General features: G+C 59.0%; 52 protein-coding genes and 6 pseudogenes (1 of these 58 running past the window's edge). 23 read left to right on the top strand and 35 right to left on the bottom strand.

Features of this window, described 5'->3' with window-relative positions:
- Positions 1-405: 405 nt before the first annotated feature.
- Positions 406-609, top strand: a complete 204-nt coding sequence (locus tag E8M78_RS05505) for a cold-shock protein (RefSeq protein ID WP_062556587.1) — start codon at positions 406-408, stop codon at positions 607-609.
- A 352-nt stretch (positions 610-961) separates the two neighbouring features.
- Here the strand turns inward: E8M78_RS05505 and E8M78_RS05510 are convergent.
- Positions 962-1564 (bottom strand): annotated as a pseudogene (locus E8M78_RS05510) (pyridoxamine 5'-phosphate oxidase family protein); the annotation flags it as partial.
- 51 nt (positions 1565-1615) lie between these two features.
- Here E8M78_RS05510 and E8M78_RS05515 point away from each other — a divergent pair.
- Positions 1616-2278, top strand: a pseudogene (locus E8M78_RS05515) (LysR substrate-binding domain-containing protein); the annotation flags it as partial.
- A 126-nt stretch (positions 2279-2404) separates the two neighbouring features.
- Here the strand turns inward: E8M78_RS05515 and E8M78_RS05520 are convergent.
- From E8M78_RS05520 to E8M78_RS05530, 3 genes are all read right to left on the bottom strand, one after another.
- Positions 2405-3457 carry a hypothetical protein gene (locus E8M78_RS05520; protein WP_205910220.1) on the bottom strand — a complete coding sequence of 351 codons (1053 nt, stop codon included), beginning with the start codon at positions 3455-3457 and terminating at the stop codon, positions 2405-2407.
- Between the two features lie 18 nt (positions 3458-3475).
- Positions 3476-4402, bottom strand: a complete 927-nt coding sequence (locus E8M78_RS05525) for a hypothetical protein (RefSeq protein ID WP_205910221.1) — start codon at positions 4400-4402, stop codon at positions 3476-3478.
- Between the two features lie 66 nt (positions 4403-4468).
- Positions 4469-4684, bottom strand: a complete 216-nt coding sequence (locus E8M78_RS05530) for a hypothetical protein (protein WP_137134123.1) — start codon at positions 4682-4684, stop codon at positions 4469-4471.
- Positions 4685-4902: 218 nt separating this feature from the next.
- On the opposite strand from E8M78_RS05530, the gene E8M78_RS05535 reads away from it, so the two are divergent.
- From E8M78_RS05535 to asnB, 3 genes are read left to right on the top strand one after another with little or no spacing between them, the layout of a single operon-like run.
- On the top strand, positions 4903-5949 hold the full coding sequence (locus E8M78_RS05535) for a TauD/TfdA family dioxygenase (protein WP_137134124.1): 1047 nt from the start codon (positions 4903-4905) through the stop codon (positions 5947-5949).
- A 19-nt stretch (positions 5950-5968) separates the two neighbouring features.
- Positions 5969-6682: a phosphocholine cytidylyltransferase family protein gene (locus E8M78_RS05540; RefSeq protein ID WP_137134125.1), complete on the top strand. Its 714-nt coding sequence runs from the start codon at positions 5969-5971 to the stop codon at positions 6680-6682.
- Between the two features lie 3 nt (positions 6683-6685).
- On the top strand, positions 6686-8662 hold the full coding sequence (gene asnB / locus E8M78_RS05545; RefSeq protein ID WP_137134126.1) for an asparagine synthase (glutamine-hydrolyzing): 1977 nt from the start codon (positions 6686-6688) through the stop codon (positions 8660-8662).
- On the opposite strand, the gene E8M78_RS05550 is transcribed toward asnB, so the two are convergent.
- Complete coding sequence (locus tag E8M78_RS05550; RefSeq protein ID WP_137134127.1) at positions 8619-9275, bottom strand: thymidylate kinase; 657 nt, start codon at positions 9273-9275, stop codon at positions 8619-8621. The genes asnB and E8M78_RS05550 overlap by 44 nt on opposite strands.
- Positions 9276-9449: 174 nt before the next feature.
- Here E8M78_RS05550 and E8M78_RS05555 point away from each other — a divergent pair, with 174 nt between their 5' ends.
- Positions 9450-10601, top strand: coding sequence for a hypothetical protein (locus E8M78_RS05555; protein WP_137134128.1), 1152 nt, complete (start codon positions 9450-9452; stop codon positions 10599-10601).
- Positions 10602-10618: 17 nt separating this feature from the next.
- Here E8M78_RS05555 and E8M78_RS05560 read toward each other — a convergent pair whose 3' ends face one another.
- Positions 10619-11689: a methyltransferase gene (locus tag E8M78_RS05560; protein ID WP_170973323.1), complete on the bottom strand. Its 1071-nt coding sequence runs from the start codon at positions 11687-11689 to the stop codon at positions 10619-10621.
- A 164-nt stretch (positions 11690-11853) separates the two neighbouring features.
- Here E8M78_RS05560 and aepX point away from each other — a divergent pair, with 164 nt between their 5' ends.
- Positions 11854-12717, top strand: coding sequence for a phosphoenolpyruvate mutase (aepX, locus tag E8M78_RS05565; protein ID WP_170973324.1), 864 nt, complete (start codon positions 11854-11856; stop codon positions 12715-12717).
- A 3-nt stretch (positions 12718-12720) separates the two neighbouring features.
- Here the strand turns inward: aepX and aepY are convergent, their stop codons facing one another.
- From aepY to E8M78_RS05605, 8 genes are all read right to left on the bottom strand, one after another.
- Entirely contained in the window at positions 12721-13866 is a 1146-nt protein-coding gene (gene aepY / locus E8M78_RS05570) for a phosphonopyruvate decarboxylase (RefSeq protein WP_170973325.1), read from the bottom strand.
- Between the two features lie 358 nt (positions 13867-14224).
- Positions 14225-16276, bottom strand: a complete 2052-nt coding sequence (locus E8M78_RS05575; RefSeq protein WP_137134132.1) for an SUMF1/EgtB/PvdO family nonheme iron enzyme — start codon at positions 16274-16276, stop codon at positions 14225-14227.
- A gap of 13 nt (positions 16277-16289) precedes the next feature.
- Entirely contained in the window at positions 16290-16670 is a 381-nt protein-coding gene (locus E8M78_RS05580) for a VOC family protein (protein ID WP_137134133.1), read from the bottom strand.
- 12 nt (positions 16671-16682) lie between these two features.
- Complete coding sequence (locus E8M78_RS05585; protein ID WP_137134134.1) at positions 16683-18068, bottom strand: ABC transporter substrate-binding protein; 1386 nt, start codon at positions 18066-18068, stop codon at positions 16683-16685.
- 10 nt (positions 18069-18078) lie between these two features.
- Positions 18079-18918, bottom strand: coding sequence for an ABC transporter permease (locus E8M78_RS05590; RefSeq protein WP_137134135.1), 840 nt, complete (start codon positions 18916-18918; stop codon positions 18079-18081).
- Between the two features lie 4 nt (positions 18919-18922).
- A complete protein-coding gene (locus E8M78_RS05595) occupies positions 18923-19933 on the bottom strand; it encodes an ABC transporter permease (protein WP_137134136.1) in 1011 nt (336 codons plus the stop codon).
- Between the two features lie 109 nt (positions 19934-20042).
- Positions 20043-21605: an ABC transporter substrate-binding protein gene (locus E8M78_RS05600; protein ID WP_137134137.1), complete on the bottom strand. Its 1563-nt coding sequence runs from the start codon at positions 21603-21605 to the stop codon at positions 20043-20045.
- 151 nt (positions 21606-21756) lie between these two features.
- Positions 21757-22629 (bottom strand): rhodanese-like domain-containing protein, encoded by an 873-nt coding sequence (locus E8M78_RS05605; protein ID WP_137134138.1) that lies wholly within the window; start codon positions 22627-22629, stop codon positions 21757-21759.
- A gap of 296 nt (positions 22630-22925) precedes the next feature.
- On the opposite strand from E8M78_RS05605, the gene E8M78_RS05610 reads away from it, so the two are divergent.
- From E8M78_RS05610 to E8M78_RS05620, 3 genes are read left to right on the top strand one after another with little or no spacing between them, the layout of a single operon-like run.
- The gene (locus E8M78_RS05610) at positions 22926-23579 is read left to right on the top strand and encodes an aspartate/glutamate racemase family protein (RefSeq protein ID WP_137134139.1); all 654 of its coding nucleotides are present in this window, start codon (positions 22926-22928) and stop codon (positions 23577-23579) included.
- 5 nt (positions 23580-23584) lie between these two features.
- The gene (locus E8M78_RS05615; protein ID WP_137134140.1) at positions 23585-24949 is read left to right on the top strand and encodes an amidohydrolase family protein; all 1365 of its coding nucleotides are present in this window, start codon (positions 23585-23587) and stop codon (positions 24947-24949) included.
- A gap of 11 nt (positions 24950-24960) precedes the next feature.
- Positions 24961-25887, top strand: coding sequence for a dihydrodipicolinate synthase family protein (locus E8M78_RS05620; RefSeq protein WP_137134141.1), 927 nt, complete (start codon positions 24961-24963; stop codon positions 25885-25887).
- A 37-nt stretch (positions 25888-25924) separates the two neighbouring features.
- Here E8M78_RS05620 and E8M78_RS23745 read toward each other — a convergent pair whose 3' ends face one another.
- On the bottom strand, positions 25925-26065 hold the full coding sequence (locus tag E8M78_RS23745) for a hypothetical protein (RefSeq protein ID WP_246658237.1): 141 nt from the start codon (positions 26063-26065) through the stop codon (positions 25925-25927).
- A gap of 174 nt (positions 26066-26239) precedes the next feature.
- Positions 26240-26449: pseudogene (locus tag E8M78_RS05630) on the bottom strand (flavin reductase family protein); the annotation flags it as partial.
- A gap of 134 nt (positions 26450-26583) precedes the next feature.
- Here E8M78_RS05630 and E8M78_RS05635 point away from each other — a divergent pair.
- The 4 genes and pseudogenes from E8M78_RS05635 to E8M78_RS05650 form a co-directional block, all read left to right on the top strand.
- Positions 26584-26934: an antitoxin Xre/MbcA/ParS toxin-binding domain-containing protein gene (locus E8M78_RS05635; RefSeq protein WP_137134142.1), complete on the top strand. Its 351-nt coding sequence runs from the start codon at positions 26584-26586 to the stop codon at positions 26932-26934.
- A gap of 8 nt (positions 26935-26942) precedes the next feature.
- Positions 26943-27440, top strand: coding sequence for an RES family NAD+ phosphorylase (locus E8M78_RS05640; RefSeq protein WP_137134143.1), 498 nt, complete (start codon positions 26943-26945; stop codon positions 27438-27440).
- Positions 27441-27470: 30 nt separating this feature from the next.
- Positions 27471-27596, top strand: a pseudogene (locus tag E8M78_RS05645) (IS3 family transposase); the annotation flags it as partial.
- Positions 27597-27883: 287 nt separating this feature from the next.
- Positions 27884-28184 (top strand): annotated as a pseudogene (locus E8M78_RS05650) (integrase core domain-containing protein); the annotation flags it as partial.
- Positions 28185-28300: 116 nt separating this feature from the next.
- Here E8M78_RS05650 and E8M78_RS05655 read toward each other — a convergent pair.
- Positions 28301-28798 carry a MarR family transcriptional regulator gene (locus E8M78_RS05655; RefSeq protein WP_137134144.1) on the bottom strand — a complete coding sequence of 166 codons (498 nt, stop codon included), beginning with the start codon at positions 28796-28798 and terminating at the stop codon, positions 28301-28303.
- A gap of 227 nt (positions 28799-29025) precedes the next feature.
- Between E8M78_RS05655 and E8M78_RS05660 the strand changes: the two genes are divergently transcribed.
- Positions 29026-29268, top strand: coding sequence for a hypothetical protein (locus tag E8M78_RS05660; protein WP_170973326.1), 243 nt, complete (start codon positions 29026-29028; stop codon positions 29266-29268).
- A 29-nt stretch (positions 29269-29297) separates the two neighbouring features.
- Here E8M78_RS05660 and E8M78_RS05665 read toward each other — a convergent pair.
- Positions 29298-29651: pseudogene (locus E8M78_RS05665) on the bottom strand (transposase); the annotation flags it as partial.
- Positions 29652-29808: 157 nt separating this feature from the next.
- A complete protein-coding gene (locus tag E8M78_RS05670) occupies positions 29809-30714 on the bottom strand; it encodes a LysR family transcriptional regulator (protein ID WP_137134145.1) in 906 nt (301 codons plus the stop codon).
- Between the two features lie 205 nt (positions 30715-30919).
- Between E8M78_RS05670 and E8M78_RS05675 the strand changes: the two genes are divergently transcribed.
- Positions 30920-31978 carry an alpha/beta fold hydrolase gene (locus E8M78_RS05675; protein ID WP_170973327.1) on the top strand — a complete coding sequence of 353 codons (1059 nt, stop codon included), beginning with the start codon at positions 30920-30922 and terminating at the stop codon, positions 31976-31978.
- Positions 31979-32145: 167 nt separating this feature from the next.
- Here E8M78_RS05675 and E8M78_RS05680 read toward each other — a convergent pair whose 3' ends face one another.
- From E8M78_RS05680 to E8M78_RS05690, 3 genes are all read right to left on the bottom strand, one after another.
- Positions 32146-33039 carry a DUF3313 domain-containing protein gene (locus tag E8M78_RS05680; protein WP_137134147.1) on the bottom strand — a complete coding sequence of 298 codons (894 nt, stop codon included), beginning with the start codon at positions 33037-33039 and terminating at the stop codon, positions 32146-32148.
- A 640-nt stretch (positions 33040-33679) separates the two neighbouring features.
- Positions 33680-34504 carry a DMT family transporter gene (locus tag E8M78_RS05685; protein ID WP_205910222.1) on the bottom strand — a complete coding sequence of 275 codons (825 nt, stop codon included), beginning with the start codon at positions 34502-34504 and terminating at the stop codon, positions 33680-33682.
- A 74-nt stretch (positions 34505-34578) separates the two neighbouring features.
- The gene (locus E8M78_RS05690) at positions 34579-34836 is read right to left on the bottom strand and encodes a hypothetical protein (RefSeq protein WP_137134148.1); all 258 of its coding nucleotides are present in this window, start codon (positions 34834-34836) and stop codon (positions 34579-34581) included.
- Between the two features lie 348 nt (positions 34837-35184).
- On the opposite strand from E8M78_RS05690, the gene E8M78_RS23750 reads away from it, so the two are divergent.
- On the top strand, positions 35185-35376 hold the full coding sequence (locus E8M78_RS23750) for a hypothetical protein (protein WP_246658238.1): 192 nt from the start codon (positions 35185-35187) through the stop codon (positions 35374-35376).
- 188 nt (positions 35377-35564) lie between these two features.
- Here E8M78_RS23750 and E8M78_RS05700 read toward each other — a convergent pair whose 3' ends face one another.
- Positions 35565-36497 (bottom strand): VOC family protein, encoded by a 933-nt coding sequence (locus E8M78_RS05700; protein WP_137134150.1) that lies wholly within the window; start codon positions 36495-36497, stop codon positions 35565-35567.
- A gap of 25 nt (positions 36498-36522) precedes the next feature.
- Positions 36523-36948 carry a DoxX family protein gene (locus E8M78_RS05705; protein ID WP_137134151.1) on the bottom strand — a complete coding sequence of 142 codons (426 nt, stop codon included), beginning with the start codon at positions 36946-36948 and terminating at the stop codon, positions 36523-36525.
- A 135-nt stretch (positions 36949-37083) separates the two neighbouring features.
- Here E8M78_RS05705 and E8M78_RS05710 point away from each other — a divergent pair, with 135 nt between their 5' ends.
- Complete coding sequence (locus E8M78_RS05710) at positions 37084-37989, top strand: LysR family transcriptional regulator (protein ID WP_137134152.1); 906 nt, start codon at positions 37084-37086, stop codon at positions 37987-37989.
- Between the two features lie 100 nt (positions 37990-38089).
- On the opposite strand, the gene E8M78_RS05715 is transcribed toward E8M78_RS05710, so the two are convergent.
- From E8M78_RS05715 to E8M78_RS05735, 5 genes are read right to left on the bottom strand one after another with little or no spacing between them, the layout of a single operon-like run.
- A complete protein-coding gene (locus tag E8M78_RS05715) occupies positions 38090-39820 on the bottom strand; it encodes an acyl-CoA dehydrogenase family protein (RefSeq protein ID WP_137134153.1) in 1731 nt (576 codons plus the stop codon).
- A gap of 16 nt (positions 39821-39836) precedes the next feature.
- Positions 39837-41408 (bottom strand): FAD-binding oxidoreductase, encoded by a 1572-nt coding sequence (locus E8M78_RS05720; RefSeq protein ID WP_137134154.1) that lies wholly within the window; start codon positions 41406-41408, stop codon positions 39837-39839.
- Positions 41409-41436: 28 nt separating this feature from the next.
- A complete protein-coding gene (locus tag E8M78_RS05725) occupies positions 41437-42177 on the bottom strand; it encodes an SDR family oxidoreductase (protein ID WP_137134155.1) in 741 nt (246 codons plus the stop codon).
- Positions 42178-42203: 26 nt separating this feature from the next.
- The gene (locus E8M78_RS05730) at positions 42204-43250 is read right to left on the bottom strand and encodes an NADP-dependent oxidoreductase (RefSeq protein ID WP_205910223.1); all 1047 of its coding nucleotides are present in this window, start codon (positions 43248-43250) and stop codon (positions 42204-42206) included.
- Between the two features lie 18 nt (positions 43251-43268).
- On the bottom strand, positions 43269-44825 hold the full coding sequence (locus tag E8M78_RS05735; RefSeq protein ID WP_137134156.1) for an AMP-binding protein: 1557 nt from the start codon (positions 44823-44825) through the stop codon (positions 43269-43271).
- A 200-nt stretch (positions 44826-45025) separates the two neighbouring features.
- On the opposite strand from E8M78_RS05735, the gene E8M78_RS05740 reads away from it, so the two are divergent.
- Both E8M78_RS05740 and E8M78_RS05745 read left to right on the top strand, forming a co-directional pair.
- Positions 45026-47626, top strand: a complete 2601-nt coding sequence (locus E8M78_RS05740; protein ID WP_170973328.1) for a LuxR C-terminal-related transcriptional regulator — start codon at positions 45026-45028, stop codon at positions 47624-47626.
- A 126-nt stretch (positions 47627-47752) separates the two neighbouring features.
- On the top strand, positions 47753-48964 hold the full coding sequence (locus E8M78_RS05745) for an MFS transporter (RefSeq protein ID WP_137134158.1): 1212 nt from the start codon (positions 47753-47755) through the stop codon (positions 48962-48964).
- Positions 48965-49185: 221 nt separating this feature from the next.
- Here E8M78_RS05745 and E8M78_RS05750 read toward each other — a convergent pair whose 3' ends face one another.
- The 4 genes from E8M78_RS05750 to E8M78_RS05765 form a co-directional block, all read right to left on the bottom strand.
- Positions 49186-50232, bottom strand: a complete 1047-nt coding sequence (locus E8M78_RS05750; RefSeq protein ID WP_137134159.1) for an Ldh family oxidoreductase — start codon at positions 50230-50232, stop codon at positions 49186-49188.
- Between the two features lie 11 nt (positions 50233-50243).
- The gene (locus tag E8M78_RS05755) at positions 50244-51122 is read right to left on the bottom strand and encodes an alpha/beta fold hydrolase (RefSeq protein WP_137134160.1); all 879 of its coding nucleotides are present in this window, start codon (positions 51120-51122) and stop codon (positions 50244-50246) included.
- A gap of 128 nt (positions 51123-51250) precedes the next feature.
- Positions 51251-52159 (bottom strand): VOC family protein, encoded by a 909-nt coding sequence (locus tag E8M78_RS05760; RefSeq protein WP_137134161.1) that lies wholly within the window; start codon positions 52157-52159, stop codon positions 51251-51253.
- A gap of 77 nt (positions 52160-52236) precedes the next feature.
- A complete protein-coding gene (locus E8M78_RS05765; protein ID WP_137134162.1) occupies positions 52237-53079 on the bottom strand; it encodes a fumarylacetoacetate hydrolase family protein in 843 nt (280 codons plus the stop codon).
- Between the two features lie 178 nt (positions 53080-53257).
- Between E8M78_RS05765 and E8M78_RS05770 the strand changes: the two genes are divergently transcribed.
- Together E8M78_RS05770 and E8M78_RS05775 are read left to right on the top strand one after the other, a co-directional pair.
- On the top strand, positions 53258-53956 hold the full coding sequence (locus E8M78_RS05770; protein ID WP_246658239.1) for an FCD domain-containing protein: 699 nt from the start codon (positions 53258-53260) through the stop codon (positions 53954-53956).
- A 162-nt stretch (positions 53957-54118) separates the two neighbouring features.
- Positions 54119-55249, top strand: a complete 1131-nt coding sequence (locus tag E8M78_RS05775; protein ID WP_170973329.1) for a M24 family metallopeptidase — start codon at positions 54119-54121, stop codon at positions 55247-55249.
- A gap of 42 nt (positions 55250-55291) precedes the next feature.
- Here the strand turns inward: E8M78_RS05775 and E8M78_RS05780 are convergent, their stop codons facing one another.
- On the bottom strand, positions 55292-56449 hold the full coding sequence (locus tag E8M78_RS05780; protein WP_137134164.1) for an NAD(P)/FAD-dependent oxidoreductase: 1158 nt from the start codon (positions 56447-56449) through the stop codon (positions 55292-55294).
- A 143-nt stretch (positions 56450-56592) separates the two neighbouring features.
- Between E8M78_RS05780 and E8M78_RS05785 the strand changes: the two genes are divergently transcribed.
- A complete protein-coding gene (locus tag E8M78_RS05785) occupies positions 56593-57039 on the top strand; it encodes a MaoC/PaaZ C-terminal domain-containing protein (protein WP_137134165.1) in 447 nt (148 codons plus the stop codon).
- Between the two features lie 23 nt (positions 57040-57062).
- Here E8M78_RS05785 and E8M78_RS05790 read toward each other — a convergent pair whose 3' ends face one another.
- Positions 57063-57671, bottom strand: partial view of an acetyl-CoA C-acyltransferase gene (locus tag E8M78_RS05790; RefSeq protein WP_137134166.1) — the 3' portion only. Its footprint extends 570 nt past the window's final position; 609 of the gene's 1179 nt are visible here — the last part of the coding sequence; its start codon lies off the right edge, out of view — the gene reads right to left on this strand; it ends in the stop codon at positions 57063-57065.

Genomic DNA, 57671 nt, shown 5'->3' on the forward strand with positions numbered 1-57671 from the left:
CAGCTAGAAGGGCGAAAACTGTCGCATCTCTAACTGGCCCAACTGTCGCATTACTAAATGGCTGCTATAGTTGAATGCACGATAATAAATATTATGGAACCTCGGTGAAGTTGCAAGGTTTGGACGAGGAGGCTTCGACAAGCCTACGGTCCGGCGGATACGCGCGTTACAGCGATTGTGGCACCCTGCTCTATATCCAGACCAAAAGCCCGATGAACGGGCCAAACTCGCCTCTGAAGCATTGAACTAACAATGGTATCGATTGAATTGCTGTCTCAGTCGACGTGTCTCACCTTCGAGTCAGAACTCAATCCGGTTTCGGGCGGGGCGTTGTGCAGAACTTGTCTTGCTGTGCGGCGGCCCAGTCGCTAATGCTTGTCCGCACTTCGATTCAAAGAGGATAAGATGGCAACTGGTACCGTAAAGTTTTTCGCTCAGGACAAGGGCTTCGGCTTCATCACCCCGGACAATGGTGGTCCGGATGTGTTCGTCCACATATCCGCCGTCGGCTTCGGCGCTTCCCTGACCGATGGTCAGAAGGTGAGCTACGACGTGGGCCAGGATCGCAAGACAGGCAAGTCGAAGGCTGAGAACGTAACCGTCCTCTGAAGTCGACGATCCCTGATCTCGTCGAAACGGCGAGATCAGGGTTGATGCTGCCCTTGCGAAAGGTTCTGCAGGAACCGGGTTGCCCGTAGAACCCTGCATTCGGGTGAGTGAGCTGCACGATATGCGGGCAGGGTAACGGGATTACCCCAAATGTCGATGACGCAGGTCACTCGATGCCACTCTGGAATTGCCAGCCTCACAGGTCCAGCTGCAGATTGTCGTCGGTTTGTGCAGGCACCGAACAGCAAATCAGCGCCTCATTGTCAGCGACGGTATAGCTGGGCTCCGATGCATAACTCACCCCGCCGCTCACAATCCTGGTCCGGCAATCGCCGCAATGGCCAGCAGTGCGGATCGGCAGATGCTGGCCTGCAAGGTGCGGGATAACGGCTCCGCCATCGACCGGCATGAGGTGCGACGAACGGATCGTGGAGCTTTCCTCGATGGCCCGTTTCACGCAGAAGCGTCTCCATGTCCTGGCCTTTGCCGCAACCTTCAAGCGGCTTTCGGCCTGGCTCCACTCCCCGGTCATAAGGCTGCTCGGTGACATGCCGCCTTCGAGAAGGCTCCATCGCAGCGGCAACGCATTTCCGCGCAGCACCACCTTTTCCGGCCGAACGCGCCAAAGACGTTCAGCGCCCTCAAAGGCGGCAATTTTTGGGGAATCCAGTATGACTTCCACAGTGCCGGTCATCTGCAGCATGTCACCCGTCTCATGATCCACGAACAGCCGCCCGGCACGCGGGTTGATGACGAAATTGCCGAGCGTGTTGAAGAACAGGTTGCCATTGAAATCCGGCACGGTCAGTCCGCCATCGGCATCGACGCGGACAAAACCTGGCCGGCCACCGCGATGGGAGACATCCACCTGCCACCCTTCCCGGTCTCGATCCACGTAAGAGGCAACGAAAAAGGTGTCGGCAGCTTCGATGATACGCCGTGCATTTGCGTCCAGCCGGTCTGAAACCAGCACTTCCGAGCGCCCAGGCTCTGCGAGATCGCGCACAAAGCCGAACGCCGCGCCATCGGGGAATATGCGGTGCCCAAGGGAGACCTGACCATGACGGCGCCGATTGTCTTCGGTCGCCTTCATGTACTGCCCATCATAACGGATTTCCTGAAGGCATTTCCGGAGATCAACATTCATCTGACGATGAGTGACCGGATGATCAGTCTTACCGACGAACATATCGATGTCGCTCTGCGCATCAGCGAACTTTCAGACAGCAGCCTGATCGCGACCCGTCTCGGCTCGATCCGCACGACGACCTATGCCAACCCCGATTATCTCGAGCGGCATTCGCGTCCTTCGCGTCCTGATGACCTCAAGGACCACGATTGCATAGCCTTCAATGGAGTACTGTCAACTGAGGTATGGACGTTCCGCGACGGCGCGAGAGAGATCGCGGTGCCAATCCGGACACGCCTTTCCGTGAATACGGCAGAGGCAGCGATCGACGCTGCCGCGGCAGGTCTCGGGATAACGCGCGTCATGGCCTATCCGGCAAAGCGGGCGGTCGAACTTGGCTTGTTGGTTCCGGTGCTGGAGCAGTATGAACGTGAGGCGTCGCCGGTTCATCTTCTCCATAGGTCGAAAGGCCTGATGCCGCTGAAACTCAGAACGTTTCTCGACTTTGCAACACCACGGCTGAGGGCTTTGCTGAAATAGAGCGCACGGCTCTGCGGCCATTCCATCGCTGCCGATGGATCGACGACGGGACCAGTTGAACGATAAGGCTCATCGCAGGTTCTCGTGCGTCTCCCCGGCATCGAATTGCAGGTCGAAACCGGCAAACTAGTGCAGGTCTGTGGAGGTCGCAATCTCCTGCTGCAAGATCAGCGGGAAATGTTCGAACGCGATTTCCAGTGCCGTGTCGAACTCGTTCAACCGCGCAATATACACACGGTCGGGCAGGATGACGAAGTCGGCATCAAGTTCAAGACCGGGCAAACGCGTCTGAGGGGGATCAATCTTATGTCTGCGCGCTACCGTCTTCTGCCATGACGTTTCCAGATCGTGCACCAGCCTGCATTCCGCCAGGGCAAACACGGCGCGCCCGAAGGCGGTAGTCTCGCAGGCATGGGCAAGCGCGGACTGGACATCAATATGCGGCGGGGCATAGTGCTTCCGCCAGACAGTGTCTCGTGCGTCTGAAGTCAGGGACCGCGCTACGATCCCGTCTAACCAATCTGCCGGCAAGCCATGAAGAAGGCGACTCCGCCACTTCGGATTTGGATTCGTCATACCATATGCCGCTAGCAAACCGTCACTGATATGGCCCAGCAGATCCTGGGAGGCATAGAGAAGCGAGTACCAGTCACCCAGACGTTTATAGCCCACCATGTCTACCTGCACGGTTCGTGCCATGTGGCGTGCGGTGTGCAATTTCAGGCGGGCCACCTGATCACGATCGGGCAGCAGCCCACGCGCTTTTTGCTCCTCCTTGCCGCCGGATAGGGGAACGCCCGTGCACAGGCGATGCAGGAGAAGCAGTTCGGCAGCGGTGAACGGAGCAAGCCTGCTGACATCCCAGGCCTCCAAGGCCCAGGCCTCCAGACGGGAAAGAAGCGCCTGCATGCGTGACACTGACAGGATCTGCATATCCACGATACAATCGCCGGATACCCAGGAACATTCGGCTTTCGCCCCTTCCTCCGCATCATGATCCTTCGGGAGCATCAGCAGATCCAGATCGGATTTGCTGTTGCCCAGACCCTCCGCCACCGAGCCCACGGCCAGAATGATCTCCTGGCCGTCCGAATTTGCCAGCAGACGCGCGGCATCGCGTATCGCCGTCTTGGACGTGCGCTTGAACGCCAGATAATTCTCGAATGACATCGAATTCACGATACGCAAATCTCCGCGTCAATGGCTGGCCGACCCTTGGGACGTCCCTACAGACAGTCCTGGGGACAGATCCGGCAAGGGAGCATCACTATAGCTGAAGGGCGATGCGGAGGGGCCAGCACGGCACCATTCCCGCTTTGCGCAGCATTCAAGGCTGCATCCGAACGCGTTGTCGCCCAGCTCCTGTGTGGTGATGAGGTTGAAGTCCCGAAATCTTTTTCGAAACAGCGCGCCGACGCGGTTGCCCGGAGTCCGCGCAGCTACCCTGTCGATCAGCATGGCCGTATAGCCAACATGGGCAAGTTCGTCGTCCAGAAGCTGATCCAGCACCTTCAGAGCCTGTGGCAGGTTTTCTTCCGGACAATGCGCCCGGATCGCGCTGCGCTGCATCATGTGGTGGATCGTCGTGCGGATCTCGGCGATGTTCATCTGCAGGTAATCGTCGATGGTCGGCGGGCGGGCGTAGGGTGATCCCTCTATTGGATAGAGCTCCTTGTGCATGGAGAAGCCCGGCGACAGCTGCCTCAGCTCCTGGCGAAAGCCGGGTTCGATAGCATCCGGAAACGCGAGGTCGAGAAGCGCCAGGTAATAGAGAGCATGTCTCGATTCATCCACGGCATGTTGTTTGACGAGGTCACGCTCCTCACCATCTGGCGCAAACGTTGCCAATGACCATAGGCGTCGTGCACCGTCGCCTTCCATCTCGGCATTGGTCAGGATTGATGTCGCCAACCAGCGTGGGTCGAGGGCGGAATTGCGATAGGTGGACGAATAACCTTCGGTATCGAAGGGTGGCGGCTCGCTATCAAGCGCTTCCGAAATCGCCTTCAAATACAGGGGAAAAGCATCACTGCCGCCATATTGATGAACCGCGACCTGCGCAATGAACGAGATCCGGTCCTTCTCCCTCTGCAAGTTCAGCAAATCGTTCTTGTTCAGTGTCATGTCCGTCCTCCTCCGACCGAAGCGGCCTGTTCGTTCATACGAACAGGCCTAATTTCGAATTGCCTGTCAGGCGCATTGCGAGACTGGGTCGAAGGGCGAGTTCAAGGCAACGAAGGCGCGGTCCGCATCGGGAAAGCGCTTTTCGATTTCCTTCAGCGTTTCTTTATCCAGCTCAAGCTTGCCATTGAGAATGCGCCCGGTCAGCAGCAGTCCGGTGCTGGTCTTGCGCAGAACTTCACCGGCACGCGTCACGTCTTCAGCCGAGAGATGATCCTTGTTCATGAAAGCCTCCTTTTTCGAGTTGAGAGCGGGATTCGCTCAGTTGCATTAAAACGGTGCGTCAATTTTTAGTTGTTGTCAATTTGAAAATCGCGTAGAAGGATATTCGGCTGATATAGCACCCCAATAACGTGTATAATCTTGAACAAGCTGGCGTACGCCGACACGATCCATCTATCTAAGTATATGATTTAAAATATTTTATATATTGAGAGAGGCCGATGACATCCCTCCCCTGCCCGCATCACCATGCCTCGTTGTCAGCGTTTCGAAAGCTGGATCGACCTTTACCCTCGAACATTGCCTGGGCGGCGGAGCATGGGGCAGCTCCATCCCACACCGTGCGCTTCAGCCCTGAAGTTCTGGGAGAATTGCGGACGAACAGGTCACTGCTTCAGGAGGAAATTCCGCTCGAGGGCCTTTCTCTGGAGAACAGCGATTTTCCGTGCCTTCGCGAGACAGCGGCAATGCTGCAACGGAAGTATTTGCAAGCCGGATCCGGCTTCGTGATCGTGACCGGTCTGGCTGAAGTACTGGATAGTCAAACCGAGCTGGAAAACACGTTCTGGCGTCTCTGCCTCGAACTTGGCAGGCCTTTTGTCCAGAAATCCGGGTTCGTGCGTTTTGGCCGCGTGGAAAACCTGGGCCGGCCATTGCAGGAGAGGCCACGCTATCATGAGACCGGGACCGGCGGCTCGATCCACACAGATAGCCCCATCATGCCCGCTGTCGCCGACTATGTCGGATTGTTGTGCGTACGGCCTGCCCTTTCAGGCGGAGATAGCAAGTTCATCAGCGTCGGCAGAATTCACAATATCCTGCTCGAGCATGCTCCTGACCTGCTGGATGAACTGTACCAGCCTTTCTACTTCGACCGGCGCCTCAAGCCCGACGAGATTTCAGCCCACAATCCGGCAACCCTGTACGAACCGATTTTCTCCTACGACCCCGCACTGGGAGATCACGGACTGCGCCTGCGGTGGCAGCCCGAATACGTATGGCAGGCGCCGCAATTGCCAAACGTGCCTCCGTTGACCGAAAGGCAGCATCTGGCATTGCATCTTTTGGAGGGCCTGCTGGAAGACCGGACGGGAGCGCTGACGATCAAGGCCGGAATGCAAGCAGGCGATATCCAGCTGCTCAACAATCACGTGATCGCGCACGGGCGGACGGCCTTTGAGGATCATGTCCGGAGCGATGACCCAACTGCAATCGACCCCGACCGTCGCCGACTGATGCGCCGCGTCTGGCTCCACGCACACGCATAGCACGGGATTGGTCCATACGATGAAAGCACTTATCCTGGTGGCAGGTCATGGGTCACGCCTCAAATCCGTGGCGGGAGAGACGCCAAAATCTCTGATCGAGATTGATGGCAAGGCACTGCTTGATCGTCAGATCGATACGATGGCATCGCTCGGGGTGAAGCGGGTCTGTCTTGCCACCGGCTTTCGGCACGAGGTATTCGCAAGCCGCTACGGCGACCGAGTCGATTTTCGCTACAATCCGTTTTACCGGGACTGCAACAACATCGTCAGCTTTCTGTTTGCCCGAGACTGGATGATGGGCGATGACCTTCTCGTCTGTTATGGCGATCTGATTTATGATCCGGAGCTTCTGGCCGCAGCCATTCAATCACCTGCCGATATCGGCCTGGTCATCGACCGTAGCCGTGTCGAAGAGGGGCATGCGCTCGTCTCCATGAAAGACGCAACTGTTACGGCCGTGGGACCTTCAGTTCCAGCAGATAGCGCCGATGCGCGTTTCGTGGGCATCACGAAACTGTCCGCAGCCGCCGTATCAGACCTGATGCCCGCGACCGAAGCAGCCCTACGCGCCGGCAAATTGCGCGACTACTACCTCGCGGGGATTCAAATCCTCATGGAACAGGGCCATCGCGTGGAGCCGATCGACGTGACAGGCTTGCGCTGGTCGGAGATCGACCTTCCCGTCGACCTTGACGCCGCGCGCGGGCTCTGGGGCTCACACCGGGAGAAATGATCCATGTGCGGCATATTTGGAACCGTATCATCTGGCCCCCTTCAGGAACCCCGCCCTGTTTTGGAGGCTTTGACCGACCTGATGCAGCATCGAGGTCCGGACGGCAGGGGCAGTTTCATGGATGAAAAAGCCTTTTTCGGTCATCGCAGGCTGGCGATTATTGACATAGACGGTGGTCATCAACCGATGCAATCGCCCTGCGGGCGATACGTCATCACCTATAACGGTGAAATCTACAATTTCAGAGATGTACGCGAGCAACTCCGGCAAAAGGGCCATACGTTCAGGACAAACAGTGACACGGAAGTCGTCTTGCAGGCCTTCGTGGAATGGGGGCCAGACAGCGCCAAGAAGCTCAACGGCATCTTCGCCTATGGTGTGCTGGATCGCACCGAGCGACGATTGTGGCTGATCCGGGACCGGCTGGGAGTGAAGCCGCTTTACTTCACCCGGCTGGGTCAACAAATCGTTTTCGCCTCCGAGATGAAATCGCTGACTGCACATCCGCGTTTCATCCGTCGGGCAAACCTGTCCGCGGTATCGAGTTATCTGACCTTTCGCACCGTTGTTGGCAGCAGCACGGTCTTCGAAGGGATCGAGAGCCTGCCGCCCGGCAGCTGTCTGACCTATTGCAACGGCGATATCAGGATCGAACCCTATTGGCACCTGCCGCATCCAGTCGCGGGGGAAGACCATGGCGAGGATTACTATCTCGCGCGAGCAGATGAACTGCTGCGGGCCGCCGTAACGCGGCAGATGATCAGCGATGTACCGGTTGGGGCCTATCTGAGCGGCGGCGTCGATTCCAGTCTTTTGGTGACATTGATGCGAGAGGCAACAGGCAAGACACTCAAGACCTATTCGATCGGCTTCGACGCAGACGGCTATGACGAAAGCGCCTTCGCCACGATTGCCAGTACGCACATCGGTACCGATCATAAACATCTGGTTCTGGGCGCGGACGACTATCAGGACGAGCTGGAAGCCCAGATCCGGCATCGGGACCAGCCGTTATCCATTCCGCACGAGGTTGCGCTAAACGTCCTGTCGAAAAACTTGAAGCAGGATGTCACGGTGTGCCTGTCAGGAGAAGGCGCCGACGAGCTGTTCGGCGGCTATGGCCGCGTGCAGGGTTCACCTTTCGATTTTGCGCGCTTGCGCCTTTTTCACCGGCTGCCACGGCCCATCAAGTCGTTTCTGGCTTCCCGCGTCAGGGATCCGGACATCAAGGCGCGGCTGAAGATCACGCAGGAGCTCGACCATTTCTTCCATGTCTACAACTGGTGGAGTTTCGAGGACAAGCAGTCGGTCCTGACGGACGAGGCAAAGGCCCGGATCAACGGGGATGCTGCCGTGCGCGGACACTTTGCAGACATGTTTGCGCGTCTCAAGGACTTGGGCCCTTACGATCGAATCCTTCATGTGTTTGAGACGACGCATCTTCCCAATCTGCTCGACCGCCTGGACATGCAGAGCATGGCGGCCTCGGTCGAGGCGCGCGTGCCATTCACGGATCACGAACTGGTCGAATTCATCACCTCTGTGCCGATGCACTACAAGATCCGCTGGAAATCGCCTCTCAGCATGCTTCGGGCCTGCTTCTACAAGAATGCCGAGTCCAGCGAGAGGTTTGATACGACAAAGTATTTGCTGCGCCGGATGGCCGACGCAAAGCTGCCACCTTCGATCTCTCGACGAAAGAAACTTGGATTTCCCGTTCCACTGGACAATTGGCTGGCGCATTCGATGCATGACTTTGCCGCCGATATTCTGCTCGACAACCGGACGCGAGAACGCGGAATCTTCCAGACCCAGGAAATTGAACGGATGTTACAGACAACGCGCCAGTCGGCCTATGATGGGCACGGCAAGCGCATCTGGATGCTTCTGAACATCGAATTGTGGTTTCGCAACCACATCGACGGACAGGCTCACCTCATTCCGCAGCCTCACCCTGCTGTGCTGGAAGCCGGGAGATGACAAGGGCTGCCGCCTCGGCAACCAGCTCTTGCGTTGGTCGCAGCGCATCGAAGATGTGCCATCCCTGCTCCTCCGCCCAGCGATCAAGGCGCTCCACCAGCTTTGTCTGATGGGAAATGAAACTCTCACGCTCGCAGGCTGGATCCATTCCGCATTCATAGGCCACCAGATCACCGATCTTGCGCTCGTAGAGCGCGGTGGGAGATGCCTTGAGATAGATGATGAGATCCGGCTTCGGCAAAAGGTGACCGGCAGAGACGGCCTGTTGCTCATCCGCGCCATAGGCGATTTCGACGGCCACATGCTTGATCCAGTAACTGTCGTAGATGATTACTTGCGGCGCATCCGGCTTCGCCATGGTGGACGTCACCGTCAGCGCCATAGACCAGAGATAGAATAGAAGTCGCGCAGGGGCAGACATATCGAGTGCATACTGGCGCAGCTCCTCGACATTCGCATGAACGAAGGCTGCTGCCGGTGCCTCGGCACGATCAAGGATGCCGAACCGGTCAAGCCGTGTGGTGGAAATTCCGGCGTCAAGCAAAGCCTGATCGAGTGCGTTGCTGAGCGAGGTTTTTCCGGCTCCGTCCGTCCCCACGATGACCATGAGCATATCGCTACGCCTCCCTCTTCCATGATGCAGCCGCCTTTTTGCGATTTTCGGCAGCAAGGTCTGGTGAATACACTATAAAAATGCAACATATACGTGATACAGCCAAAAGCTGCAAATGTCTATTGCTGATCCATTGATATTGACGAGGGTAAATCATTGGAACTTCACTCATTTATGAAACGCGCCATCCTGCAGGCCGTCGATGGTTGCGCACACCATTTTCGTGTCACCCTGCATGGTCATCCGGTGGAGTTCTGTTCGGACGAAGCGGACACAGGTGAAATCCTGCAGTTTCTTTTCCATCTCCAGGCGCAAGTCGTTGAGCGCACAAAAGAGGAACAATCATCATCTTCAAGCCCGTGGCGGATCGCGGTCATACGCTCCGATGCGATCTGGAACCACGAGGCCGATCGACGCCCGATCGATCCAGAGGGAGAAATGGTCGGACTCAGGACCTACTGGCGTCCGGATTTCCCTTCGGAATTTGTTGTCCTGTCGAAGGCGTTGACCGTCGTTCGCCACAAGGCGCCATTCCGTGGCCTCACCGTTCTTCTGAATGAAGAGCGCCTCTTCGTCTATGTGCGGCCGGAAGCGGACGACACATTCATCCCGCATGTGGAGACCTTGGCCGGATACCTCTGGCGGCGTGCCTTGTGGCACGAAGGCTTCCTCGATCTCCATTCGGCCATGTTGCGTTATCGCGGTCGTGGAGCCGTGATCATCGGCCCCAAGATGGCCGGCAAAACATCGTTGGCTATGCATTTTCTGGCCCGTGGCGCGGAGCTTCTGGGCAGCGATTTCGGCGAGATCACCATGACGCCGCAGGGTACGCTCCAGGCGAAGGCGGTGCCTCACATATGCAGGATCACCCCGGAAACCATTGCTGACAATGCTTTTCTCTACAAGGCACTCGACACGACGCGCCGGGATGGTTTTGCCTATCGCAACGGTCCGGTTTTTTCCCATGGCAAGTATGAATTCTTCGCTCCGGGGCTGGATCTCCTGTTCAACCGTCCGGTCAACATCACCTCCATGAACGTGGATCTTCTGATCTTTCCCAAATTTTCCCCGGACACGATCCGTCAGCGCATCACGTCGATCGACTCTGAAACAGCACGCGCACGGCTTGTTCAAAGTATTGCGCATGACAGGCCCCTGGCCGACTGGTTGCCGTTTCCTGACGTCCTGAACCGGCAAGATCGGGAAGCTCCCCGGCTTGAGGCGCTTGGCAAGGCACAGTTGCGTGCCGTTCAGGTGGAATTCGGCCGGGAGCCCTCGCTGGCATGGGAGGACATCACAGCCTTGTTCGATACCGGCGCTGGCTGAAAAGGACGAGTTCTTGGTCAGACGATATGCCAGACACCCTGGTCGTCGGCAGTTCGCATATCAAGCAGTTCGACACGTCCTGACCCATGGCGCGCCATGAGAAAGAGAAAGCTCAGATGCGTCGCTTTTCTTTGCCGCATATCCTCCCGATAGGCGGCAAGAACAAGGTTCGGATCCTGCCCGATTTCACGCGCAACGGCTGACGCCATCGCCTCCAGATAGCCATCCTTTGCGGCCACCTCCTTCATGGAAACCACAGTCACGACGATATCGAGATGATGGGCCTTGGCGTTGGTGACCAGAAGATCTCGGAGATAATGATTGTCCGCATCGGCAAGACAGCTCGCGATGAGGTGCCCCCGCCCTGAAGGTGACAAGGCCGCGGGCAGCCCTTCAAGAATACGGCAGCAAGCGCGCATGCCGTCATATCCACCGTGCCCGATGGACAGATCCGGCAGGCTATCCGGCACAGGCAGTAGCGGCGGGTTGGCAACCACGAGATCGAATTGTCGACCTTCCACGGGTTCGAACATGTCTCCCTGCAGAACGTCGATCTTTCCCTCAAGCCGGTTCAGCATCACGTTGACCTGGGCGAGTTCAACAGCATCCCTGTTGCGCTCGACCGCCGTGATGCGGCGTGCAAATCCCGCGCAATGCAGTGCCTGCAACCCGCTTCCCGAACATAGATCGAGCACAGTCGCCTCGGCCCTTGGCTGAATGCGCAACATCAGCGCAACCGAGTCGTCGCCGAGATAGTGGCTTAATCCTGTGCCGGGAGGCGTGCAGAACAGCCACCGGCCTGCGACTGGAAGGAGCCGTAGTCCAACCTTGAGCTGCAGCTTTCTACCATCGAAAATCGCAACGCCAGCGCGCGGCAGCTCAGTCGAAATCCAGCCCAGCTCTTGCGGTAGCTGCCTGACGTCTATCTCTGCACCGAATGCAAACAGTTCCACCAAAATTCGCAGGCGATCGGGCACGCGATCGCGATATGGCCGCCAATCGAGCGGACGGGGATGAAGCGGATTAAAGCTGGTCAGGAACTCTCCCAGACCGCGATCAGCGAGCGCTTCGACTAAATTTCCAAGCACGGGCACAGGCCGCCCCCGTTCGGTTGCGTCAAAATAATGATGCATCTTATGCGATAAATCATTTCAACTAGCAATCAGAAATTGCTAGTATGCCGCACGGTTCTCGCGCCGGTCACGGTCCGAGATCTGCGTTCTCAGCGCGGCCTATTTGTCGGGAGGAAAAAATGGCGCATAGCCTTCGCAATCTCATGGATACAAACCGCCTTGTGCGGGTGCTTGAAGCGCATACTCCCCTCTGCGGCCTGATCGCCCAGGCGGCGGAGTTCAAATCCCCCACGGTGACCCGCAAATTCGACGCCGTATGGTCAAGCAGCCTTTCCGACTCCGCAATCCGTGGCAAACCGGATATCGAGGTCGTTGACCACTCCTCACGCCTCCTTTCACTTCACGAGTTGATGGACGTCTGTTCCTTGCCGGTCATCTATGATTGCGATACCGGCGGGAACCACCTTCAACTGCGCTCCACGGTTCGCAGCCTGGAGCGAGCCGGAGTCTCCGCAACGATCGTGGAAGACAAGGGAGGTCTGAAGCAGAACTCGTTGAAGGGCAATATGCCGGGTCAGCTGCAACTGCCGATCGAGGACTTCTGCGCCAAGCTTCAGTCCGCAAAAACCTGGCAGCGCAATTCGGAATTCATGGTGATTGCGAGGATCGAAAGCCTGGTTCTCGGAAACGGGATGCAGGATGCCCTCACGCGCGCCCGTGCATATCTGCGGGCCGGTGCGGACGGCGTGATGATCCATAGCCATCATCAGGACCCCGATGAGGTTCTCGAATTCAGCAAGGAGTTCAGGCGTTCGGGCGAAAGAGCCCCTCTGGTTGCCGTTCCCACCACCTATAACGCCGTGAATGAGGAAACCTTGTTCCAGGCAGGCGTCAACGTCATCATCTATGCGAACCATCTCCTGCGTTCCTCCCATAAGGCCATGAAGCAGGCCGCCAGTTCGATTCTGCAGTATGGTCGGGCAGCCGAATGCGAGGAACTTTGCACCCCGGTTGGAGACATACTTCGCTGTTTCGACACGTAGGGCTCAGCCCGACTGGATATGGGTCCGAAAGCGCACCATGTTTTCCATCGGCGTGGCTGAAGGCCTCGGCAGTTGCGGCAGACTTCCGGCCGCCACGTGCGCATGGATGGCCACCGGCCCGTCACCGGCTTGCAATGCTTCTTCGAACGCATCCGTAAAATCATTGATGGCGAATGTCTCGAAGACGCGAGGAAAACCGGTAAAGGCAGCGACCTGCGAGAAGGAAACGTTTTTCGCAACCGTTTCCTGCCCGCCGGTGGAATCATGCACACCGTTATCGAGAACGATATGGATGAGGTTATCGTCGGCATAGCTTCCGATCATGGCGAAAGCCCCCATTTGCATAAGCGCCGCACCGTCACCGTCGAGTACAACAATCTTGCGCTTTGTCGTGAGCGAGATGCCGAGGCCAACGGTGGAAGCCAGCCCCATTGAGCCCACCACATAAAGATTGCGTGGGCTGTCATTGATCAGCAAAAGTTCGCGGCTCATCTTGCCGGTCGAGGACACAATTCCCGCCATTTCGGGTGCATGTTTCTGGACCGCATCGATGACGGACATGCGGGTCGGAAAAGAAGACCCGGCGATCGCAATCGGCGCCTCTCGCCGAGCATTTCGGCAGTTGCGAATGCGGCTTTTGCTGTGCGGCTGGGGAGAGAATGTCTTCTCCCTGATCACGATTGCAAAGCTTCTCGCGTTGCGAAAGCAATGGTCTGCCTTGTCCAGCAACATGTCGGCATTGCCGCCATCGCGAGACAGAATCTCGAAAGGAATATCGAGCAATTTCAGCGTATCCAGCAGGATCCCTCCCATGGAATCGTGCTGCGGTTCGTCGCCGGTACCGGGCTCACCACGCCAGCTGATCAGCAATAGCAAGGGTATGCGTTGAACGGCTATCAACGAGGTCAGCCCGTCGAATGCGTTTCCCAATCCCGAATTCTGCATGAAGACGATCGGTTTGCATCCGCCGATATAGGCACCGGCAGCAAGTCCCACGGCCAGACCTTCGTTCACAGCGCTAAAGTAGCGCCAGTTTTCCTCAAGCGTGAACTGGTTGATAAGCGGACCCAGTAGGGAGCATGGAACTCCCGTTGCAAAATCATATCCGCGTACTGAAAGTCTGTCCGTGATTTCAGAAGGGCTTATCATTTTCATCTCCAGAAAGGCGAAGCTAAAAGTTGCAGATATTGCTATCTTTTCTCACCGAACGGCAGGAGCCCGCTCATGTAAGCCAATGAAGATAATCAATAAAATCCATTGTCTCAAAATTCAGTCTCTCGCATTGCGAGCATCAACATGCGACCATGGATATTCTCTTCGAACGAAAAATGCAAACCATGATGGTATCCATGAATCGATCCCGCGGTTTATCCGCGTCGATAGGCAAGCCATGTACCAGTGTATGAGAGGTCCTTACCGGAGCACGCACATGGCCATCTCCAGAGGGATGAACGTCGGGAGCGCTTCTCAACGACCGCACCCGGTCAGTCACGGTGTCCGCCCAGCGTCAGATTGCGGGTGCGACGACGATGCGGAAACCGTTGCCGCGCCAGAAACCATCCGGCTCCAGACTGCCACGATAGGTGCAGCACGCCTTCATCTGGCCGCTGCTGAAGCAGCCACCCCTTAAGACACGGCGAATGGCGGGTCCGGCATTGCTGTCCTCGCGGCCATCGTTTTCATAGGGATAGCGGAAGCTTGGCGTTGCCATGTCTTCTCCCCACAACGTCGTGCACCATTCCCAGACCTGGCCCGCCATATCGTAGCAGCCATAGGGGGAGCGCCCTTTGGGAAAGAGCCCGACGGTGCAGGTGGTGTTGAAGCCAGCCTCCTCTGAATTGGAGGCATCGTCCTGCCATTCATGACCCCAGGGATAGATGATGTCCTGTCCCCGGTCCGACTGGTCGCCGCGTGCGGCTCGTTCCCATTCCGGTTCCGTAGGAAGTCGCACGATCTCGGTGTCAGTGAGGCGCCCCTCATGACGCCAGATCTCTGTCAACCATACGCAAAAGGCGTTGGCATCCCGCCAGGTGAGATCGGTAGCGGGCGCACTTTGCCGCTCAGGCGAAAATCCGTCCGGGCTTTGCCAGGACCGGTTCGTGGCGCGGACGAATTGGCCATAGCGCCCGTTGGTCACCGGGTAGAGACCGATCCGGAACGCGCCAACCGTCAGTACGTGCGGCGGGGCCGAATTCGCATGCGTATTGGAACCGAAGATAAAGGAGCCAGCAGACACGCTGGCCAGTGCTTCCAGATCGCGTGGGTCGCCCAAGGTTGAAAGCGCCCGCCCCGCCTGTTCTCGCTCGCCGGGGGTCAAAGCCCCGGTCTCAACGATCTTCCGTATTTTCTCAGTCAATGCCATGTGAAATGCGCCATCGGTTGAAAGCTCCGACGCCAGGAGAGCCCCTCGCAGCGAAGCTTCGCCATCGCCTTCCAGAAGATCTGAGACCAGTTCAGTAAGGACAGGCGTGCCGGAAAGCCGTCTGGCCAGGCTCCTGAGAACCGGAGCCCACAGCGGCGGATTGGTTCGGAAAGCCGCAACGGCTGATTTTGGCGTCTGATCCGCCAGATGGCGAGCGGCCAGCAATTGCCGTACCCGCGTGACAGGCAAGAGCTCTGGATCATCCAGTGTTCCGCAGAGGGCATCGGACGCAAGTCCGCACAACAGCTTTGTGGTCTGCTTGTCCTTCGCCACATGCGCCAGCCACGCATCGGCGATTTCTTCGGCGCTCGCACCATGGGCGGAAGCGCTCAGCGCCATGGCAAATTGCGCCGGATTGGCCGCCGCAGAACCGAGACCGATGCCCCTTGCCTCGACATCGAGCCCCGCAATGGTTCGCGCAGCGCCGATGCGCTGGCCCTTGAGAAGTGGCAATAGCGTGAAGCGTACGAAAGGTGCGGGCGGCACCAGCCCTGCGCTCGCCTCCTTTTCCGCCAGAGCCAGAATACGCACGCGCGGATGAGCCGCCTGCATGCCAAGCGCCTCTTCGAGCAGCCTTGCGGCGCTGGAGCCTGCATTCTCCAGCGCATCCAGGATGATCAGCAATGTGGCAGAGGATGAAGACCAGGTATCGGACGCCAGAAGCGCCTCCAATCCGGGAGCCGCGGCATCCACCAGCGCCATCAGGCACGCCTCCTTTCGCACCTCAAGATACAGAGGCAGCACGTCGTCAGCCTCCCAAACCTCCGCTTGGCGCGCGCCCAACTCGTTGCGCGCCAGCATGCGCGGCGTCTTGTCACCGCGTGCCAGCGCGAAGCTCAAATGCCGGGCGAATGTCGTCTTGCCGCTGCCGGTTTCTCCCGCCAAAACAAGCGCCACATGATCCCGGGCCATTTCGAGAGCGGAGAAATAGACAGGCGGCTCCGGTTCAGCCTGCTCTCGCAATTTGCGCAGTCCCTTGGCAGCCTTGTCCTCGACCGTGAAGTTGACGAGAAGCGGGATGTAACCCTCTGCGAGGCTCGCCACGTCTCCATCGGGACGCGCCATCAAGGGGCGCGCGCCAAAGGCAAGGGCCTGCTCGAAAAGGGTTTCGCGCAAACGGTCCAGCGACATGCTCATTTCATTCGCCTCTTCAGAAGAGCTTGGCGATATCGGGATTGTGAAACCGCTGTATCTCTATCGCGTAACCGGCTGGATCTTCAAAGAAGAAATGCTCACAGAACCGTCCGCGCAGCAGTTCGGAAAGACCGGGCACACCGGCAGCCTTCAGCTTTGCGTGCCAGCCCTCCACATCCTGCGCCACGATCGTCAGCAGGACGGCGCTTTTCGCCTGGTGCTTCAGGTGACCGCGATTGCCGTCAACGATCCCGAAATAACATTTCCCAGCGATACGATAGATGCGAGCCAGACCCTGATCGAGGACAAGCTCAAGCCCCAGCACGTTCTCATAGAACGGCGCGACGGCATGGATATCCTCATAGTAGAAGAAGGTGATCGAGTAGTCCTTTTCCATGATGGAAGCTCCTTAGCGGATCGTGAGGGTGCCCTTGTGATCGATGCCGAGGCCCGCAACACCGGGACTGGCGGCGAAGACATCGATCGGATGGAGAATGTAGAGCCAGGGCGGATTGCGGTGCAGCCGGGCCAGGCAACGCGCATAGGCCTCTTCGCGCGCCGCATCATCTACTGCCTGATTGGCGGCAGCAATAAGCTGCTCCGTCTCGGCATCGTCATAACCCTGCCACCAGACCGCCTGCGGCACGCTGGAGATCTTGTCGTTGAGGATGCGATAGGTGCTGTGCGGCGATGAATCGAAGATGGCCATATCGCCAATCTCCTTACGGCCGATCTGGCGGGCATATTCAGGCCGATCCAGCTCCGTCTCCACCTCGACCTTCAAACCGACAGCCTCCAGCGAGGCGGCGACAAAACGGCTGATGTCAGGCGCCCGCTCTGGCATGAAGGTCGGCGTGCGCAGATGCACAACGCCATCGATATCCACCGTATCCAGCAGTCGACGCGCCTTTTCCGGATCATAGGCAATTGGTGACAGACCTGCCTTCGCAGCCCCCAGATGAAACGGGCTGACGATGGTTGCGGAAGGCACGGCGAGTCCGTGAAAGATGTCTGCAGCGATGGCTGCCGTATCAACCGCATGATTGGCGGCAAGGCGGGCGCTCTCGTGACGGAATATGCCTTCCCGGCAGTTGAGATAATACATGACGGAAAGCGTGTTGACGGCCTTTCCCCACTGGAAGCGGGGATCCATCTCCAACCGGTGTTCCACCCGTTCCAGATTGAGCGCTGCATCGACAGTCCCGGCATTTAGCTGATCGAGCCGCGCTTCGGCGCTCTTGCAGGCCGTGGCCAGAATTTGATGCGGGCCTTGAGCCAGTGGCATGCGTTCCAGAACCGCTGTCTTGCCGGCCTCGAACTCCGCCACGCGGTAACGCCCCGTCCCGAGGATCGGGCGTCCTGCGGCATCGCGCCGGCAGATGTAGAATTCGGAGAAGATGTCGAGGATATCAGCGATCGGATACGGATTGCGGACCTCGACAATGCGCGACGAAGCGGCACCGATCGCGGCATCCTTGAGATACCGCGCGTAGGACCATTTCATCCCGAAGGTGTCGACCGCCTGCAGGATCCCGTCGATGAACTCCAGAATATCGGCAGCGACGCAGGGCTTGCCATCATGAAAGGTCGCGTCCTCCCGGATTACGAACTGCCATTGGCATCCGTCCGGCGAATGCGTCCAGCTTTCAAACAGGGCTGGCCTCACAAAACCATTGTCCCAGCGCAGAAGCGGCTCGTACACCAGATTTTTCAGGGTCAGAACGCTGGTATCGTCCGTCACGCGATCCGGCGGCAGAAAGTCGATCTTTTCCAGCGTGATGCGCAGTTTCGTCATGGGTAATGGTCTATTCCAGTTCGCTGCGGCGGCGCGGATTGAACCAGTCCGCAAGCGAATCGCCAATCAGGTTGAAGGATAGAACGGCGAGCAGGATCGCCATTCCGGGCGCCAGCACCACCCAGGCGGCACCGCGGACATATTGAAGATTGGCCGAAACATCGGCCCCCCACTCTGCCATGGGCGGCTGTGCGCCAAGCCCGAGAAAACCAAGACTTGCCGTCTGGAGAATGGCGCTGCCCAGAGCAAGTGTCGACTGCACCAGAAGCGGGCCAAGTCCGTTGACGAAGATGTAGCGCAGCAGAATGCGATGGCTTGGCAGCCCCAGCGATATGGCGGCTTCGACATAGGGCTTGACCGAAATGCTCAGCGCCTGACTGCGCGCCACGCGGGCAAACTGCGGCGCAAGCGTGATCGCAACTGCCAGCATGGCGTTCTGCAAGCTCGGCCCAAAAGCCGCCGAAAGCGCAATGGCAAGCACCAGCGCCGGAAAGGCAAGAATGGCATCGACAATGCGCATGATGAGATTGTCCAGCCAGCCACCGGCAAAGCCGGCAAGCATTCCAAAAAATACACCGACGGCAAAGGCGATTGCCACGACGCCGACCCCGATCGCCAGCGTGGCCCGCCCCCCATACATGATGCGTGTCAGAACATCGCGTCCAAAAGCATCCGTGCCAAGCCAATGATCGAGACTCGGTGCGGCGAGCTTGTGGAGAATATCGAGCTTGGTGGGAGAATAGCCCGTGAGGGACGGACCAATGGTAATGAGGCCGATCAGAGCCACGAGGATGACAAGTCCAACGACAGCAAGCGTATTGCGGCGCAGGAAAAGCACGACGTCCTTCATCGTCTCACCCCATCTTCCGGCGAATGCGCGGATCGAGAATGCCGTAAAGCACATCGACGATGATGGAGGTCAGCACGAACAGCAGCGCGAAGACCAGCGTGGTCCCCTGAATGACCGGATAGTCGCGGTTCTTGATGGCCTCGAACATGTACCGTCCAATTCCGGGCCAGGCGAAGATCGTCTCCGTCAGGATCGCCCCGCCCAGCATTTCCGCAAATTTGAGGCCGATGATGGTAACCGCTGGCAGAAGTGAATTTCTAAGGCCATGGTTCAGCACCACCTGCCGATTGCGTAGCCCCTTCGCCTTGGCCGTACGAATGAAATCCTCGCCCATCACATCCATCATCGTGTTGCGTACGAAGCGACCGAGCGTTGCCGCGAGAAAGGCAGCAAGGACGGCGGTGGGGAGGATGAGATGCTGGACGGCGCTCAGCGCTCCCTGCACATTGCCCGTGAGCAACCCATCAAGAATGACAAAGCCTGTCACGTGTTCGATTGGCAGATAGGGGCTCACTCGCCCGGATACCGGCAACCAGCCGAGACTGGTGGCAAAGATCAACTGCAAGATAAGCGCCAGAAGGAAAGCGGGCATAGACACGCCGATGAGGGAGACGAGGCGGGTCACATGGTCGAACATCGAGTTCGGGCGGACCGCTGACAGGACGCCGATCGGGATTCCGACGATGACAGCCACGATAACAGCCAGAACCGAAAGCTCGATCGTAGCAGGCAGGCGCTGCAGGATCTCCGTGGCGACCGGCTGCCCGGTCTTGAGCGAATAGCCGAAATCACCAACGAAAAGCCCCAGGACATAATGGTAGAACTGCAGGATCACCGGCTGGTCGAGGTTCAACTGGGCACGCAGAGCCTCGATCTGATCCTGCGTCGCACCGGGCCCCAGAAGAGTGGTTGCGGGATCGCCGGGAATGATCCGCACCAGCGAAAAGACGATGACGAGGACGATACACATGACCGGTATCAAAGCGATCAGGCGGCGTATGATGAAACTCGCCATGTCTGGCTCTCACTCTTTTCCTGCGGGCCGCCATAATGCCTGACGAGTATCAAGGTGCCGCATAGGGTTTGCGTCGGCAACCTGATGGTCGCCGACGCCCGATAGCATCCTACTTCTTGGAGACCGACCAGTATTCGTTGAGCGGCGGAGCGCTGTTGACCACCAGCCCCTCGACATTGGCACGGGCAAAGACGATCAGCTTCGGGCTGAACAGGTAGGCACCGGGAACGCGCTTGGCGATTTCTTCCTGGATGGTGAAATAGAGCTGCTTGCGCACCTCCATGTCCGGCGTCTGCTGCGCTTTCAAAATCAGGTCGTCGAGCGCCTTGTCCTGCGGCATCCGGAAGGTCATGGCCGTGTTGGCGAGCGAAGAGAGGTAACCGATGGTGATATGCGCATCGGGATCGTTATACCACGGCTGGCGGCCATCCAGCGCCACGTCGAACTGACCAGAGGTCTGAAGCGTCCGGAGTGCCGGGAACTCGGTCTGCTCGATCGTGGCATTGATGCCGATATCCGCCAGATTGGCCTGAACGAAGGTTGCTACCGCACCCCAGAGCGGCCCCTGGAAGCTGTAGAGTTTCAGGTTCAGCGAAGAGGGCTTGATGCCTGCTTCTGCAAGCAGCTTCTTGGCAAGCTCGGGATCGTATTTCGGAGCGAGTTCCTTCATCTTCGGATTGAAGGCCCAGCTGTTGGATGTCAGCGGTCCGTACACCCGCTCGGCCGTTCCGCCGAAGACACCCTGAAGCAGACCATCGTAATCAATGGCGTGGGCGATGGCCTGGCGGGCTTTCAGGTTAGAGAAGGGACCGTCGGTCTTGCTGTTGTTGAACTCCAGCTGGCGGATGATCTGGCTGGATGCCTCCAGCACCTTCAAATCCTTGTTGGCCTTCAGCGCCTCGATGTCCTGAGCTGCAATGGCCGATAGCTGGCCCTGCTGCTGCACGATATCGACGCCGCCTCCTTCCAATTCGAGGCGCCGCGTAGAGGCATCCGGAATGACGCGGTAGATGATCTGCGACAGCTTTGGCGCGCCGCGGAAATAGTTCGGGTTTGCCTCAAGCACAACATTGGTATCGGCCTGTGCGCTCTTGAAGGCAAAGGGGCCGGTTCCGACCGGGTTGGAGGCAAACTTGTCACCGTATTTTGCAACGGCGGCGGGACTGACAATGGCCGCTTGCGGCTGCGCCAGAATGGAAAGGAAGGCCGGATAGGCGGCAGACAGCGTAATCTTGAGTTCCGTTGGCGAGACGACAGTGATCTCCTTGATGAGATCGAACGTGGCCTTAACGTAGGGATTGGTGGCCTTTGTGCGCTCCAGCGAAAACTTGACTGCCGCTGCATCAAAGGCGGTTCCATCCTGGAATTTAACGCCCTCGCGCAGCCTGAAGTCGAAGACCTTGCCGTCATCGGACACGGTCCAGCTCTTGGCAAGGCGCCCCTCGAGAACCTTGAAGTCCGGCGCCGTCCAGGCAACCAGCGTGTCGAAGACGTTGAGAATGATCTCACTGCCGATCGGCTCGGCCTTGTTCGTGCCCGGCTCCAGCGCAACCGGATCCGAAGGCACCGCCACCACAAGCGTTTTCAGTTTTGCATCGGCCTGTGCGAATGCTGCCGAACCGAGCAGTGGCAAGACTGCCGCCGCCACTACAATCCCATTCCAGATCTTCATTGGCTCACCCCTTCGTTTCGCCGATGGACAGACGCTTTGACGGCAGAAAGACCGTCGAGATCCAGTAGTATATTACGAAATATATCATAATCGACGACCGTGTAAAGCATGGATGGCGCAGATTTGACCATACTCGTAAGATGCCTAGATTTTACGCTGGATTGCCGTGCGGATACGCACCCACCACGACCGGACGAGCCGGATCACTTACCCAAGCCGACCAGGAGCCCGGATACATCGCGGCCGAAATTCCGATAGAGGCAAGCGCCAGCACCGTATGCGCAGCCGACATTCCCGCCCCGCAGTAAACCCCGACAGGCTTCTGTCCATCGACCCCTAGCGCCGCATACATCTGCACCAGGGTGGCAGCATCCGTGAAGTTCCCATAGTCGGTGACATTGTCGGGGGCTGGCGCACTGATGGCGCCGGGAATGTGTCCGCGCGGCGGCTGACCTTCGGCCACCGGCCCACCAATGTAATTCGGGCGTATGCGCGCATCGAGCAGCACTCCCTCCCGCACCAGCTGCACGGCATCGTCCGGCCCAAATTCCGGCATGTGGCCAGCACTCAGAACAATGTTGCTGGGAACCGGCTCGATGACCTCCGTCGTTGTCGGCAAGCCGGCTGAAATCCAGGCAGGCAATCCGCCATCCAGCACCCGCACATCGGGCAACCCGGCCCATTTGAGCACCCACCAGGCGCGTGCAGCCGTCATACTGCGGTCGGCATCATAGATAACCACCGGACGCTCGGCCAGCAACCCCCAGGCTCTGGCGCGCGCCTGCAGCGCATCGATCTTCGGCAGGGGGCGCTGCCCCTCCTGTGCGGATGCAGGCGACTGGAAATCTTCATAGGCTTCGGTATCGATTGCGCCGGGAATTCTCTGGCCCGTAAACGATGGCCGTCCGGTATAGGGATTGATCGACTGTACCGCGAGAACGCTCACCTCCTCGCCACGACGCTGACGCTCGTAGAGTTGGTGCGGTGTAAGCAGAACGCTGCTGCGAATCTCATTCGGTGTCATTCGCCCACTTGCCCCCCTCAACCCTGTCGTCGCCTAACTTGTTCTGCCGCACTGCATCATAATCCTATATGCGAGCACGCTGAAAGACTTGGCATATAAAAAATATATTACCTAGTATATTAGAAATTTTTTGCTTGACCCGAGCCGTGCTGAAATCCTCCGGCCAGCGCGTCCGGTGAGAACCCTGCGGATTTCCGTTAGCGGGTCATCCATCCGCTTTGACACCAAATCATCTGTAATATATTACGTAATATACCTAGTATGGAGAATCCGACGTGCACCACGGGAGTGAAAGCTTGCCCACTATTCTGGTCATCAATCCCAACAGTTCGGTTTCGGTTACGCAATCCATGCAGACCTGTCTCGTACCCTTGAAGGCGTCCACGGCCCACGATATCCAATGTATCGAGCTTCCAAAGTCGCCGCCCGGCATCGAAACCGACACCCATGTGGCCGAAGTCATCCCCAACATTCTGGACGCTGTCGCTAGCAGCGATGCCAATGCCTTCGTCCTTGCGTGCTTTTCGGATCCGGGGATTGACCGCGTGCGGGCTGCAACCACCAAGCCGGTGCTCGGGATTGCAGAATCGGCCTATCTGACGGCTCTTTCACTAGGTCGCCGCTTCGGCATCATTTCGCTGGGGCCGTCCTCCATTGCGAGGCACCTGCGCTATCTCGAGGCCTTGCACCTGCAACATCGTCTGGCCGCAGACCGCTCGATAAACATGACAGTCGCCCAGTTGATGGCGACCGATGTCGTGGAAACCGTTGCCCGGACGGCACGCCTGTTGCGGGATGAGGACGGGGCTGACGTCATCATTCTCGGATGCGCCGGCCTTGGGTCCTACCGCGCGAAGCTGCAGGAAACGCTTGGCATTCCGGTCATCGATCCGGTGCAGGCGGGCGTGGCGCTTGCGGCCAACCATCTTGATCTCTCCTACAGAAGGTAACACCCATGGGTTTCGATCTCATCCTGCGTGGAACCGCGGTCCTTCCCGATGGCCCTCTGGAAAATGCCTGGATCGCCATCTCCGCAGGCGCAATTGCGGCCATCGGCACCGGTGAGCCGCCATCAGGCACAAAGGTCCATGATTGCGGCGACGAGCTGATCCTGCCCGGCATTATTGACGGCCAGACACATGCCTGCAGCTATGGCGGACTGCCCGGCATCCGCTCCACCACGCGTTCGGCCATCGCCGGTGGCGTCACCACCATCGTCGACATGCCCTATGACAATCCGGCACCTCTCAATGACCTGCAAAGGCTGAAGGAGAAAATCGAAGCCATCGAGCAGCATGCCCATGCCCATGTGGCGCTCTATGGAACCGTTCTGCCCGGCCAATCGATGGAGGATGTCGCGCCCCTGATCGACGGTGGCGTTGTTGCCTTCAAGATTTCGACCTTCGAAAGCAGCCCGACCCGATTTCCACGCATATCGTCGGACCAGATATTGCGTCTTTTCCATGCCCTCGCCGATAGCCCGCTGCCGCTGGGTGTCCACAACGAGGACCAGGAGATCGTGCGCGCCTATATTGCAGCGGCAAAAGCTGCCGGACAGAACGGCATACAGGCCCATTCGGCCAGCCGCCCTCCTGCCGCCGAGCTTGCGGCGACGGCACAGTTTCTGGAGCTTGGTGCCTCAGCCGGTGCTCATGCCCATATCGTTCACCTGACCACAGCGCGCGGCTTCCAGCTGGTTGATAACTATCTGGCAGACGGCTTCCGCGCGACAGGCGAGCTTTGCGTTCACTACCTGTGGTTCGATCCGGAGCGCGATGGCAAGGAACTGGGTGCCCGCATGAAGGTCAATCCCCCCATTCGCCCCGGCCAGATCGAGCCCTTGTGGGAGGAAGTCGTATCTGGCCGCGTTGCCTTCGTCAGTTCGGACCATTCCAGCTGGCCGATCGACAACAAGTTCACAGACTCCATCTTCGATGCCGGTGCGGGCGTTCCAGGCCTCGAGACACTGTTGCCTGCCTTCTACACCGCCGCCGATGAACGCGGCTTTGACGCCGCGGCAATGACCGTGGAACAACTGTGTGAACGGCCAGCAAAGTTCTTTGGTCTTTGGCCGCAGAAGGGGGCGATCCGGATTGGATCGGATGCGGATCTGACCGTCGTCAGCCGGACGCCACAGATCTGGAATGCGCAAAACGCCCATGATGACCTGAACTGGAGCCCGTTCGACGGTCGTCGCTTCAACATCACCGTGAGCCGGACCTATCTGTCAGGCGAACTCGCCTTCGACGGACAAAACATTCTCAACCAGCCCGGCGACGGACACTATGTGCGCCGCGGTCAATCCCATTGGTTCGAATAGGAAATTTTTCGATGGCATACATCACGTCAAGCTCCGGAGGCGTTTTCGTCATCGCCGTGACGCCGTTCTTGGAAACAGGTGCGCTCGATCACGACAGCATCGATCGCATGGTCGATTTCTACGCGGGAAAAGGTGCCGACGGGCTGACCATTCTGGGAATGATGGGGGAGGCACCGAAGCTCACACAGGCAGAATCGATCGAGGTCACGCGGAAAACTTTGGCGCGCGCGGGTGATATGCCCGTCGTCGTGGGTGTGTCTGCACCCGGTCTCGCCGCCCTTGGCGAATTGACCCGCGCCGTGATGGATCTGGGTGCCGCTGGCGTCATGGTTGCGCCGCCCTCTTCGCTGCGCACGGACGAGCAGATCATCGGCTATTACCGGAACGTCGTGGAGACAGTCGGAAAAGACGTTCCGGTGGTGCTTCAGGACTTCCCGCTTTCGACCGGCGTGCAGATTTCCACGAAGACTCTTCGTGTCATCTTCGAAGCCCATTCCAGCATCGTCATGCTGAAGCACGAGGACTGGCCGGGGCTGCAGAAGATCTCGGATCTGCGTCAGGCCGAGACGGAAGGCAGCCGCCGTGTCTCGATCTTGTGCGGAAATGCCGGTGCCTTCCTGCCGGAAGAAATGCGCCGTGGTGCCGACGGCGCCATGACGGGCTTTGCCTATCCGGAAATGATGGCGGACGTCGTGCGCCTCAGCAATGAAGGCAGGTATGAAGCGGCGCAGGATGTGTTCGACGCTTACCTGCCTCTCGTCCGCTATGAACAGCAGCCGGGTATCGGTCTCGCGGTCCGCAAATATGTTCTTGCCAAACGCGGCGCAATTGCAAGCGCTGCCCAGCGCAGGCCGGGTGCAGGCCTGAATGCTGCGGCCATCGCCGAAATCGAAATGCTGATCGCGCGGCAGACCCGAAGGCTCGGAGCCCTTGCTTAAGACCGTGCGGTCCGAGCATGTTTCGACATTGCCGTTTTCAGGCGACAGCAGCCACTCCGGAATGTTTTAAGCGAGGATAATCATAGGCGATGACCTTTGAGGTGGTGTAGCCTGCCCCTACCAGCGCTTCAGCAAGCTTGATGGCGGCGGTTACGCCATCGATGACCGGCACTGCCATGGCCTCGTCCGCGCCCCTTCAATGCTGACAGGCGTATCCGTCGGATTGACGGCGGGTGACCTACGTGTCCGCTGCTTGACGCGCAAGGCGCTTTCCAGCGCCTGGACTGTCATGGCTGCGGTCGAATTGGGATTGATCAAACGAATATGCATGTAGTCGAATCTTTCAAAGATCTTATTGGTCTTGCGGCTTGATGAAATCGGATATCGGAGGGGCCGTCAGAACGAACTGGCGGTCCGAGGTGATGTAGTTGTCGGCATGCAGGCAAGCGATGGGCTGGTAGTGCTCGGGGTCCACATATCGCCCCTCGGCATCCATGCATTCAGGACGCACGTGCATGTGGACCACTTCGCCAAGAACCAGAGTGCGACGGTGGTAATCGATCCACGCGGAAGATCCCTGTCGGAACTTGCTCCGCTGTCCCTTCCATCCGAATAGATGCCGACAGGTATTGAATGCCGCTGGTATTGACGCTATCTTGCGTCTGTCTTGGTGGCATTTCGTAGGCGGAATGGATCATGGGCCTCGCCCAGTATGCAGATGATGGATTGCTTGCACCCCGCAAGATCGCGGATGCATTTCGCACGACCAGCGAAGAGATCGCCCGCACCGCCGGACTCGGAAAGGACGCAATCCAGCGCAAGGACCGTGTTCGCTCGGACAGAACGCAGCGACGGCTGCGCGAGATGGTCGAGATCGTCAACAAGGTCGAACCACGCTTCGGCTCGGCGTTAATGGCCTACGCCTGGTACCGATCCGAGCCTCTATCCGGCTTCTGCGGCCAGACCGCTATGCAACTGGTCCGCAACGGTCGTGCCGACGAGGTGCTTGACTATATCGACGCTGTCGACGCCGGCGTCCACGCATAGTCGCACCCATGCATTATCAGGGAAAGCTCTATCGGGCGCTCAACCCGATCTATGCCCGTGAACCTTTGTCGGGGCGTGGCGCGGAACTCTACGGCGGACGCTTCAACCCGAAAGGTGTGCCGGCCCTTTACACATCTCTGACGATCATGACAGCCCTCAAGGAGGCCAACCAGGTCGGTACTCTGCAACCGACGACGTTGGTTTCCTACGATGCCGATATCGACCAAGTTTTCGACTGTCGTGATGATGCAGCCCTTCGGGCGCAGGGAATGGATGCGGCGGCACTGAGCGATCCCACCTGGCGTGACCAGATGAAGGTTTCGGGAGAAGCGCGCACACAAACATTCGCGCGCCACCTCGCCGCCCTGGGCTTTTGCGGACTGGTCGTGAAGAGCTTCGCACCTGCGGCAACGGAAGATGATCTCAATCTCGTTCTCTGGGCGTGGGGCAGCGCAACGCCGAGCCGCCTGGTCCTGATCGATGACGAAGACAGACTGTCACGCTAGTTTGCTCGCAATAGGATCGGTACGCCCTCTTGCTCGGCGCATACGCTCCATGAATGCGTGAAGAAAGCCGAGTTCGCCAGCGACAAGCGTGCAGGTTTGCCAAGTGACGTCGCGGAAAAGATGAAGGCTCTGGAGAGGGAGAACCGCGGGCTTCGCCACAAGTAGCCAGAGGGTTTACTGTAGACGGTCTCCTAACCGCCCTTGGTTTTCATCGCGTCAGTCACCTTGCGCTTGACCGGATCGGCGTTGATCTCGCCCAATGCAACTTGATGGGTATCCGGGTCATCCTTTGCTGGCATATAGCCTCTCGGTCTGTTCTCCTGTGGGCCTTCTGGTCCGAAAGACGCCCGCTCGACAACACTTTCGATCGAAGCGGAGGCCGATCATCGTTGCCTTCCGCCGACACACACTGTTGCCGCTGGATGACTGCCACCTACATGACGCACATGTTCGACATGCGTTGTCGCGAGAACGGGATCGAACACAGGCTCACCAAAATCAAGCATCCCTGAACCAACGGCCACGTCGAGCGAATGAACCGAACGATCAAGGAAGCGACTGTCAAACGTGACCACTACGACAGCCATGCCCAGCTAACCGCCCACCTTCATGATTTCGTTGACGCCTACAATTACGGCCGGCGGCTAAAGACGCTGCGCGGCCTGACGCCCTACGAATACATCGGCAAAATCTGGGCAACAGAGCCAAAACGGTTTGAACTCAACGCACCATCAAATGCCGTGACTAAACGGGGCTCATGTCCCAGTTCAACATGGCTCGCTTGAGCAGATGATCGAACACGCCCGGATCATTCATGGCAAAGTCTCCCCCCGAGGCTATTTCGATCAACCCGACCGCTGTCAGCCGACGCTCTTCCAATCGATGATCTTCCGAAGAGTGGAGATGAACTTCTCCCTCTCCTCGTCGCTGAGATCTCCGAAAACTTCCGCATCGACGGCATTCATCAAAGTGGACTGACGATTGACAAGGTCATGTCCGGCCGCCGTCAGTTCAAGACCGACGCAGCGCCGATCTTCCGGAGGCACGACGCGGCGCAACAGGTTCCCCTTTTCCAGCGCGGCAACCAGACGGCTCATGCTGGGCCATGTGATGCGATAAAGATCGGCCAGCAGCCCTTGGGAAATACCTGGATTGAGAGCGACTGCTTTCAGAACCGTAAAGTCGCTAAGGCTGACCCGACCGCCTTTGTCTCTGATGAGAGCATATTGCTTCTCCCGGCTCATTAGTTGGGCAATGTGCAGAAGAAAACCGGCGGAGTACCAGAGCTCTCCCAGATCGATCATTCGCTCCGGCGAGGCCTCGACAACATCACGGTTAGTAGCGATTTCAGAGCTCACGGGAATTCTCTTCAGATAAAATAATTTCAAATGGAATAATTACGCGAACAACAATAAAAAGACAAGCCATGACAGGCCTTGGAAGGAGGAGGCTTGCTGGATCGTTCGGGCCAAAACGGACAATGAGACGCCACCGAGTGGCGTGAGGAGTATACAGGGAGCAGGGAGACCCAATATCCCAGTCACACAGGAATAGCGGCGGCTGGGCGCCACATCAGACCGGCCCTATGACCTATTCCGAAGCAGCGGACTACGTCATTACCACCAACCCGGCATATGAAGTCACGACAGCGACAATCCGCGGAATTGAATACAAAGCGTTCAAGAACGTACCGGACACTGTGCACGGCCTCACGGAAGAGGGTCGCGCGGCACATGATGGTGGCAAGGCCCACTATCTGCTTTTTGAGGGAGAGGGCTGGACCTTCGACGAATTCCGCCGCGACGTCTACCGTATTCGTCCGGAATGACCGGTCAGCCCAAGGGAGTCATCCTGACCCATCGTGCGCTGGGCGATCGAAGCCGACTTCGCGATCGCTACACCACGCTCGAGAAGCAAACTTCGCATCTGCGAGATCAGGGCGACACGATGATTGAGCAGCCTCTGCCGAGCACGGTGGAGGCCTTGGATGTCCTGCTGGATAATCGATGTCTTCGGCACGCAGCGCATGTGTGGCTGTTGAACAGCAATGCATATTGCCTGGGCATCGTTGCCGTCATTCTTCTGGCCCTTCAAGAACGGCTTCACATACTGCGGCGCGATGATCTTCACAGCATGCCCCTGAGTTTCAAAATGCCGCTGCCAGTGAAAGGCACCCGTGCAAGCTTCGATCCCGATCAGGCATGGCGGCAATGCCTTGAAGAATCCAACGACATCGTCGCGGCTCACCGTCGCGCCTGCACCAATCGCGGCCCGGCCCCGCAAATCCGGCAGATTGAGTTATATTTTGCTTATTTTCCACAAAATAAACCTAGGATTCACTGGTAGAAGCACATAGCAGGTTTTGCAGTCAACTTGCCTTGGGGCAAAGCGCCTTTGCGAACTCACGAGCGATGAAATCGAGGAAGCTGCGCGTCTTTGCCGGAAGATTCCCCCTGTTCGGATAGACGGCCAGAAAGGGCACCGTCACGCTCGTGATATCCGCCAGCACCTGCTCCAGAATGCCGCTTTCAATGTCATGACGCGCAAGCCACAGGGGCAGGAAAACATAACCCAATCCTTCCCGGGCAGCATCAAGAAGCAACAGTTCATTGACACTTCTGAGCACCGGCCTGAAGCGGAGCCGAATAATATCCCCTTGGCTTTTCAGCTGGATTTGACCATCTGCTCCATAGTGGGAATAGGCAAGAAATGCCTGCCCCTCAAGATCGTCCACCGTGGCGGGTCTGCCAACCTTTTCCAGAAAGGAAGGAGAGGCCACCAGCACGAACATGTTGTCTGGAAGCTTTCGGGCAATCAGGCCCTCGTCGGGCTTGAGTGTGCTTCGAAGGCCGAGGTCAAAGCCTTCCTCAACAAGGTTCACCATGCGGCCGCTGAAATCCAGATCCAGAACGACATCAGGAAATTGCTCCGTATAGCGGGCAATGAGACGCGTGAACGGGCTTGTGGCCATCCAGATCGGCAGGCTGATTTTCAGCACCCCGCGGGGATTGATATTCGCCTGGCTGACCCGCGCTTCGACCTCATCCAGCCCCTCCAGCAATACACGGACCTGATGGCGATAATCGACCCCCGTCTCGGTGAGGCTGACATTGCGGCTGGTGCGGTTCAAAAGCCGAGAACCCAGACGCTGCTCCAGATGCTGGATGTGCTTGCTTGCCATGGCTGGCGACATCGAAAGTCGTTCGGCGGCTGCCGAAAAGCTCTTGCATTCCGCAACGGTGATGAACACGCGCAGGCTGGTTAATGTGTCCATGATTAACTCACGCGAAATGCTGATTATCGAAGGCGCCGGCTGATTGTCTCGCGCTTAATCTATATCTGTTACCTGCACCGAGCATCAGAATGCGAAAACGGCCATAATCCTGGCTGCAAGGGCTCTGAGCATCGTTCAAGAAAAGCACAAGGTCAGGCATTTGATGCATCGGTTCGCAGTATTTAGGGGGCTGGATGTTTCCAGGTTGATAGCGCCGAGATCTGTAGTCGTTCTGACCGTGATCCTGTCGATGCTGACGAGTTGTGCTCGCTGGCCGTCGCAGATGCAGCCAATTGTTCTTCCGCAAGCCCCGCAAGAAACTCTCAGCATGGTGGTGGCCACGACACGTGCCAAGAGCGATGATCCGAAAATCGGTTATTCCGGCGAACGAGGTTCTGAACTTAGTATTGAAAATGTCGTTGTCTCCGTACCGGTCTCGGCGGCCCGAAAGCCGGGAGAGGTTGATCTTCCATCCCGATTCGAGAAGCTAGACCCGGACAAAGCCTTTTTGGTGACCAAGACGCAGCCGATGAACGAGGCCAGCATCCATGGCTGGTACAAGGATTTCATCGGCCCCAAACGGCGCGTGCTCATCTTTGTTCATGGTTTCAATTACAGCTATTACGAATCAGTCATCCGTTTCGCTCAAATTGCCTCTGATCTGCGTGTCGATGTGGCTCCCGTGCTGTTTTCCTGGCCTTCGCGCGCAAATCCCTTGGATTATCCTTATGACCGGGAAAGCGTTACCTATTCCCGCTTTGGGCTGGATACAGTTCTGGAAAAGACGATAAACGAACCGGACGTCAGTGAGGTGACGATTCTTGCCCATTCGATGGGAAGTTGGCTGACGATGGAATCGCTGCGCGATATTGCCATGAAACACGGTAGCGTTTCATCCAAGATCAGCGACGTGATTCTCGCAGCTCCGGATATCGACATTGATGTATTCCGCCGTCAACTGGTCGAACTCGGTGCGAAACGTCCGAGGATCACCATCTTTTCTTCGCAGGAAGATAAGGCTTTGAAGATATCTCGCTTCTTCGCCGGCGATGTGGATCGTCTCGGCGGCTCTGATCTGCGTGCCTACCGCAAGGAACTGGAAGCGGAGAAAATCAACTTCATCGATGCAACTGATTTCAGGGACAGCGGCGCCCTGGGCCACAACGCCTTCGCCGAATCCTCGGAAATGCTTCATATATTAGCGAAACAACTATCGACGCAGTCACTCACCGCATCTCGCAAGAGCCAGGACGACACCCAGTAGCGGTGACGACGCATGATAGCAGCTCACCTGTTATCATGCGTCATGGAATGGGCGGATGAGCGAGGTTGCGCCACAAGCCATGAAACTTGAGGTGCGGCGGCCAATCGGGATGGGGTTCCATTCCGGATCCCCACCATCATATGGCGCTGGGCGCCTGAACTCGCCCCTTAACGCCCTGCCTTGTCTGTCCATTCCGGCGGCGCCCCAACCATACCAGCCACCATGCCCGGCACGCCCGGCGCGCGGCCAAAGCGATCGCAAGCTGCATATTTGGGCTTTCCACCGAAGAATGCATTGACCCTCTGCGCCGACGGCAGGCTAAGGTCGAGCATGGATGGGGCCTTGCCCTTGATCAGAAGTTGCCCGAAACTGTCGCCATAGGACGTTGCCAATGCATAGGCATCACCAACTTCCGAAAGGCGCGGACTGTTGGTGATGGAGTTGGCACCTCTCGCCCACACCAGGGCAGCGCGCTGCTGGCCAGCCGCGTTCTGCACCTCACCTTCGACGGCAAGACCACCAAGACCAAACGGAAGGCGCGGCACGCTCACGGGCAGGACGAAGCTGGTACCTAGGGAGGTGGCAGCCGACAGGCCGGCCATGGTCTTGTTGGTCGGGACGATGTTGGTGATGACGTTATGAACCGTGAGGTCCGCGGGCGCGTTTTCCGGCACGATCTCGTAGCGGTCGCTAAGGGCGACACACACTGCCCGGTCCAGTGCATTGGTGACGAGGGCACGATCCTGCGGCTTTTTGATCTGGCTGGCGGCGGTCGGCGAAAAGGATGTTGGCAGGATCTTGACGGTCTTGGCGGCCGAAAGCGACGGCTTGTCGGCGTAACTGCGGGACTTCGAGAGGGTGCCTTGCTCCTTGCCGAGATTGCTGTAGGTGGACAGTGCACCATTTTCCGTCAGCGCCACGCTGGTGCATGAGCTTGCCAGAAAAGCCAGCGGTACAAGGCGGCTAGCGAGTTTCAGAACAAGATGAGGCTGGCTTGATCGAGGCAAATGGCCGGAAACGCCATGAATGCCTGAGGATGAATAAGACTTTTTCGTCTGCATGATTTGCCTTGGTTGTCCATTTTAGGGCCGAAGGAGAGCAGGTCGTGAAAGCGCCAAGGTGGCCGAACTTCAGACTTGATCTTCTTCGGCAGGTTCTTGGGATCGCGTATCGCCTGCAGTGGCTCCATTCCTAGAGTTTCGACTGGCAAGACAACCACTGTCCGGCTACCCTCTCGGGTCTTCCTCCAGAGGAGCATTCCAGGGCTGAAACTCCGGCCAAGCGATTGAAATAGCGCGATAAACTGCAATGAGATGCGAAGAGAGGCTTGACGGAAATTACGAACCAGTTCCAGGAGCCTCGACAAAGCCGATTGCAGCCGTTCGCTGTTCCTCGCATCCTTCGGGAAAATTGTGGAGAGGCCCAAACGATCGAGCGTCTTTGGGACCTTCTTCAAAGGCCAGGTACTGCATGAGGTGTGGCAGCGTCCCCCGATCTACGGTGTTGAACGGCAGCGTCGATGCCTCTGCATCGTTCTCAGGTTTTTCGCCTTGTATCTCATCTGGATCGCCTCATACCATTTCAACACGATGATCGAGCCGTCACCCTAGATGGTCGAACCGGCGCGATCACCCGGCCAATCATTGAATCAGCATTTCGGAAGAGTTGATGAACCCGGAGGAGACAAGGCGCTGAGAGCCTTCACAGCTTTGCGTTCGCAGCAGATTGGCGCACGGCGATCCAGAAGGAAGAAAGCCCTGATAGAAGGATGACGGCGAGGCCCACGAGGCTCCAGGCATCCGGCCACTGCCCGAAGACAGCCACTCCTGCCACCGTGGCAGCAATCAGCTGCGAATACATGAGAGGCGCAACCCAGGTGCTGGGCGCCATGCGGCTGGACACGACAATGAGGTAATTGCCGAGAGCGGATCCGAGGGCGCTCAGGCAGATCAGGAACAGGTTGGCAGGGGTTGGATCCGGCAGATCCGTGGCAAGCCCGAGTGGCGCAGTAACCACCGCGCCAATGACGAGTTGCGACGCAAGCATGAAGCGCGGCTCGTAGCGGCCTGAAAGCCAGCGGGTTGCGGCCAGATAGGAGCCGTGCAGGCAGCCTGCCAGCAGGGCCAGCAGAATGCCTTCGCGCACACCAAAGCCTGGTTTGACCACGAGAAGAACCCCGAGAAAGCTGAGGCCCAGCAGGACTGAGCGCGACACGGTAACCTTTTCGCCGAGGAGCAGAGCCGCGAGAACATAGGAGACAATCGGGCCCACGAAAAACACGCCGAAAACGTTGGCAATCGGTTCGCTGCGCAAGGCAGTCACGAAAGTGCAGATGGCACATGTGATGAGCAGACCCCGGAAGATGACAGGCCAATGCAGTAGCTGCCTTTTTGCATTGCCCAGTCCCCCCAGCACCGTGATCAGCACCAGCCCGGCAATGGTAAACCGCGACCAGGCAACGAAGAAGGGGCTAACGCCCTGCACAGTCAGCAGCTTTCCGGACGTATCGCCAGGACGATGCAGCACATCGCATCAAAGACGATTGTAATCGTTTTCAAGTATTGCATATTCATTGTCTTTCCGGCCGAAAGCGCCCCACATCAATTAAATTCGGATTCTATGGAGACTTGATATTCAGGAAACGAGACAGTGACGCGGTCCGTTTTGGCAATAGCAATGCCCGCATGGAAAGAAGTCTGTGGCACGCCAAGCAGCAGGGAATGAACGGTGCCCGGCAGCGAGAGCGGCGTTCCATCAAAATGTGCAGCGATTGTCTGCAGGGCATCGAGACGCAGATGATTGCGCCCGGCCCTGAAGCGCAAGGGCTGTACCACAGCTCCATGTTTCTCCAGTGTCACCGTGGCTTCAACATCTTCCGGCAACGGACCCAGAAACAGGGCCGGATAAACCGGCCCGCCTTGGACATTGATACACATAGTGGCAACGAGTTCCGCCTCCCGTGTGATCTAAAGGGTCGTCTGGCGAAGCGTTATCCCTTCCCCATTCAGAAGCAGTGAGCCAAGGCTACCGCGATAGAACCAGATCGGTTGGGCCCGCTCGGGAAACGACCGCTGCCCTTGCGCTATTGGCACCAATACCACCGCAGATCCTAGGCTTTCTGGATGGCTCCTTGCAGGCAGATGCGCCCCTGATAACTGCCCTTGCGAAAGTTGTTGCGACTACGCGCCCCGATCTGGTGCTGACACATGCGCCCAACGACTATTACCCTGATCATCGAGCGTTATCCTCAGCCGCTCTTCAGCCCGACGCACTGGGTCGATGTTACAGCCTACTGGGAAGCGACGGAGAAAGCCATTCTTGCCCACACCACGCAGGAACCGCAGCGATGTATGCCGACGGTCAACGGCCAGGCTGGATTTCGCGCACGGGATGATTGAGCAAGACCTGCAGCTACAGACTGTAAAACTCGTCTGCTGTCATCCGTTCGCCGAAGGACATAGAAAATCTTCCACTTGCTGTCCCGTTTTCATACGGGACGTCCCGAAAGGTCGACCATGAGGAACCGCAACGCATCTTGGCACCGAATTTCCGATCCGGTGCCGTCATGCCTCCAGCAAGTTGTCAATCAAGCACAAGCTGCCTCTGATCGAAGAGCTGCGGAGAGGGACAGTGTCATTGTGATCCCCACCGGATCCACGCCAGTCAGGTTGCCCCTTCCATCCTGCTGCAGATGGCGGCCCGCCTCTTCGAACAGCATCCCATCAGATGTCGTCAGATGGTAGCACAGAAGACGGGCCGAGTGATCAGGTGCGCGGCGTGCGCCGCGCCCAGCCCAGAGGTTTACGGCAAGCCTGTGGGTGTAGGAAGCACCCGCACCCATATCGGCCATGCCCATTGATGGCAGTGTCAGGTTTCGCACAAAGCCCAGCTTCTCGAACCATGAGAGAGCGGGTTCCAGTTCAGGAACATGGAAATGAACGTGAGCTACAATCGTGCCCGCAGCAATGGATGCAGTCTCGTCAGTTCCTTTCGCTGCCGCAAATTCTGCCTGCAGGTCCAGTGGATCACGACCGCTGCGCATGCGTCCTTCGCTGTCGATCATGGCGAACTGGCCGCCCGAATTGTCGAAACGAAGAAAGCGCTCGGGCGTTTCGAAGGCAATCTCGATCCCATGTCCATCCGGATCGTTAAGATAGATTGCCTTCGACATCGTATGATCGACCGGCGATACGGGCAGGCGTAAGCGTTGGAAGCGGCTAAGAAGACGGGAAAATTCCACCTGAGACGGAACCCCGAAGGCCACGTGGTACATGCCGGTTACACCACGCAGAACCGGAAGGCTCGCTCCGGGCCGCAGAATGACCAGAGTGCGCTCCGCAGTGCCAAGAGCAACGCCGGTTCCGCGATCGGGACGGCGAACAAATCCGAGTGCGCCCGTCCAGAATTGTATGGCGCGATCAAGGTCGGTGACCGACAGTTCCACTGCACCCCAGTTCAGGCGTTCGGCAAGGCCATCGGCCTTGAGGTTTCGGGAGAGCCTGAGGGCCTCGGTATCCATGTCGGTCATTCCTTGGACGTCAGTTTTAACGGGGCAGGATCGGTGCCTTGCGGGAACGGCCCCAGATCACCAGCACCGCCAGCACAACGTAGATTACGTTAAAGGGAAGCGGAGCGAATTCACCACGAATGGCGTGGAAGGGAATCGCCAGAGCTTGGATGGCAAGAAGCCCGACAGCCGCCAGAACGGTGAGGTTCGGCTTGATGCGGGTTGCAGCCGGCAGGATCAGACCGATGACGCCGAGCAGTTCCATGATACCGATGAAGCGGACCAGAGCAATTGGTGCCTCAGACATCCAGACCGCACCCATGGCAGCCGCTTCTTGCGGCGAGAGGAGCAGGTGCATCCAGACACCCATGAGATAAAGCACTGCAAGCGCGATTTGCGCCACCCAAAGGCCAATGTTCCAGCGTGGACTCGATGGGGCATGCGTGGAAACAAGCGTTGACATGATTGGTCCTGTACCGTTGGGCCGCCACCATTCAGGAGGTTGCGGCACGATTGATGATGGACAGGACGGTATAACTTTCGTATCTTTTGATCATCGGCGACATTTTTGATGATATGTTTCCTCTGGAGATACAATATGGATGCGCTCCTTGGTCTCCGCGTTTTTGCCCTGGTGGCGGAATTGCGGAGTTTTTCAGCCGCTTCGGAGCGCCTTGGCCTGTCCCCTGCTATGACCAGCAAGCATGTCCAGCATGTCGAAGCCCGCGTAGGAGCAAGACTTCTGAACCGAACCAGCCGCAGCGTGAGTTTGACGGAAGCCGGAACGCGCTATCTGGCGACTGTTCGTACCCTCCTGGAGGGACTGGAACAGGCGGAGGCGGAGCTTTCGCAGACAACGGTTTCGCCGAAGGGAACGCTCAAAGTCAGCCTGCCTGTCTGGATGGCAAATCCCATCTTCGCAAAACTGATTGTGGCTTTCCATGAGCAATATCCGACCGTTACGCTGGATCTCGATCTGTCGGGGCGAAAGGTCAATCTTGTGGACGAAGGCTTCGATCTTGCCCTGCGTGTGACGCCTTCACTGGACGAAGCTCTGATCGCCCGCCGCCTGACGACAATTCGGTTCGCTCTGGTCGGTACGTCCGAGCTTCTCGATCGTCTTGGCCGACCAAAGACAGTAGAAGAGGTGCATGGGAAACCATTGCTTGCCTACAGTTCTTTCGCAGCTGATGGCCGCATCCTCATGGGCAACGGACAGGATACGCGGGAACTATACCTCAATCCGGTCGTGCTCAGCGGCAATGAAACACTCCTCCATTTTATTGCGCGCGAGGGGCTGGCTCTGGCCATGATGCCCCACTGGCTGGTGCAGGAAGATCTCGCGACCGGGCGACTGGAAGCGATATTTCCCAAGAGCCTTTGGCCGGCCGTCACCTTGCATGCGGTCTATCCCAATCGCAGTTACTTACCGGCCAAAACACGCTGCTTCCTCGATTTTCTGATCGAGCAAGAACCGTTTCGCAACGAACCGCTTTCCATCTGAGCCTCGAACAGACTGACACCGCGCAGGCTAGCCCTTGGCCGGCTGCCATGCGTTTGAAACCGGCAGCCGCCCTCGCGGGAGCGGCTACAGGATGATAGCCTCAAGCAGCGGCGATGCTCAGTACCTTCAATGCAAGGAAATCGATCACCTGGGCATGGCCGAGATGCCGCGGCAGGTAACGCGTCAGATAGAAGCGAGCGGTGGCAATCTTGTCGTCGTGGAAGTCCGGGTCGTCAGCGCGTGATTGCAGGCTTAACGCGCCCATGCCCGCCCATTCCCGCGCCAAGGCGACCAGACCGAAGAGAACCAGATAATCGGTTGCCGCTTCGGCTGTCTGGAGCGGATCGCAGGCTGAGAGGGCACGGGTCGCTGCTTCCAGCGCATCAAGCGCCACAAGTCCGAGTGCGGCCTCGGGCAGAAGAGCCTCAGCGCGCGTCAGATCGGCCCGCACTTCGGCAAAGAATTGCCTCACGACCGAGCCGCCCGACAGCGGCAGCTTGCGCCCCACCAGATCCAGCGCCTGGATGCCGTTGGTTCCCTCGTAAATGGGTGCCACACGAATATCGCGCAGCCATTGTTCGGCGCCCCATTCACGGATGTAACCATGCCCGCCCATGATCTGGATGCCTAGGCTTGCCGCTTCAACCCCCGCATCGGTGGTAAAGGCCTTCACCACGGGGGTCAGCAATTGCAGGCGCACCGCATGGGCCTCGCGCTCTGCCACATCGCTTGCGGCATGGGCAAGATCCAGAGAGAGCCCGGCGCGCAGGGCCAGGGCGCGGCACCCCTGTACCAGCGCCTTCTGGGTTCTGAGCATGCGCTGAACATCCGGATGCCGATCGATCGGATCAGGACCTGGACCCGAAGAGCCGGGAGCCGAGCCCTGTCGCCGTTCGGCAGCATAGGCGCTGACAATCTGGTGCGACCCTTCGGCGGCGCAGACACCCTGCATGCCTGTGGTCAATCGGGCCGCATTCATCATGCGGAACATGGCCTTGAGGCCCGAATGCGGCGCCCCCACCAGCCAGCCGCGCGCGCCGTCATAATTCATGGAACAGGTGGCGGAGGATTTAAGCCCCATCTTGTGCTCTATGCCGGAACAGCTCACCGCATTGCGGCTGCCATCCTCCAGGTACTTCGGCACAAGAAACAGGCTGATCCCCCGGCTTCCCTCCGGCGCTCCCGGCAGGCGCGCCAGCACCAGATGCAGGATGTTGCGGGTCAGATCCGCCTCGCCGCCGGTAATGAAGATCTTGGCACCAGTGATGCGATAGGTCCCCTCGTCGTCCGGCTCGGCCTTCGTGCGCAGAAGGCCAAGATCGGAACCTGCATGCGGTTCCGTCAGGTTCATCGTTGGAAGCACCTCGCCGCTGGCAAGACGCGGCAACCAGAGCGCCTTTAGATCATCACTCGCGAAATCGCGGATCGTATTGAACGCTCCGTCGATCAGACCGCGGTACATCGCAAAGCCGATATTGGCGGTGGAAATCATCTCGTCCACCATCATGTGCAGCGTGTGCGGCAGCCCCTGCCCGCCATGATCCGGGTCCAGCGCAAGCCCCGCCCAGCCGCCGGCGGCAAACTGGGCGTAGGCTTCAGGAAAACCCTTCGGCGTCGTCACCACACCATCACGGATCACACAGCCTTCCTCGTCGCCGGAACGATTGAGCGGCGCAAGCACTCCCTCGGCCAGCTTCGCCGCCTCCTCCAGCACAGCCTCGAAAATATCCGGCGTCGCCTCGGCAAACCTATCGGTCTGCGAAAGTGCCGAAATGTCGAATACCTTCGAGATCAGGTAGCGGAAGTCCTTGAGAGGCGCTTTGTAGGTCATGGCAGGTTCCTTGGTATCAGCGGTAGGCGGCAGGCCAGATGCCCTGCTTGCCCGGAGCGAGAATGCCATTCGGGTCGAGAGCGTCCTTGATCCTGTTCAGCAGGCGCGGCAAGGCATGATCGCCGAAACTCAGCATGCCCGAGACCGTGTCCATATTCATCACATGCGCACGGTAATCCATGAAGCCGAGCTTGGCTCCTTCCTCGATCAATTTGCGAGAGGCGCGATAGGCGCGTTCCGTTTCCTCGGGGTTCGTTTTGTCGAAAACGATCAGGCTTCCCTGGATCACCGTGCGCGGATTGATCATCATCTGAACCGAGAAGTAATCAAACCCTGCCTCGGTGTCGAAGATGGTGCGCGCCATGTCATGGGCCTGTCGCATATGCCTTGCGGTCGCGGGCACCAGGAGCCCGTTGATGGTGTGCGCTCCGATACCCTGCCCCGGCCAGTGCACCACATCCAGCCCGGAGGGATCGGGCACCAGCGCCACCACCTTGTCCTGCGGCATCGGGATATTGTCGATGTCATCATAGGGCCAGCTTTGGGCATGCAGCATGCCGCCAATCTCGGCAAAGGCCTCCCGGCAAATCTCGATCTTGCGGGCGACAATGGCGTCATCTTCCCAGAAGCCGACATGCACCATCCAGCGCCCGCATTTGAATTCCCCGGCCAGATGCTGCAGCACAGGCTCCGGAACGGGGCCCGGTGCCCCTTGCGTGAACTGCGGCCGGTTGCCCACCATCAGGGCGACGGCTGCAGTGTTGTAGATACGCGGCGCGCCTTCGATGACTCGCTGGAGCTGCAGCTTGCGCATCACCTCGACGATGGGACCGATATCCGTCTCCTGCGGGAAGGCGGCGTTGAACCAGTGGAAGTTCTTCGGACGCGGAAGAAGATGCACGCCCATGCGGGTGACAATGCCGAAGTTGGATTGCAGGAACAGATGATCGATCGACGGGCCAAATCCGCGCTTGTAGGTGTGGAAGGTTTCCGCCCCCGGCAGTGCTCCCGGACCTGACCGCACCAGTTCGCCATTCGGCAACACGGCCTCCATTCCACAGAACACCTGCTGGTCAGCGGCCAGAGGCCCATAGATCACACCGTTCTCCAGCGAATTCCCGGTCACGCTGCCGCCGGCGAGATCCGGCGTCGGCCCCATCCACTTATAACCACCAGCCTTCAGGGCCAGATAAAGGTCCATGAAACTGACGCCCGGCTCGACAACGGCATAACCGAGTTCATCATTGATCTCGATCACCCGGTTCATGCGCCGGAGGTTTACCACGACGCAGCCTTCCGTGCGTGGTGCTGCGCCGCCATAGCCCTTGTTCATCCCCCGTGAGCAGGTCCAGATCGGAACGCGCATCTCGTTGGCAATCCGCACGATCGCCTGCACTTCCTCAGCGGACGCAGGCTGAACCATCGCAGCCGCATCGAATTCCGTCCAGTCCTCTGGCAAATAGGGATCGCGGAACTCGGCCAGGCTCGCGCCGGTCAGCACATGCTCGGCACCGATGGCAGCGCGGATCCGCTCCAGCGCCTCGTCGGTATGGGTCGAGATCGTTTCGATCCGGTTTTCGTGTTTCATGGTCTTCCTCCCATGGGCCTTGGGCCCCTCAATTCACAGCCAGTCCGCCGTCAAGCAGATGGGTCGAGCCGGTCATGCCGCTGGCACGGTCCGACAACAGAAAGGCGCAAGCTTCTGCCACTTCCTGCGCCGTGACGATGCGGCCAATCGGGTGCAAGCTGTTCAGCATCTGCACGAAGCCCTGATCGGCGAAGAGATGTTCCGTGCCCGGTGTGCGCACGAAACCAGGGCAGACCGCGTTGCAGCGAATACCCTGCCGACCGTAATCGACAGCCACGGACTTGGTGAGACCGACGATGCCATGCTTGGCCGCGATATAGGCCGGCATCGCCGGCTCCGCGAGAACACCGGCAAGCGAGGCCATGGTGACAATCGAACCGCCGCTTTCCAGCATATGGGGCAAGACAGCCTTGATGCTGTTGAAGCAACCCACCAGATTGACACCAATCACCGCGGCGAAGAATTCCGGCGTGCAATCCATCAATGGAGCGCGACCAAGAGCTCCGCCCGCATTCAGGACTGCACCATTGATCCCACCCATTTCAGCAGCGATCTGGGCGCAGATAGCTTTGAGCGCGTTAAAATCGGTGACATCTGCTCCGAAGGCCCGCGCCCCGTTGATCTGGGCCGCCAGAGCCTCGGCGGCGCGACCGTCACGGTCGAGGATCGCAACCCGGGCGCCCTCGCGCGCCGCCGCAAGCACCACCGCCTCGCCAATTCCCGCCGCACCGCCGGTGACCAGCACGACCTTGCCTGTCAGTTCTCCCATGACAGTCTCTCTCCCTCAGTGTCCAATCAGTGCGGCTCTGCAATTTTCAGAACGAGTTTACCCGGATCCTTCCCCGTAAACATAGTTGGCAGAAGGTCGGGTGCCTTTTCGAAGCCTTCCTGATGATTCTCCAGCGCACGCAACTTGCCCTCCATCGTCCATTGACCGAGCTGCTGAGCGGCAGCCGGAATCTGATCCGCATAGAAGAAAAGATGGATCCCCACCATGGTCAGGTGATTGTTGACCATCTGCATATAGTTGGAGGGGCCTTCGCACCTGGTGTCTTCATAGCCCTGGCTCATGGCGCCGCAGATGAGGATGCGACCGCGCGGTGCCATCAGCATGATCATCTCGTTGAGCATCTCGCCGCCGACATTGTCGAAATAGGCGTTGACGCCATCAGGAGCGAGCGCGCGGATCTGCTCGATGTAATCGGGCGCGCGATAATCGACGCAGTGGTCAGCGCCGGTGTTTTCCAGCACCCAGCGGCACTTGGCCGCTCCACCGGCAATGCCAATGACCTTCGCGCCTTTCAGCTTGGCAATCTGGCAGGCAAGGTTCCCCGTCGCGCCGGTCGCAGCAGAAATCACCACCGTCTCGCCCGCGGTGACATTGAGACCAGCCGTCACGCCGAAATAGGCGGTCAGGCCACCGACCCCGAAGATCCCGAGGTTCCACGACAGAGGATAGTCAGCGGGCGGCAAAATGCGCAGCGGCATCGGACCATCGGCCCGCATGATCGGGTAATCCTGCCAGGACATGAAACCTTCGACCATCTGTCCGGGCTTGTAATCGGGATGACGGCTTTCCACCACCTGCCCGATACCCATGGATTTCATGACTTCCCCAGGCATGATCGGGTCCATGTAGCCGCCGTCTTCCGTCAGCCAGATCCGCTGGCTGGCGTCAAAACCGAAATAAAGCGCGCGGACCAGAACGTCGCCCTCATCCAGCTGCGTGGGCGGTTTGCCTTCCACATAGTTGAAATCAGCGCGGCTTACCGGACCCACCGGACGCCGCTTCAGGACCCATTGGCGATTGACCGTCGCCGGCACCTCTAGGCTCATGCTCATTTGCCTGTTTCCTCCCTCTCAAGCGACTTCCGTCTGGCGTTTCCTGTATAGGTCGCGAAGATCTTTCTTCAGCACCTTGCCGACCGGGCTGCGCGGCAGACTTTCCACGAAGTCAACTGTCTTGGGAGTCTTGACCGAACCAAGCCGCTCCTTGCACATGGCCTGCAATTCAGCGGCCTCCACACTGTGCCCCGGCTTGAGTTCCACCACGGCCTTGACCGCCTCGCCCCAATCGGGATGCGGAACGCCGATCACCGCACAATCCATGACGGCGGGGTGCGACCAGATGACCTGCTCCAGTTCCGACGGATAGACATTGAAGCCGCCGGAAATGATCATGTCCTTCTTGCGATCGGTGATATGCAGATAGCCTTCGGCATCGATATGGCCAATATCGCCGGTGTGCAGCCAGCCATCGATGATCGTTTCGGCGGTCTTTTCCGGATTCTTGTAATAGCCCATCATGACGATATCGCCGCGTACGCAGATCTCGCCGGTTTCACCCTGTGCGAGGATTTTGCCGTCATCGTCCTGGATAGAGGTCTCATTGGTTATGGACGGCAGGCCGCAGGATTTCAGCCGCGCCTCTTCCGCTATGCTTCCGTTGCGGAAATGATCTCCCGGCCGCAGGAAGGCTATGGCACCGGGGCACTCGGTCTGGCCATAGCCCTGATGCATCACCGGTCCGAAGACCTGCAGCGCCTCGCGCAGCTTTTCGACAGACATGGGTGCTGCGCCATACATGATGAAGCGAAGACGCGAGAAATTGCGCTCGCGCACACCGGGCGTATCCAAAAGGCGATAGATCACCGTGGGCGGCAGGAAGAACTCCGTCACGCCCTCTCGCTCGACAATATCGAGAAGCAGGGATGGGTCCGGTTTGGTCATCACCACAACCCGGCCACCGCGGGCCGTTGCCGGAAGCGAAAGAAAACCGGCCGTATGGGTCATCGGAGCCGCAGCAAGATTGACGATTTCCTCCCCCGGAAGATAGGGCGTGTTGATAATGCCGTTCATGGCGGACACGATCAGGTTCCGGTGACTGACCATGACGCCCTTTGGCGCACCGGTCGTTCCGCCGGTCGGCATGATGGCCGCCAGATCTTCCTCGGCTGGACCACGGGTCAGCGGCTGTGCCTGCATGTCCGCAACAAAATCCGCAAGAGATACGGCCCCCGGTACGTCACCATCAATGCAGATCAGTGTCTTGAGGCGCGGTGACTTCGCCCGGATGTCTGCAATCAGCGGCGCGAACATGGCCTTGAAGAACAGAACCTCGACATCGAAACCATCGATCAGGAACACATGATCAGCCAGCGGCGCGCGCGGGTTGAGCGGCACCCAGACCTGACCGGCCCGCCAGATCGCCAGCACGCAAAGCCAGGCCGCGGGATCATTGTCGGCCAGCACGGCGCATTTGGTTTCGGTGCCGAGCCCTGATTTGGCGAGAGCCTGCGCCACCCGGTAGGTTTGGTCCTGCGCGGCGCCGAACGTCCAGTTTTTGCCATCCATTGTATAGGCAATCCGGTCGCGCCCCAGGCTTGCGCCACGGTCGAAAAGGGAAATCAGTGACATGCGCGCCCTCCCATGCTGTGCAGTGTCTTTTTGTCCTGCGCAGAAAACACCAGGTTGGTGGCCAAAGCCTCCCCCCCGTCTTATGGGGGGACGGCGCCACACTTGCGCCACGGGATGACTCGTTTAAAGTCAGGCCAATTCGGGTCAGGCGTGGCCCGTATAAGGTGCAGGCAACGGATCGGCACCGGGAGGACATGGAAATGAAATGGTCCAAGACCGTCGAATTGTGGGCGACACCGCCTGCAACGGGTGAGGACGTGATTGAAAGGCCCCGCCTCGCGCTTGACCGGTTCGCCGGAGCGGGAGCAAGACTGATCGATCTCAGTGCACCGCAGGGCTATGGGCGGACCTTGCTTCTTTCGCAGTGGTACGCCAAGGCCGCGGCGGCAGGCACCAGCGTTGTCTGGCTGAGCATGGATGGCCCCAAGGATGCCTCGCAGTTCATTCAGGGGCTTGCCTGCGCATCCACGCGACCCGAAGCATCCCTGATCGATTCGAATTTTGCGGCCTGGCTGGGTGGCACACAGGACCCTATTGAGGCTCTCACCGGCTGGATACTGGAAGTGCAGCGTTCAGGCCGGGAATGCCTACTGATCCTCGATGATGCCGATCTGCCGGAACATCCCTCCGTCACCGAGGCCATGACCTTTGCGCTCGCCAACGCTCCCGGCAATCTCGCCATCGCGCTGTCAACCAATCCCGGTCATCCGATCTTCCGTCAGTCGGCCTTTTTCGGCACGCCGTTGATGCGTCTGACGGCGCGCGAACTGCGCTTTACGGAGGATGAAACAGCAGCGCTTGCGCAACGCAGGTTTCCCGGTGAAAACATTTCCGATCTGGCGGAACAGGTTCACCGGCATACGGATGGTTGGCCGCTCGGCGTACAACTGGCGCTGCTGGAACACATAACACAGGGTCGCCGCCTCCCTTCGGAAAAGGCGATGACCCAGGCTCTGGGCGCCTATTTTTCCAACAGCTTCATCGATCGCCTGCCCCCGGAACTGGCCGATCTTCTAACGCACCTCGCCAATCTCGATCCCTTGCACCGGGATCTGGTGGAGACCGTTGTCCCAAAAGGCCGGGACCTTGAGGAGCTGCGAAAGCTTGCCTACCAGACACCGCTGTTTGTACGGGCAGAGAACGGTGACTGGATGCGCCTGCATGCAGGCGTCAAGGAAATTCTGCAGCGGATGCAGGCCAAATGGCCGCAAGAAAAGCGCAAGGCCTGCGCTCTGGCCGCCGCCCATTGGTATGCCGGACAGGAGATGTACGAGCAGGCCGCGGATCAGGCCAGATTGGTGGGGGATACCGATCTGGCACTGGAACTGGCCGGTCGTGCCATGCGCGGCCTCAAAATCAATGGCCAGACTGGAGACGTTCTGCGCTGGCTGGACAGCATTCCGCCGGAGGCAGCACACCGTCACCCGCAATTCTGGCTCGCAGGGGCCTGGGCCTATGCAAACTCCAGCCAGCCGCGGCGCATGGCGCCCCTTTTAACCCTTTTGCGGGCTGCTCCCGATACGCCGGAAGCAGACCTGGCCGAAGCGGATCTGATCGAAGCAGCCCAATGCGCCTATTCAGACGATCTTGCCGGCCTGGCCCGTTTCAGCGCCCGCTGGCCGGATCCGGCGCTGGAGATGGAGCCTTTGCTTCACGGCTCGATCCGGGCGACGGAATTGCTGCTGCGGGGTCAGCCGGTTGCAGCGCGTTCCCAGGTAGAAGCCATGGCCACCCACAGGGAACGCCTTGCCGCGGCACCCTTCCTGCGGGCGCTGATCGAAGCGTTCCGCGCAGTGACCCTGTTGTGGGAGGGCAAGCCGCAATTAGCGCTGGATATCGTTCGCCCCGCTTTGGCAGAGGCTGAAAGCGAGATGCACCCGCGCAATGGTGGGGTGACCAATCTGGTGGCCTTGCTGGCCTATGCAGCAGTTGAAATCGGGGATATCGATCTTGCGCGTACGGCACTTGCTGCGCGCCTGCCGCTCATCGAGCGGGCCGCCATGCCGGATACGATCATCTTCGGCTTCCACGCGGCTGCCTCGCTGTCGGAGCGGGAGAAACGATTTGATATTGCAGAGGTTCAGCTGGAAGGGCTTGTCTCTACCGGTCAGGCGCGCGCCCTGCCGAGACTTGAATCTTCCGGCCTCTCGCGTCTTGTCCGCATGCATGCGCGTCACGATCATGAGGGTCTGGCCCGCGCTGCACTGGAGCGGCTGGAGGGGCTGATCGCCCAACTGCCAAAAGATATGCCGCAGGCGCAGCGCACCTTCGTCACCATGCAGCAGCAACTCGCCCGTGCCGCCTGTATTTTCGACGATCCGCACGCTGCCGTGAAGGCTGGCCAGATGGCACGCAGCCTTGCGCAGGAACTGCGACGTGGACGGGACCAGTTGCTGGCACAAAGCCTGATCGGACGTGCCCTTTTGGCCATGGGCGACGGAAGAGGCCAGAGGGAGTTGCAGGAAGTGGTGGCCAGCGCCCATGCGTGGGGGTTGAAGCGCCTGCGCGACGAGGCCAAATCCTATATGCCGGAGCGTCCTGCCCCCGCCTCTACCTCTACCTCAACCTCTCCTGCCCCCGAGGCATCCTCCTCAAGGTCAAAATCAACCGGCATTCTCACGGGCCGTGAGCATGATGTACTGGTGGGTATTTCGGCCTATCTCACCAACAAGGAAATCGCCTTGTCTCTGGGTCTCAGCGATGAGACCGTGCGCTGGCACATGAAGAACCTGTTCCAGAAGCTGGAGGCAACGGATCGCAAGATGGCGGTGGCCAGAGCCCGTATGCTCGGCGTTCTGTAATCCCCACCCAACATGTGGGGGCGTCTCGATCTCCTCTTTCTCTAAGCTCCTGCCACTTGCCCCAGGCTTGGGAGGCGCGCGGACAAAGGTTCTGCGAGGGGCATTGGTCAAACCTGGGAGGAGATCATGACTACATTGGAGACAACGGCGGCACCGCCGGTTCACACCCCGGGCCGGGCGCAGGGTGTGCTGCTCAGCCTCGTTTCGCTTTGCGCCGTGGCCGCAGCCATTCTTCTTACCCCTGTCCTGCCCGCAATGGTCGCCCATTACGAACCGACGACCGCCAATGCCGAGGCCAAGGTTCTGTTCGCCATGGCCGTCCCGGCTTTGGTACTGGCGATCTGCGCAAGCTTCATTGGCGGCCTTCTGGATCGCTATGGTCGCAAGAAGATTCTTGTACTCGGCCTGATCCTGTATGGCCTGCTGGGCATTCTGCCTGGTCTCGTGGTGGTTGACATCAACACGCTCATCCTGCTGCGTGTAGGCCTCGGCGCCTGCGAGGCAGCCATCATGACAGCGGCTTCAACCATGATCGGCGATTACTGGTTTGGCGAAGAGCGGCGCAAGTGGTTCGTGACCCAGTCGATCGTCCTCTCCGTGGTCGCCATCTTCGTCATTCCACTCGGCGGCGCCCTGGGCGAGATTTCCTGGAACGCACCATTCTGGGGCTATGGCTTGTTTCTCATTGCCGCACCGCTTGCCATGCGGCTTTTGCATGAGCCGGCCAAGCATGAGAAGGAACCTCCGGCCGGGGCGTTTCCGTGGGCCGCCGTTCTCGGGCTTTATCTGTTCGGCTTCGTTCTGGCAGTTCTGGTCGTGATGGTCCCGATCCAACTGCCATTCATCTTCACCGAACGCGGCATCAATTCCACGCTTCTCATCGGCCTCAGCGCAGGCACCCATTCGGTCGGCGTCCTGATCGGCTCAGTCTATTTCAAGTACCGCGCCGCATCCTCGTTCAAACAGAATCTTGCCGGGGCATTTGCCGTCGCTGGTTTGGGTATCGCCCTGCTGGTGGGAGACGGAAGCATATGGATGTCGATCCTCGGCGCCTTTACGACAGGACTGGGTGTTGGCTTCCTGATGCCTTGCCTGATCAGTCAGGTGCAGAGCCATCTCCAGTTTGAACAGCGAGGCCGGGGCGTCGGCCGCTTCCACACCTTCTTCTTCATCGGAAACTTCACCAGTCCACTGCTGGTGCTGGCAACAGCGTCTGTCGTCGGCGGGTTGAGCATGGCTCTCTACGTCATGGCGGGCCTTGCCTTCACATGCACGGTACTTGGCCTTTCGCTGGTCCGGCAGGGTAGCGCCGGTGAGGTCGCGGTCGTCGCGCACTGACGCGGAATGGCAAAACCGAAGCTGGGGGTTCACCCCGACGAATGAACCAGAGCGAAGCCCATCCCGAAAAGGGGTGGGCTTCCGGCGTTTGAAACCCCTGCTGCGGATAGCGAGACCTGCCGTTGAACAAGGCACAAAAGCAGTTGATCCCGGCAGCACATACTGCTGCCGGGATCAACTGCTTGATACGAACGGAAGAGATCAATCGGTGAGCGCCGAGCCTATCCGACGAGATCGGCGATGGTCGAGGGCACGGCCATCTTGAGTGCGGCTGCCTGCTCCAGAAGCCGCTTCATCGTGCCCGCGGAAACTGGTATGCCGCCGGCGAGGCGCTTCTGCGCCTCTTCGGCTCCGCGTTCTCCGGGAAGCAGCACGGCTTGCGTACCCTCTGCCGGTTGAAGGCCTTTGATGGCACCGCTCAGGCGTTCCACTTCGGTTTCAAACGCCGGACGCTCTCCGAAAGCGTCGGGATTGACGGCAATCACCGTGCCATTGAAGCCACCCTTCTTGATGCCGGTCAGAACCGGACCGATCACGGCATTGCCCACCAGGACGCTGGTCAGCATTTCGATCATCAGCGAGAGGCCCGATCCCTTTGCACCGGCCATCGGCAGCAGAGCCGCAACCTCAGCCGGGTTCGTGGTCGGTTTTCCACTGGCATCGATTGCCCAGTCGTTCGGAATTGGCCGGCCAGCATCCTGCGCTGCCATGATTTTTCCGATCGCCACCGCCGATGTGGACATGTCGAGAACGATGGGTGCATGCCCCTTGCGTGGAAACGCGATCGAGATCGGATTGGTGGACAAGGCCTCGCCGCGCGCGCCGAAGTAGCTCATCAGTGGCTTGGAGGCTGTGATGGCGATCCCCACGAGACCGCGTTCGGCGAGTTGCGAGGTGAAATAGCCCACGGCGCCGGCATGGGAAATGGAGCGCGCTGCGCACCAGCCAAGCCCGTGTAACCGCGCCAGTTCTGCCGCCTTGGCCACGGCTGCGTTCATCCCCACGGCACCCGGGCACTTGCCGCCGTCCAGCACAGCGATAGCGCCCATGCTGCGCACCAGTTCAGGAGCATGGCCGGACTTGATCAAACCAAGCTCGACCATTTCGATATAGCGGGGAATGCGCAGCACACCATGGCTATCGATGCCACGGAGGTTGGCCCAGACAAGAAGCGTCGCCGTCTGCTCCGCATCATTGGGCGTGAAGCCACCCGCTTGCAAAAGATCGACGGCGAACTGGTGAAGAACCTCCGCTTGAACAACGGGCATAAGCGCCTCCCTCAAGTGGTCAACGGGCTGGGGAAGAACTTGTCCAGCCAGCTTTTCATCAACATCTTCGTGCGCGGCGCATCGCTAGGCGCCAGAGGAAAATGCGCTGTGGTATCCACTAGCATCAGTTCCTTTGGATGACCGGCCTTTTCCCACATGCGCACACTCTCGATCGTCGGGGTGATGATGTCGTCGGCGGTGTGGAACAGCAGAAGCGGACGCGGAGCAATATTGGCGACCACGTCGTCGGCGCGGAAATTCATCATAGACCAGGCGGTTTCGGTAGGGATCTCCATCAGCGCCTTGGGCGAGAGGTTCTTGCGCAGGGCTTCGGGAATGGGCACCGCATCGAAGCGGCTCATCCATGCACTTTGTCCGGTTTCCTGCTTGTGCCTGCGGCCTGCTTCGAGCAGGCTTGTGAACTTCTCCCAGGCTTCCGGCGTCGGGTGCTGGCCGCGAAACTTGCGCTCGCCATCCCCCCAGCCGCAGGAGGAGAGGCAGCAGGCGACCCGCTCATCGACACCCGCAGTATAGACGGAGACCGCCGCACCAAAGCTGTGCCCCGTGATGCCGATCCTCTTCGGGTCTACCTCGGGTCGCTTGGCAAGCCAGGTCAAGGCATTCTTGGCATCGGCCACCTGGTCCATGCAGCGCACCTGGCCGCGCTCGCCTTCGCTTTCACCGCACGAACGGAAATCGAAGCGCAATGCGACATAGCCGAAATCCTCCATCATCTGCGCCTGGATCTGGGCGTGGCTTTCATCCTTGGAGCCGACGAATCCATGGCACACGATGAAGGCTGGCAAGGGTTTGCCGTCATAGCCATCGGGGATGTGAATGATACCGGCGATCCTGAATCCATCGGATTCGAATTCAATTTTTTCCTGCATGTCGCGCTCCTTCAGGCGGCGTTCACGGCGGCGGTCTTGAGGTGTGTGGGAGGCTCGAGGCCCGTCCGTCCGGGACGCAACACACTTCCCGCAACCGTCAGGCCCGCAATCATGTTCAAAGTCATGGATCAGCCAAGCTTCATGAACGGGTGCGTATGGGTGCGCCATTCCAGCGGTGCCGGTGTGCCCCAGACATTCATGTCCACCACATTGTCGGGCCGCTTCAGATTGGTAATGACGCGCGGCTCGAAGCCCTTTTCATCGGCGATATGCATCATCGCACCGGAGACCTCGACGATGCAGCCGGAGCTATCGAGGTAATAGGCATAGGTATTATCGCCGGGCTTGTGCCGTCCTGGCCCCCACATCAGCCAGCGGTCGTGACGGCGAAGCGTATCGCCGAGACGGCAATACATGTTGAATTCCAGGAATTCGAATGAGTAGTGGTGGATGCCCGGAACGTCACGCTTAACCAGCCCGAGAATGTGATGCTGACGGTTGCCGCCGTAATACCAGCTTAGCGAATAATCGACCATGCGCTCGGACTGGCGCAAATCTCCAATGATATTCAGCTGCCTCTCGGTGGCTTCCGGGTCAGGTGTAATGATGTTCATATGATCGATCCGGCGCGGGCCGACGCCGACCGTATCGTAGCGGGGATTATAGCGATCGTCTCGGCTCGGCGTGTGGATCTCGAACTGCAGACCTTCCGGCGTCTGGAACGTCACACCCGCATCCATGCAATCCATCGATGGGTCTGTGGAGACAATCTTGCAGCCCGCCTGCTCGATCCGTTCATGGGCGCGCAGCACGTCTTCGGCACTCAGCGCCTCAAGGCCGATAGTGTGCGCCGAATTCTCATCCGATTCGACATAGACCAGCTCGGCAGCGCGGCCGTTTGAGCTGAGCCAGACCTCATTGCCCGTCTGCCGCGTGATCCGGAGCCCGAGAATGTCGGTCGCATCCCGCAGCACGGCCTCCATGCAGTTGGTGTTGAGTTTCACATGGCCGCAGGCGTGAACCAGTTGCTGTGACATTGAGGACCTCCCTTCCATTTTGTGTGGTTATCGCGCGTTCCATCCGATCGCGCAAGTATTTTCGAAATTTTGTGCTTTTACGAAAATAATTCCGAGCGCAGATCATGATCACGCGTGACGGGATTGATCAGATGTCCCACGCTCGGAATCTCAACCTCAACGACATCGCCTACGGACAGAAATTCCTTCGGCTCCCGGGTTGCCCCGAAGCCACCGGGGGTTCCAGTCACGATCACGTCCCCTGCATTCAGTGGGCAGAAAGTCGAGATGTAGGCGATCAGCCATGCGGGATCGAAGATCATATCCGCCATGCCGATCTGTTGCTTCACCTCACCATTCACCCGTGTCGTCAGCGTCAGTGCCGTGAAATCCGGCACAGCATCGGGTGTCACCAACGAGGGACCAAAGCCAGCACTGCGGTAGAAATTCTTGCCCGGAGTGAACTGGCTGGAATGTTTCTGCCAGTCCCGCACGCTGCCATCGTTGAAGCAGGCGTAACCGGCGATGTGATGCCAGGCTCTGGACCGCTCGATTTTGTGGCCCGGCTGTCCGATGACCACCGCCAGTTCACCCTCGAAGTCGAAGCTGTCTGACACAGCAGGCATCAGGATCGGGCTTCGATGTCCGGTTTGCGCCTCCGCGCAGCGGGTAAACAATAGCGGATAATCCGGCGCCGGTTTTCCCTCGCGGAAATTGCTGGCAACACAGAAAACCTTGCCGGGATCCGGAATGGGTGGCAGCAGGGTCACCGCATCAAGATCAAGGTCCGGCCCATCGGAAAGGTCATGGCGATCCAACTCTGCCAGGAGACCCTTGAGCGTTGCGGGCCGGTTGCAAGACTGATCAAGCCGCCGGATCCGGGTGCCTTGCAACAGGCCGTAGCCAGTTCCTTGCCCGGTTTCAAAACTCACGAATTCCATTATTCACTCCAGAGAAAAGCAAATCTGACGTTATAGAAATTTTCAAGTATTTTCGAAATTCGTATGCTTCTTCCATTTTTCGCGCTTTCCGCATATTCTCAGGCGTGGGCGTGGTTGCTCGGACCTGCGGGTCCTCGAGTGGCAGAGCGGCCCACACTGCAACCAGGGAGATGCCAGCGTGAAGACCAAGGGTGAGACACTCGGCAATGACGTTCTGCAACGGATGCGGGAGGATGTGCTGAGCTGCGCCCTCGAACCGGGTATGAAGCTGCGCTTTGAAACGCTGCGGCAGCGTTATGATGTGAGCTTTTCCACCCTGCGCGAGGCCTTGGCTCGTCTGGTGGCTGAGGGTCTGGTGGTTGCCGAAGGGCAACGTGGCTTCAAGGTCGCTCCGGTGTCCATCGCCGATCTCGAAGACCTGACCGATGCACGTGTGCTGCTGGAGCGGGAATTGTTGCGACGCGCCATGATCAACGGCGACGACGCCTGGGAAGCGAACATCCTCGCGAGCTACCACAAGATGGACCGGCTGCAGGCGCGTCTGGGCGAAGAATATTACAAGGTGGCGGAGTGGTCCGCCCTGCATGCGGCCTTCCATGAATCGCTCGTGCAGGCTGGACATTCGCCAGTCTTGTTGGAAATGCGTGCCAAGCTGTTTGACCGCGCCAATCGCTATCGCCGCATGTCTTCGCAGTTCCGCAAGAAATGGCGTCCCAAGGAGATCGAGCACAAGGCCATCATGGATGCGACGCTGGATCGAGACGCAAAGGCCCTCGACCTGATCGAACGGCACATCCGCGAAACGACGGAAAACCTCGTGGAATTCGCCGGGCATCTGTTCGAGGACACCAGCGCCTCCACATCGACCGCCGCCTGAGGAATATCGAAAATACTTTACAATTTCGAAAATATCTGGATGCTGACAAGGAAAGCATCCGGACGACGTCTTGCGCTCGCACTTCACCCCAGAGCCCACAGGCGGCGTCCCTGCCGGCAGGTCTCCCAGCATGGAGGCCGGAGCAAGAGGGAGGAGGAACCTATGACTTTCACTACAATGGAGCGCGACCGGCGCTGGGCGGCAGCGCGCCGCATCATGGCCAGCCAGAATGCCGAGGTCATGATCGGCGTCAGCGACCTCGGCGACATCCGCGGCCATCAACGCTATCTCAGCAGTTTTCGCTCCACGTTCGACGATCTGGTGACGTTGGTATTCTCCGAAGGCGAAAGCGCGCTGATTGTGGGGCATCCCGCCGTCGGCGTCTTTGCCAAGGATCTGTCCTGGGTGACCACCCCTGTTACGCCGCAGGCGCCGGACGGCCATGCACTGCCGCCGAGCGTAGGGGGAGCACTTGCCAATATACTCAAGGCGCGCGGTGTCACGCGCATAGGCGTGGCGGGGCTCGAGCGTTTCCCGCTTGGCTGGCGGGACATAATCCTGTCGGTCCTTCCGCAGGCCAGTTTCATCGAGCTTGGCCCAGCCCTGATGCGTGAGCGTCTGGTCAAGAGCGCGGAGGAACTGGCCATCATTCGAGAGGCGGCGCGGATTTCGGATCTCGCCTGGAGGGCGATGCCGGATCTCGTTCGTCCGGGCCGCAAACGCTACGAAGTCATGGCCGATATCGAGCATATTCTGCGCAGCAACGGCTGCGAGGATAACTACGCTCTGTTCGAGGCGCTGCCCCTGATACCCGCCATCAAGGATCGCCGCCCCTATTCGGCCTTGCCCATTCAGCAGGGAGAGGTTTTTTGCGTCGAGGTTTCGCCCCGCTATCTCGGCTATTATGCCCAGCAAACCGGTCTGGTTGCCGTTGGCGGCCCGGTTCCCGATGACCTGCGCGCAGCCTATGCCGGGATCAACCGTGCCCGCGAGGCGGGATTGAAGGTTATGCGCGCGGGCGTTGACATCACCGAGGTGGCAGCGGCGGTGACTGCGCAACTCGAGAAAGACGGATTGAAATCGGCGGGGCCGGTGATTGGTCATTTTGTCGGACTTGAACTTGAGGAAATGCGGGTCGGGCATGAGCCGTTGATCCTTGAGGATGGAATGACATTCATCTTCCATCCCTTCGCGGCCGGTTATCCGGCGCTGCTGCGCGCCGATACCTATCTTGTCACGGCGTCAGGCGCCGAGCGCCTGACCAGCGGAAGCATCGAACCGCTGGTCATTTGATCCGGCAGGCGGGCCAGCGCCCGAGGCGCTGGCCCGCGACAATCAAGCCTCCTCCTCGATCTTCTTCTTCCACGCCTTGGGATCGACCTTCGTGTTTTTGGCGACGTCCACGATCGAGCGGACATAGGGCGCGCGCACGGCCTCATAGGCCTTCAGCGCAGCAGTGCTCAAACCATGCGCCTCGATATCCATCAGCAGCTGTCCGACATCGTGGATGGACTGGCAGGCACCCTGGCCCAGCGTTGGCCGCATGGCGTGGGCGGCATCACCGATGATGGCAATATGGTCCGAGGTCCATTTGGTCGCCACCGGGCGATCCTGCAGCGGATAGCTGGCGATGACCTCGACCCGCGCATCGAGCAGCGCCCGGACGGGACCCCATGTTTCCTTGGGCAAACGCGCGGCAATGCGCTCAGCAGGAATATCCCAGGGGTTGCAGTCCTGCAACTGGTCGCCACCATGCAGCTGATAATCGATGCAGATGAATGCGCCGCCGCGCACTGGCGCCGTCAGCACATGCGTGCCGTGATTGGCTTCCTTGTCGCCAAAGGCCCATCCGTCAAAGAAGCGCATGCGGTCATTGGGAATATCAGCTGGCATGGCCGAAACCGGGCACATGGTCCGCGCAACGGAAACCGGCGCGACCAACGTTTCGGCCGGATCGAACAGATTGCGCGCCATGGAGCGAATGCCATCGGCACCGATAATGTAGTTCGCCTTGACCTTCTTGCCGTTCTCGAACTCGGCAATGGCGCCATCGGCCACATCCTGCAGTGACTTCAGCCGATTGCCGAGATGTAAACGGCCAGCAGGCACGAGGCTAGTCAACCATTTCAGATAGTCAGCCCGCAGGAAGGCATGCACGACGCGGCTGCCCTTGCGGTTGGGGTCCGCCACGCCCATCGAGCCCAGATCAGGCAGCGGAAAAGCCGCGGTAATCTCGCCGGTATCGATCTGTCGCACCTCGATGCCATTCAGTTCGACGGCCATCTCGCGGAAGTGTCCATCAAGGCCCCAGCGAGCCAATACTTCGATAGCGGCGGTATCCAGCGTCAGGTGCCCGCCCACCTGCCCGAAGGCCGGAGCCTGTTCGAAAAGATGCGCTTCGATTCCGGCCTTGTTGAGTGCGACGGCTGCCGTCAATCCTCCCATACCGCCACCGATAATGGCGACATCCACATGTTCTGGTACATTAGTCATACAAAGCTCCTCCACTTTGACCAATACGAGACATTATCTTGAATATTTCAGATTTTCGCAAATATAATTTATTTTCGAAAATCCTAGAAGCGTGAACGATCTCCTGCTAAGGTCGATGCCGCAAGATCCATGGAGACCCGGACATGACCGAACTGCGCTACTTCGAAGACATCACCCCCGGCAGCCGTGACCTTGGCGATCAGGTCGTGGTTGATGGCGACGAGATGCTGGCCTTCGCGCGGCAATGGGACCCGGTTCCGATCCATGTCGACCCCAAGGCGGCAGAGGCCCTTGGAGGGCTGACGGCACCCGGCCTTTACATTCTGGCGCTGAAGCAGCGCCTCATCCATCGACTGCCGTTTCGCCCGGCCTTGATCGGGTCCGCCGGTTATGACGAGGTGCGCTTCTTCAGGCCGGTCTTTGCCGGTGACCGGCTGACGCTTGCCGTAGACTGGCTTGAGAGCCGCCATTCCAGAACCAAGGAGGACCGTGGTGTCGTCATCCACCGCCTGTCCCTGCTGGACGATCAAGGCGAAACGGTCATGTCGCATCTCGATACGCTGATCGTCAGGCGCCGAACCGCGGGATAGGCCGCGCAAGGTTGGGGCGCGCCTCACGCCACTTCAAACAGGGCGGCGGCGCCCTGCCCTCCGGCAATGCACATGGTGGCAACGACATAGCGCGCACCGCGCCGTTTGCCTTCGATCAACGCATGGGCTGCCACGCGCGACCCGCTGACGCCGTAAGGGTGGCCGAGCGCGATGGCTCCACCGTTGACATTCAGGCGATCATCCGGAATGCCGAGCCGGTCGCGGCAATAGAGCACCTGCACGGCAAAGGCTTCGTTCAGCTCCCAGAGGTCGATATCGCCGACGCTGAGACCGGCCTTTTCCAACAGCCGGGGAACTGCGAAGACGGGACCGATTCCCATTTCATCCGGTTCGCAACCGGCGACCGAGAAACCCCTGAAAATGCCAAGCGGGCTGAGGCCGCGACGGCTTGCCTCGCTCTCGCTCATGACCACACAGGCAGATGCGCCATCCGAGAATTGCGAGGCATTGCCCGCGGTGATGCTGCCGCCTTCCTGAACCGGCCGAAGCCCGGCCAGAGCCTGTGCCGTGGTATCGGCGCGAATGCCTTCATCACGGTCCAGCGTGACCTGCCGCGTCGTGACCTCCCCCGTCATCCGGTCGGTATGGGACATGGTAACGCTGATGGGCAC

The sequence above is a fragment of the Rhizobium sp. FKY42 genome (assembly GCF_005222835.1).
Classification (GTDB): domain Bacteria; phylum Pseudomonadota; class Alphaproteobacteria; order Rhizobiales; family Rhizobiaceae; genus Neorhizobium.

Bases quoted from the DNA above. Each gene is read 5' to 3' on its own strand.
- E8M78_RS05505 (WP_062556587.1), top strand. From the start codon at position 406: ATGGCAACTGGTACCGTAAAGTTTTTCGCTCAGGACAAGGGCTTCGGC.
- E8M78_RS05525 (WP_205910221.1), bottom strand. From the start codon at position 4,402: ATGACACTGAACAAGAACGATTTGCTGAACTTGCAGAGGGAGAAGGAC.
- E8M78_RS05530 (WP_137134123.1), bottom strand. From the start codon at position 4,684: ATGAACAAGGATCATCTCTCGGCTGAAGACGTGACGCGTGCCGGTGAA.
- E8M78_RS05535 (WP_137134124.1), top strand. From the start codon at position 4,903: ATGACATCCCTCCCCTGCCCGCATCACCATGCCTCGTTGTCAGCGTTT.
- E8M78_RS05540 (WP_137134125.1), top strand. From the start codon at position 5,969: ATGAAAGCACTTATCCTGGTGGCAGGTCATGGGTCACGCCTCAAATCC.
- asnB (WP_137134126.1), top strand. From the start codon at position 6,686: ATGTGCGGCATATTTGGAACCGTATCATCTGGCCCCCTTCAGGAACCC.
- E8M78_RS05550 (WP_137134127.1), bottom strand. From the start codon at position 9,275: ATGCTCATGGTCATCGTGGGGACGGACGGAGCCGGAAAAACCTCGCTC.
- E8M78_RS05555 (WP_137134128.1), top strand. From the start codon at position 9,450: ATGAAACGCGCCATCCTGCAGGCCGTCGATGGTTGCGCACACCATTTT.
- aepX (WP_170973324.1), top strand. From the start codon at position 11,854: ATGGCGCATAGCCTTCGCAATCTCATGGATACAAACCGCCTTGTGCGG.
- aepY (WP_170973325.1), bottom strand. From the start codon at position 13,866: ATGATAAGCCCTTCTGAAATCACGGACAGACTTTCAGTACGCGGATAT.
- E8M78_RS05575 (WP_137134132.1), bottom strand. From the start codon at position 16,276: ATGAGCATGTCGCTGGACCGTTTGCGCGAAACCCTTTTCGAGCAGGCC.
- E8M78_RS05580 (WP_137134133.1), bottom strand. From the start codon at position 16,670: ATGGAAAAGGACTACTCGATCACCTTCTTCTACTATGAGGATATCCAT.
- E8M78_RS05585 (WP_137134134.1), bottom strand. From the start codon at position 18,068: ATGACGAAACTGCGCATCACGCTGGAAAAGATCGACTTTCTGCCGCCG.
- E8M78_RS05590 (WP_137134135.1), bottom strand. From the start codon at position 18,918: ATGAAGGACGTCGTGCTTTTCCTGCGCCGCAATACGCTTGCTGTCGTT.
- E8M78_RS05595 (WP_137134136.1), bottom strand. From the start codon at position 19,933: ATGGCGAGTTTCATCATACGCCGCCTGATCGCTTTGATACCGGTCATG.
- E8M78_RS05600 (WP_137134137.1), bottom strand. From the start codon at position 21,605: ATGAAGATCTGGAATGGGATTGTAGTGGCGGCGGCAGTCTTGCCACTG.
- E8M78_RS05605 (WP_137134138.1), bottom strand. From the start codon at position 22,629: ATGACACCGAATGAGATTCGCAGCAGCGTTCTGCTTACACCGCACCAA.
- E8M78_RS05615 (WP_137134140.1), top strand. From the start codon at position 23,585: ATGGGTTTCGATCTCATCCTGCGTGGAACCGCGGTCCTTCCCGATGGC.
- E8M78_RS05620 (WP_137134141.1), top strand. From the start codon at position 24,961: ATGGCATACATCACGTCAAGCTCCGGAGGCGTTTTCGTCATCGCCGTG.
- E8M78_RS23745 (WP_246658237.1), bottom strand. From the start codon at position 26,065: ATGGCAGTGCCGGTCATCGATGGCGTAACCGCCGCCATCAAGCTTGCT.
- E8M78_RS05635 (WP_137134142.1), top strand. From the start codon at position 26,584: ATGGGCCTCGCCCAGTATGCAGATGATGGATTGCTTGCACCCCGCAAG.
- E8M78_RS05640 (WP_137134143.1), top strand. From the start codon at position 26,943: ATGCATTATCAGGGAAAGCTCTATCGGGCGCTCAACCCGATCTATGCC.
- E8M78_RS05660 (WP_170973326.1), top strand. From the start codon at position 29,026: ATGACCTATTCCGAAGCAGCGGACTACGTCATTACCACCAACCCGGCA.
- E8M78_RS05670 (WP_137134145.1), bottom strand. From the start codon at position 30,714: ATGGACACATTAACCAGCCTGCGCGTGTTCATCACCGTTGCGGAATGC.
- E8M78_RS05680 (WP_137134147.1), bottom strand. From the start codon at position 33,039: ATGCAGACGAAAAAGTCTTATTCATCCTCAGGCATTCATGGCGTTTCC.
- E8M78_RS23750 (WP_246658238.1), top strand. From the start codon at position 35,185: ATGCGCCCAACGACTATTACCCTGATCATCGAGCGTTATCCTCAGCCG.
- E8M78_RS05700 (WP_137134150.1), bottom strand. From the start codon at position 36,497: ATGGATACCGAGGCCCTCAGGCTCTCCCGAAACCTCAAGGCCGATGGC.
- E8M78_RS05705 (WP_137134151.1), bottom strand. From the start codon at position 36,948: ATGTCAACGCTTGTTTCCACGCATGCCCCATCGAGTCCACGCTGGAAC.
- E8M78_RS05710 (WP_137134152.1), top strand. From the start codon at position 37,084: ATGGATGCGCTCCTTGGTCTCCGCGTTTTTGCCCTGGTGGCGGAATTG.
- E8M78_RS05715 (WP_137134153.1), bottom strand. From the start codon at position 39,820: ATGACCTACAAAGCGCCTCTCAAGGACTTCCGCTACCTGATCTCGAAG.
- E8M78_RS05720 (WP_137134154.1), bottom strand. From the start codon at position 41,408: ATGAAACACGAAAACCGGATCGAAACGATCTCGACCCATACCGACGAG.
- E8M78_RS05725 (WP_137134155.1), bottom strand. From the start codon at position 42,177: ATGGGAGAACTGACAGGCAAGGTCGTGCTGGTCACCGGCGGTGCGGCG.
- E8M78_RS05730 (WP_205910223.1), bottom strand. From the start codon at position 43,250: ATGAGCATGAGCCTAGAGGTGCCGGCGACGGTCAATCGCCAATGGGTC.
- E8M78_RS05735 (WP_137134156.1), bottom strand. From the start codon at position 44,825: ATGTCACTGATTTCCCTTTTCGACCGTGGCGCAAGCCTGGGGCGCGAC.
- E8M78_RS05740 (WP_170973328.1), top strand. From the start codon at position 45,026: ATGAAATGGTCCAAGACCGTCGAATTGTGGGCGACACCGCCTGCAACG.
- E8M78_RS05745 (WP_137134158.1), top strand. From the start codon at position 47,753: ATGACTACATTGGAGACAACGGCGGCACCGCCGGTTCACACCCCGGGC.
- E8M78_RS05750 (WP_137134159.1), bottom strand. From the start codon at position 50,232: ATGCCCGTTGTTCAAGCGGAGGTTCTTCACCAGTTCGCCGTCGATCTT.
- E8M78_RS05755 (WP_137134160.1), bottom strand. From the start codon at position 51,122: ATGCAGGAAAAAATTGAATTCGAATCCGATGGATTCAGGATCGCCGGT.
- E8M78_RS05760 (WP_137134161.1), bottom strand. From the start codon at position 52,159: ATGTCACAGCAACTGGTTCACGCCTGCGGCCATGTGAAACTCAACACC.
- E8M78_RS05765 (WP_137134162.1), bottom strand. From the start codon at position 53,079: ATGGAATTCGTGAGTTTTGAAACCGGGCAAGGAACTGGCTACGGCCTG.
- E8M78_RS05775 (WP_170973329.1), top strand. From the start codon at position 54,119: ATGACTTTCACTACAATGGAGCGCGACCGGCGCTGGGCGGCAGCGCGC.
- E8M78_RS05780 (WP_137134164.1), bottom strand. From the start codon at position 56,449: ATGACTAATGTACCAGAACATGTGGATGTCGCCATTATCGGTGGCGGT.
- E8M78_RS05785 (WP_137134165.1), top strand. From the start codon at position 56,593: ATGACCGAACTGCGCTACTTCGAAGACATCACCCCCGGCAGCCGTGAC.